Source organism: Burkholderia sp. 9779_493 (assembly GCF_015712215.1).
GTDB classification, from domain to species: Bacteria; Pseudomonadota; Gammaproteobacteria; order Burkholderiales; family Burkholderiaceae; genus Burkholderia; species Burkholderia cenocepacia.
This window is the reverse complement of sequence record NZ_JACCQA010000024.1, coordinates 55012-109650: the sequence shown is the minus strand read 5'-3', so window position 1 is coordinate 109650 and position 54639 is coordinate 55012. Positions and strand designations below refer to the sequence as shown.

General features: G+C 67.6%; 52 protein-coding genes and 1 pseudogene (1 of these 53 only partly in view). 32 read left to right on the top strand and 21 right to left on the bottom strand.

The annotated features are described in order from the left end of the window. Positions 1-997, top strand: a 997-nt coding sequence (locus H0X95_RS23905; RefSeq protein ID WP_163123233.1) for a hypothetical protein, incomplete at its 5' end; no start/stop codon positions are given. A 199-nt stretch (positions 998-1196) separates the two neighbouring features. On the opposite strand, the gene H0X95_RS23900 is transcribed toward H0X95_RS23905, so the two are convergent. Continuing rightward, the gene (locus H0X95_RS23900; protein ID WP_006485468.1) at positions 1197-2213 is read right to left on the bottom strand and encodes a 1-aminocyclopropane-1-carboxylate deaminase; all 1017 of its coding nucleotides are present in this window, start codon (positions 2211-2213) and stop codon (positions 1197-1199) included. Positions 2214-2408: 195 nt separating this feature from the next. On the opposite strand from H0X95_RS23900, the gene H0X95_RS23895 reads away from it, so the two are divergent. The 6 genes from H0X95_RS23895 (at position 2409) to H0X95_RS23870 (ending at position 9607) form a co-directional block, all read left to right on the top strand. After that, the gene (locus tag H0X95_RS23895) at positions 2409-2909 is read left to right on the top strand and encodes an Lrp/AsnC family transcriptional regulator (RefSeq protein ID WP_006495856.1); all 501 of its coding nucleotides are present in this window, start codon (positions 2409-2411) and stop codon (positions 2907-2909) included. A 146-nt stretch (positions 2910-3055) separates the two neighbouring features. After that, complete coding sequence (gene poxB, locus H0X95_RS23890; protein ID WP_034178655.1) at positions 3056-4777, top strand: ubiquinone-dependent pyruvate dehydrogenase; 1722 nt, start codon at positions 3056-3058, stop codon at positions 4775-4777. Positions 4778-5245: 468 nt separating this feature from the next. Beyond that, positions 5246-5836, top strand: coding sequence for a class I SAM-dependent methyltransferase (locus H0X95_RS23885; RefSeq protein ID WP_059722253.1), 591 nt, complete (start codon positions 5246-5248; stop codon positions 5834-5836). Between the two features lie 153 nt (positions 5837-5989). Beyond that, entirely contained in the window at positions 5990-7423 is a 1434-nt protein-coding gene (locus H0X95_RS23880; protein WP_059722255.1) for an alkaline phosphatase, read from the top strand. Between the two features lie 32 nt (positions 7424-7455). Further along, on the top strand, positions 7456-8847 hold the full coding sequence (locus tag H0X95_RS23875) for an alkaline phosphatase (RefSeq protein WP_059722256.1): 1392 nt from the start codon (positions 7456-7458) through the stop codon (positions 8845-8847). Positions 8848-8863: 16 nt separating this feature from the next. After that, complete coding sequence (locus tag H0X95_RS23870) at positions 8864-9607, top strand: hypothetical protein (RefSeq protein ID WP_059722258.1); 744 nt, start codon at positions 8864-8866, stop codon at positions 9605-9607. Positions 9608-9712: 105 nt separating this feature from the next. On the opposite strand, the gene H0X95_RS23865 is transcribed toward H0X95_RS23870, so the two are convergent. Together H0X95_RS23865 and blaOXA are read right to left on the bottom strand one after the other, a co-directional pair. Then, positions 9713-10852, bottom strand: coding sequence for an acyltransferase family protein (locus tag H0X95_RS23865; RefSeq protein ID WP_059722260.1), 1140 nt, complete (start codon positions 10850-10852; stop codon positions 9713-9715). Further along, complete coding sequence (gene blaOXA, locus H0X95_RS23860) at positions 10849-11655, bottom strand: OXA-1043 family class D beta-lactamase (RefSeq protein ID WP_059722262.1); 807 nt, start codon at positions 11653-11655, stop codon at positions 10849-10851. Before blaOXA ends, H0X95_RS23865 begins: the two co-directional genes overlap by 4 nt. A gap of 327 nt (positions 11656-11982) precedes the next feature. On the opposite strand from blaOXA, the gene H0X95_RS23855 reads away from it, so the two are divergent. Then, complete coding sequence (locus H0X95_RS23855) at positions 11983-12333, top strand: hypothetical protein (protein WP_077189227.1); 351 nt, start codon at positions 11983-11985, stop codon at positions 12331-12333. Positions 12334-12461: 128 nt separating this feature from the next. Further along, a complete protein-coding gene (locus H0X95_RS23850; RefSeq protein ID WP_006492966.1) occupies positions 12462-13028 on the top strand; it encodes a hypothetical protein in 567 nt (188 codons plus the stop codon). A gap of 27 nt (positions 13029-13055) precedes the next feature. Here the strand turns inward: H0X95_RS23850 and H0X95_RS23845 are convergent, their stop codons facing one another. Beyond that, the gene (locus tag H0X95_RS23845; protein WP_006485479.1) at positions 13056-13931 is read right to left on the bottom strand and encodes a LysR family transcriptional regulator; all 876 of its coding nucleotides are present in this window, start codon (positions 13929-13931) and stop codon (positions 13056-13058) included. A 161-nt stretch (positions 13932-14092) separates the two neighbouring features. Here H0X95_RS23845 and H0X95_RS23840 point away from each other — a divergent pair, with 161 nt between their 5' ends. Then, positions 14093-15412 carry a DUF3422 family protein gene (locus H0X95_RS23840; protein ID WP_163123235.1) on the top strand — a complete coding sequence of 440 codons (1320 nt, stop codon included), beginning with the start codon at positions 14093-14095 and terminating at the stop codon, positions 15410-15412. A gap of 34 nt (positions 15413-15446) precedes the next feature. Next, the gene (locus H0X95_RS23835) at positions 15447-15647 is read left to right on the top strand and encodes a hypothetical protein (RefSeq protein WP_034203412.1); all 201 of its coding nucleotides are present in this window, start codon (positions 15447-15449) and stop codon (positions 15645-15647) included. A 106-nt stretch (positions 15648-15753) separates the two neighbouring features. Here the strand turns inward: H0X95_RS23835 and cynR are convergent, their stop codons facing one another. Then, a complete protein-coding gene (gene cynR, locus H0X95_RS23830) occupies positions 15754-16683 on the bottom strand; it encodes a transcriptional regulator CynR (protein WP_006495842.1) in 930 nt (309 codons plus the stop codon). Positions 16684-16796: 113 nt separating this feature from the next. On the opposite strand from cynR, the gene H0X95_RS23825 reads away from it, so the two are divergent. The 4 genes from H0X95_RS23825 (at position 16797) to H0X95_RS23810 (ending at position 19120) form a co-directional block, all read left to right on the top strand. Further along, positions 16797-17456: a carbonic anhydrase gene (locus H0X95_RS23825; RefSeq protein ID WP_006485475.1), complete on the top strand. Its 660-nt coding sequence runs from the start codon at positions 16797-16799 to the stop codon at positions 17454-17456. A gap of 30 nt (positions 17457-17486) precedes the next feature. Beyond that, positions 17487-17957: a cyanase gene (gene cynS / locus H0X95_RS23820; protein ID WP_006495841.1), complete on the top strand. Its 471-nt coding sequence runs from the start codon at positions 17487-17489 to the stop codon at positions 17955-17957. A 97-nt stretch (positions 17958-18054) separates the two neighbouring features. After that, positions 18055-18522 carry a nucleoside deaminase gene (locus H0X95_RS23815; protein WP_006485478.1) on the top strand — a complete coding sequence of 156 codons (468 nt, stop codon included), beginning with the start codon at positions 18055-18057 and terminating at the stop codon, positions 18520-18522. A gap of 163 nt (positions 18523-18685) precedes the next feature. Continuing rightward, the gene (locus H0X95_RS23810) at positions 18686-19120 is read left to right on the top strand and encodes a GNAT family N-acetyltransferase (protein WP_043205092.1); all 435 of its coding nucleotides are present in this window, start codon (positions 18686-18688) and stop codon (positions 19118-19120) included. 61 nt (positions 19121-19181) lie between these two features. Here the strand turns inward: H0X95_RS23810 and H0X95_RS23805 are convergent, their stop codons facing one another. Then, the gene (locus H0X95_RS23805; protein WP_062885226.1) at positions 19182-20078 is read right to left on the bottom strand and encodes a LysR family transcriptional regulator; all 897 of its coding nucleotides are present in this window, start codon (positions 20076-20078) and stop codon (positions 19182-19184) included. A 138-nt stretch (positions 20079-20216) separates the two neighbouring features. Between H0X95_RS23805 and tam the strand changes: the two genes are divergently transcribed. Next, positions 20217-21002: a trans-aconitate 2-methyltransferase gene (gene tam / locus H0X95_RS23800; protein WP_006495838.1), complete on the top strand. Its 786-nt coding sequence runs from the start codon at positions 20217-20219 to the stop codon at positions 21000-21002. A gap of 30 nt (positions 21003-21032) precedes the next feature. Here the strand turns inward: tam and H0X95_RS23795 are convergent, their stop codons facing one another. Then, on the bottom strand, positions 21033-21623 hold the full coding sequence (locus tag H0X95_RS23795; RefSeq protein WP_012493090.1) for a GNAT family N-acetyltransferase: 591 nt from the start codon (positions 21621-21623) through the stop codon (positions 21033-21035). Positions 21624-22368: 745 nt separating this feature from the next. Between H0X95_RS23795 and H0X95_RS23790 the strand changes: the two genes are divergently transcribed. After that, positions 22369-23532: a porin gene (locus H0X95_RS23790; RefSeq protein WP_058902666.1), complete on the top strand. Its 1164-nt coding sequence runs from the start codon at positions 22369-22371 to the stop codon at positions 23530-23532. A gap of 69 nt (positions 23533-23601) precedes the next feature. Here the strand turns inward: H0X95_RS23790 and H0X95_RS23785 are convergent, their stop codons facing one another. From H0X95_RS23785 to H0X95_RS23770, 4 genes are all read right to left on the bottom strand, one after another. Continuing rightward, the gene (locus tag H0X95_RS23785; protein WP_059722267.1) at positions 23602-26049 is read right to left on the bottom strand and encodes a phosphocholine-specific phospholipase C; all 2448 of its coding nucleotides are present in this window, start codon (positions 26047-26049) and stop codon (positions 23602-23604) included. 41 nt (positions 26050-26090) lie between these two features. After that, positions 26091-26228, bottom strand: a complete 138-nt coding sequence (locus H0X95_RS36020; RefSeq protein WP_006482227.1) for a hypothetical protein — start codon at positions 26226-26228, stop codon at positions 26091-26093. 168 nt (positions 26229-26396) lie between these two features. After that, positions 26397-27074, bottom strand: a complete 678-nt coding sequence (locus tag H0X95_RS23775; RefSeq protein WP_006482220.1) for an HAD family hydrolase — start codon at positions 27072-27074, stop codon at positions 26397-26399. A 23-nt stretch (positions 27075-27097) separates the two neighbouring features. Beyond that, on the bottom strand, positions 27098-28042 hold the full coding sequence (locus H0X95_RS23770; protein ID WP_006482222.1) for a choline ABC transporter substrate-binding protein: 945 nt from the start codon (positions 28040-28042) through the stop codon (positions 27098-27100). A 264-nt stretch (positions 28043-28306) separates the two neighbouring features. Between H0X95_RS23770 and H0X95_RS23765 the strand changes: the two genes are divergently transcribed. The 3 genes from H0X95_RS23765 to H0X95_RS23755 all read left to right on the top strand — a co-directional run bounded on the left by H0X95_RS23765 (position 28307) and on the right by H0X95_RS23755 (position 30283). After that, positions 28307-28987 (top strand): MgtC/SapB family protein, encoded by a 681-nt coding sequence (locus H0X95_RS23765; RefSeq protein WP_006482226.1) that lies wholly within the window; start codon positions 28307-28309, stop codon positions 28985-28987. A gap of 44 nt (positions 28988-29031) precedes the next feature. Further along, positions 29032-29799, top strand: coding sequence for a DeoR/GlpR family DNA-binding transcription regulator (locus H0X95_RS23760; RefSeq protein ID WP_006482225.1), 768 nt, complete (start codon positions 29032-29034; stop codon positions 29797-29799). 160 nt (positions 29800-29959) lie between these two features. Next, a complete protein-coding gene (locus tag H0X95_RS23755) occupies positions 29960-30283 on the top strand; it encodes a winged helix-turn-helix domain-containing protein (RefSeq protein WP_006495828.1) in 324 nt (107 codons plus the stop codon). Positions 30284-30313: 30 nt separating this feature from the next. Here the strand turns inward: H0X95_RS23755 and H0X95_RS23750 are convergent, their stop codons facing one another. From H0X95_RS23750 to H0X95_RS23730, 5 genes are all read right to left on the bottom strand, one after another. Next, positions 30314-31663: a DUF2325 domain-containing protein gene (locus H0X95_RS23750; RefSeq protein WP_059722271.1), complete on the bottom strand. Its 1350-nt coding sequence runs from the start codon at positions 31661-31663 to the stop codon at positions 30314-30316. A 119-nt stretch (positions 31664-31782) separates the two neighbouring features. Next, positions 31783-32331 carry a hypothetical protein gene (locus tag H0X95_RS23745; RefSeq protein ID WP_059722272.1) on the bottom strand — a complete coding sequence of 183 codons (549 nt, stop codon included), beginning with the start codon at positions 32329-32331 and terminating at the stop codon, positions 31783-31785. 119 nt (positions 32332-32450) lie between these two features. Then, positions 32451-33932: an aldehyde dehydrogenase family protein gene (locus H0X95_RS23740; protein ID WP_059722696.1), complete on the bottom strand. Its 1482-nt coding sequence runs from the start codon at positions 33930-33932 to the stop codon at positions 32451-32453. Positions 33933-33954: 22 nt separating this feature from the next. Further along, positions 33955-34905 (bottom strand): agmatinase, encoded by a 951-nt coding sequence (speB, locus tag H0X95_RS23735; protein ID WP_006495824.1) that lies wholly within the window; start codon positions 34903-34905, stop codon positions 33955-33957. Positions 34906-35059: 154 nt separating this feature from the next. After that, a complete protein-coding gene (locus tag H0X95_RS23730; RefSeq protein ID WP_059722275.1) occupies positions 35060-35944 on the bottom strand; it encodes a helix-turn-helix transcriptional regulator in 885 nt (294 codons plus the stop codon). A 205-nt stretch (positions 35945-36149) separates the two neighbouring features. Between H0X95_RS23730 and H0X95_RS23725 the strand changes: the two genes are divergently transcribed. From H0X95_RS23725 to H0X95_RS23710, 4 genes are all read left to right on the top strand, one after another. Continuing rightward, positions 36150-36494, top strand: coding sequence for a cupin domain-containing protein (locus tag H0X95_RS23725; protein WP_006484551.1), 345 nt, complete (start codon positions 36150-36152; stop codon positions 36492-36494). Between the two features lie 85 nt (positions 36495-36579). Beyond that, the gene (locus H0X95_RS23720; RefSeq protein ID WP_006495822.1) at positions 36580-38040 is read left to right on the top strand and encodes an NAD(P)/FAD-dependent oxidoreductase; all 1461 of its coding nucleotides are present in this window, start codon (positions 36580-36582) and stop codon (positions 38038-38040) included. An 87-nt stretch (positions 38041-38127) separates the two neighbouring features. Beyond that, positions 38128-39318, top strand: coding sequence for an MFS transporter (locus H0X95_RS23715; protein WP_059722277.1), 1191 nt, complete (start codon positions 38128-38130; stop codon positions 39316-39318). 123 nt (positions 39319-39441) lie between these two features. Further along, the gene (locus H0X95_RS23710; protein ID WP_012493096.1) at positions 39442-40362 is read left to right on the top strand and encodes a LysR family transcriptional regulator; all 921 of its coding nucleotides are present in this window, start codon (positions 39442-39444) and stop codon (positions 40360-40362) included. Between the two features lie 15 nt (positions 40363-40377). Here H0X95_RS23710 and H0X95_RS23705 read toward each other — a convergent pair whose 3' ends face one another. Beyond that, positions 40378-41208, bottom strand: coding sequence for a helix-turn-helix transcriptional regulator (locus tag H0X95_RS23705; RefSeq protein ID WP_059722279.1), 831 nt, complete (start codon positions 41206-41208; stop codon positions 40378-40380). A 240-nt stretch (positions 41209-41448) separates the two neighbouring features. On the opposite strand from H0X95_RS23705, the gene H0X95_RS23700 reads away from it, so the two are divergent. The 4 genes from H0X95_RS23700 (at position 41449) to H0X95_RS23685 (ending at position 47381) form a co-directional block, all read left to right on the top strand. Beyond that, entirely contained in the window at positions 41449-43173 is a 1725-nt protein-coding gene (locus H0X95_RS23700) for an amidohydrolase (protein ID WP_059722281.1), read from the top strand. Positions 43174-43351: 178 nt separating this feature from the next. Beyond that, a complete protein-coding gene (locus tag H0X95_RS23695) occupies positions 43352-44467 on the top strand; it encodes a polyamine ABC transporter substrate-binding protein (protein ID WP_012493097.1) in 1116 nt (371 codons plus the stop codon). A gap of 88 nt (positions 44468-44555) precedes the next feature. Beyond that, complete coding sequence (locus tag H0X95_RS23690; protein ID WP_080403556.1) at positions 44556-46208, top strand: DUF3138 family protein; 1653 nt, start codon at positions 44556-44558, stop codon at positions 46206-46208. Positions 46209-46304: 96 nt separating this feature from the next. Then, positions 46305-47381, top strand: a complete 1077-nt coding sequence (locus tag H0X95_RS23685) for a C45 family autoproteolytic acyltransferase/hydolase (RefSeq protein WP_059722698.1) — start codon at positions 46305-46307, stop codon at positions 47379-47381. 65 nt (positions 47382-47446) lie between these two features. Here the strand turns inward: H0X95_RS23685 and H0X95_RS23680 are convergent, their stop codons facing one another. From H0X95_RS23680 to H0X95_RS23665, 4 genes and pseudogenes are all read right to left on the bottom strand, one after another. Continuing rightward, positions 47447-48838 (bottom strand): MFS transporter, encoded by a 1392-nt coding sequence (locus tag H0X95_RS23680; RefSeq protein WP_059722284.1) that lies wholly within the window; start codon positions 48836-48838, stop codon positions 47447-47449. 211 nt (positions 48839-49049) lie between these two features. Further along, positions 49050-49448: a hypothetical protein gene (locus tag H0X95_RS23675; protein ID WP_175793125.1), complete on the bottom strand. Its 399-nt coding sequence runs from the start codon at positions 49446-49448 to the stop codon at positions 49050-49052. Continuing rightward, a pseudogene (locus H0X95_RS23670) lies at positions 49437-50486 on the bottom strand (RNA-guided endonuclease InsQ/TnpB family protein); the annotation flags it as partial. The gene H0X95_RS23675 and the pseudogene H0X95_RS23670, both read right to left, overlap by 12 nt. A gap of 113 nt (positions 50487-50599) precedes the next feature. Further along, positions 50600-50980 (bottom strand): winged helix-turn-helix transcriptional regulator, encoded by a 381-nt coding sequence (locus H0X95_RS23665; RefSeq protein ID WP_059722285.1) that lies wholly within the window; start codon positions 50978-50980, stop codon positions 50600-50602. Positions 50981-51115: 135 nt separating this feature from the next. Here H0X95_RS23665 and gstA point away from each other — a divergent pair, with 135 nt between their 5' ends. The 4 genes from gstA to H0X95_RS23645 all read left to right on the top strand — a co-directional run. Further along, positions 51116-51748: a glutathione transferase GstA gene (gene gstA / locus H0X95_RS23660; protein WP_059722287.1), complete on the top strand. Its 633-nt coding sequence runs from the start codon at positions 51116-51118 to the stop codon at positions 51746-51748. A gap of 87 nt (positions 51749-51835) precedes the next feature. After that, complete coding sequence (locus H0X95_RS23655) at positions 51836-52222, top strand: hypothetical protein (protein WP_058902679.1); 387 nt, start codon at positions 51836-51838, stop codon at positions 52220-52222. Positions 52223-52313: 91 nt separating this feature from the next. Then, positions 52314-53606 carry a TolC family protein gene (locus tag H0X95_RS23650; protein ID WP_059722288.1) on the top strand — a complete coding sequence of 431 codons (1293 nt, stop codon included), beginning with the start codon at positions 52314-52316 and terminating at the stop codon, positions 53604-53606. An 11-nt stretch (positions 53607-53617) separates the two neighbouring features. Further along, a protein-coding gene (locus tag H0X95_RS23645; RefSeq protein ID WP_059722700.1) for an efflux RND transporter periplasmic adaptor subunit crosses the window boundary here: on the top strand, positions 53618-54639 show its 5' portion. 502 nt of this gene lie beyond the right edge of the window; only the first 1022 of its 1524 coding nucleotides appear in the window; it begins with the start codon at positions 53618-53620; its stop codon lies off the right edge, out of view.

Below are 54639 nucleotides of genomic sequence, written 5' to 3'. Positions count from 1 at the left end.
TGCACTGATTGCATTGACCTGCCTGGCGCTGACCGCTTGCGGCGGTGGCGACGACAATTCCTCGCCCGCGGCGTCCGGCGGATCGGGCACGACCAACAACGGCGGCAGCGGCGGGACGGGCGGCACGGGTTCCGGCGGCAGCGGCGGTTCGGGTGGCTCGGGCGGCGTCACGCTGACGTGGCGCTACGAGGCGCAGCCTGTCGCGGCCGACAAGGCGAGCTTCCTGACGCTGATCAACAACGAAGGCGCGAAGGGCTATCGCTATCTGGGTGACTACTTCTACACTGCGGGCAATGGCGGAACGCAGTCGATCTTCGTGAACGATGGCACCGCGCAGACCTACACATACCAGTTGCAGACGGCACCGGCCGACATGACGTCCTTCGTTAATGCGGCCAACGCGCAGGGGGCGAGCGGCTACCGCTACGAAGGGCCGCTCACGTACGGCGATCTCTATCGCAAGGATGGCGGTTCATCCGCCACCTACACGTACACGACGACTAGCCTGCCGGCCGATGCCAACGCGTTCCTCACGCAGGCGAACGGCCAGGGCCAGTCGGGCTACTGGTTGCTCGGCCCGCTGATGGTGGGCGCCGTGCAGGCGAACGTGTACATGAAGAATAACGCGTCGAACGCGACCTATACGTACGACGCGCTGGCGCCGACGTCGACCGTCAACGACTTCATTGCACAGGCCAACAGCGAAGGGGCGAAGGGTTATCGCGCGAAGGGCGGCATGGCATTCGGTACCGCGATCTCGTGGATCTACGTGAAGGACCAGACGCAGTCGCCGACCTTCACGTACCAGTCGGCCGCGATCCAGTCGACCGGCGCGAGCTTCGTGCAGCAGGCCAATGCGTTCGGCGCGCAAGGAGGCGCCTATCTGAGCGATCTGGCTCTGGGCACCCCCACGCCGGTGATGGCATCGTTCTATTTCACGCCGAAGAACTGCACGGGCTTCCTGTGCACGACGCTAAATCCGCTCACGCAGAATTAGGCGGGCGCGTTGCCCGCTGCTGCATTGCGCGAGTCGTTGCAACTAGCACGATCCGAGTACGTCGAATCGAGTGCCTCAGGTGCGCCACGTGATATGCGGCTGCATCTTTCGCCGCCGGCTTGCCGGCGGCATTTCAATTTATACGTGTGTCGGTTTGGGTACCGGGGCCGTTAAGTGCGAACTGTCTCGAAAAGCGACGTCACCCGTTGCGAAAAATCCCGTTATACGCACTCAACGCCGGCGCCCCGCCGAGATGCGCGTACAACACCTTCGACCCCGGCTCGAATTCCCCGAGCCGCACCTTGTCGATCATCCCGTGCATCGATTTCCCTTCATAAACGGGATCGGTCAGCATGCCTTCCAGCCGCGCGCACAGCCGAATCGCTTCCAGCGTGCCGTCGCTCGGCAGCCCATATTCCGGGCCGCCGTAACGCGTGTCGAGCACGACATCCCGTTCGACGATATCGCGGCCGAGCCCGACCAGCTCGGCCGTATGCCGCGCGATGCGCGTGATCTGTTCGCGCGTCTGTTCCGGCTTCGCCGACGCATCGATGCCGATCACGCGGTCCGCGCGCCCGTCGGCCGCGAAGCCGACGACCATCCCTGCCTGCGTGCTGCCCGTCACCGAGCAGACGACGACGTAATCGAACCTGAAGCCGAGCTCGGCTTCCTGCGCGCGCACTTCTTCCGCGAAGCCGACGAATCCGAGCCCGCCGAGCGGATGCTCGGAACAGCCGGCCGGAATCGGATACGGCTTGCCGCCCGCCTGTCGCACGCTCTCCATCGCTTCTTCCCAACTACGGCGAATACCGATGTCGAAGCCGTCGGCGACGAGCCGCACGTCGGCGCCCATCATCCGCGACAACTGGATGTTGCCGACCCGGTCGTACACCGGATCTTCATAGTTGACCCAGTGCTCCTGCACGAGCACGCATTTCATCCCGAGATGCGCGGCGACGGCCGCGACCTGGCGCGTCTGGTTCGACTGCACGCCGCCGATCGACACGAGCGTATCCGCGCCTTGAGCGAGCGCGTCGGGAACGAGATATTCGAGCTTGCGCGTCTTGTTGCCGCCGAATGCGAGGCCGCTGTTGCAGTCCTCGCGCTTCGCATACAGCTCGACCTTGCCGCCGAGATGCGCGCTCAGGCGCTTGAGCGGCTGGATGGGCGTCGGGCCGAACGTCAGCGGGTAACGGGGGAAGCGTTGCAGATTCATCGGCGGGGCTCCGGAACAGGGGACGAGGCGGAAATCGGATCGTTCGGGCGCGGCCGGCACGCCGTGCTCCGATGACGAAAATGATAGGCAGAAGCAGGGGAAATGAGCTTGCGAAATCAATTGCGGCAGCCTACGTTATCGACGATATGAGCGGAAGATAAACAATTTCAATTCGTCTAAAACGAGGTTTGCGCAATGAAATTAGATCGAAGCAGTGCATCGCCGGCCGACGCCGCACCGGCGCTCGACCGGATCGACCGCGCGATCCTGCGGCAATTGCAGCAGGACGCGTCGATCTCGAACGTGAGCCTCGCAGCGAAAGTGAAGCTGAGCGCGCCGGCGTGCCTAAGGCGCGTCGAGCGGCTGAAGGAAATGGGGCTGATTCGCGGCATCGTCGCGTTGCTCGACCCGAAGCCGCTCGGCGCCGGGATGCTGGTCGTGATCGGCTTCGTGCTCGATCGCTCGACGCCGGAAACGTTCGCCGCGTTCGAGAAGGCCGCGCAGAAGGTGTCGGGGTGCGTCGAGTGCCATGTCGTGACCGGCGAGTTCGACTATTTCATGCTCGTGCGCACGCGCGACAACGACAGCTTCAATCGGCTGCACGCGGAACAACTGCTGTACCTGCCGGGCGTACGGCAGGTGCGTTCGTTCATGGTGCTCAAGGAGATCCTGTCGACCCATGCGTTGCCGCTGTAGCGCGGCGGGACGGCCGGTTTCGCGTCGGTCGGCCGCGCGGAACGAATTGCAATTGCACCGTTCATACGTCAGTTCGCGTCCTTGACTATCATGCGCCGATGCAGGGCAGTGGCTGCATGTCGCGACAACCCAACTGTGAGGGCATCATGGCAAGACAGACGATGGCGGAATACCTGGCGAAGACGCTCGCGGCAGCGGGCGTCGAGCGCATCTGGGGCGTGACGGGCGACAGCCTGAACGGCCTGTCGTTCAGCCTGAGCCAGCTCGGCTCGATCCGCTGGATGCACACGCGGCACGAGGAAAGCGCGGCGTTCGCGGCCGGCGCCGACGCCGCGTCGACCGGGCGGCTCGCGGTGTGCGCGGGCAGTTGCGGCCCAGGCAACCTGCACCTGATCAACGGGCTGTACGACTGCCACCGCAATCACCAGCCGGTGCTCGCGATCGCCGCGCACATCCCGTCCACCGAGATCGGTCTCGGCTATTTCCAGGAAACCCATCCGCAGGAGCTGTTCCGCGAATGCAGCCACTTCGCCGAACTCGTGACGAACGCGTCGCAGTTCCCGCGCGTGCTGGCGCGCGCGATGCGTACCGCGATCGACGAGCGCGGCGTGGCGGTGATCGTGCTGCCGGGCGACATCGCGCTCGGCGACGGCCCGGACGAAGCGCCCGCGTGGAGCGACGCGGCGCCGCCGGCGATCCTGCCGGCCGATGCCGACCTCGACCGGCTCGCGGCGCTGCTCAACGGGTCGGATGCGGTCACGCTGCTGTGCGGCAGCGGCACGCAGGGCGCGCACGACGAGGTGGTAGCGCTGGCCGACACGCTCGGCGCGCCGGTCGTGCATGCGCTGCGCGGCAAGCAGTTCGTCGAATGGGACAACCCGTTCGACGTCGGGATGACGGGGCTGATCGGTTTCAGTTCCGGCTATCACGCGATGGAGTCGTGCGACACGTTGCTGATGCTCGGCACGGATTTCCCGTACCGGCCGTTCTATCCGGCCCACGCGAAGATCGCGCAGATCGACTGGAAGGGCTCGCAGCTCGGCCATCGCGCGCCGCTCGCGCTCGGGCTGGTGGGCACCGTGAAGGAAACGATCGCGGCGCTGCTGCCGCGGCTCACGCGCAAGACGCAGCGGCGCTTCCTCGAGAATGCGCTGAAGCACTACGCGGCCGCGCGCAAGGGGCTCGACGATCTCGCGGTGGCCGAGCCGCCGGGCCGCGCGATCCATCCGCAGTACCTGACGAAGATCATCGACGAAGTCGCGGCCGACGATGCGATCTTCACGGCCGACGTCGGCACGCCGACGCTTTGGGCGGCGCGCTACCTGACGATGAACGGCAAGCGGCAACTGCACGGCTCGTTCAACCACGGGTCGATGGCGAATGCGATGCCGCAGGCGCTCGGCGCGCAGGGTGCGCATCCGGGGCGGCAGGTCGTGTCGTTGTCGGGCGACGGCGGGCTGTCGATGCTGCTCGGCGATCTGCTGAGCGCGCGCCAGCTCAAGCTGCCGATCAAGATCGTCGTGTACAACAACAGCCTGCTCGGCTTCGTGTCGATGGAGCTGAAGGCGGCCGGCTATCTCGACACGAACGTCGACCTGAGCCCGACCGACTTCGCGGCGATCGCGAAGGGCGCCGGCATCTTCAGCGTGCGCGTCGAGCATTCGGAGAACGTCGAACACGCATTGCGCACCGCGTTCGAGCATGACGGGCCGGCGGTGGTCGACGTCGTCACGTCGAAGTACGAGCTCGCGATGCCGCCGAAGATCGAGCTCGCGCATGCGAAGGGCTTCAGCCTGTTCATGCTGCGCGCGATTCTCAGCGGGCGCGGCGACGAGATCGTCGAACTGGCGAGAACCAACTTGCGGTGACGGTGTATCGCGCGTCGTGCGGCGAGCGTGGCGCGCGGTTCGCAGGCGGGGCTGTACCGCCCACTTGCGCACGGTTTCGATGAACGGCGGGAACAACGATATGGCGGCCGAAATGCTGACCCCATTTCGGCCGCCGTACCGCTGACGGCCGGCGATCGCGCAGCGATCGACACGGCGCTGCGGCAGGCCCGGTTCGTCGACGCGCGTTATCCCGCGCACTCGCGGCAGCGCATCGATGATGGCTCGGCAATCGACGGCCGATCCGGCACGAATTGGTCAGGAGAATCAGGGTCAATCTTCACGTCGTCTTAAGTTTGCGTTTCCTAGAATCGATTGATCGTCGCGTGTCCCGCGGCGGACCGATTCGCCCAGGAGGATGCGCATGAACCTTGCCCGTGTCGCCGTAGCCCTGTCCCGCGCAGTCGTCGGCCTGTCGCCGCCGACCGCGCACGCGCCGGAGGCCCGCCTATGACGTGGCCGAACGCGTGGCGTGTCTCGGCACTGTTCGTGCGCGAGTGGGTCGGCCGGCCGGCCGCGGTGGGCGCGTTGTGCCCGAGTTCGCGGCATCTGGCGCGCGAGATGGCCGACGCGGTGCCGGATGGCGACGGGCTGGTCGTCGAACTCGGCGGCGGCACCGGCGCGATCACCGCGGCGCTGCTGGAACGCCGCGTCGCGCCCCGGCGTCTCGTCGTCGTCGAACGCTCGCCGGCGTTCGTGCAGCATCTGCGACGGCGCTTTCCCGGTATCTCGATCGTGTCGGGCGACGCACGGCAGCTCGAGCGGTTGCTGCCGCCGGGCGCGACGGTCGACGCGATCGTGTCGTGCCTGCCGCTGCGCACGCTGCCCCGTGAGGCCGTGGCGGCGATCGTCGGTCAATGCCATCGCGTGCTGTCGGCCGACGGCGTGATGATTCAATTCACCTACGACCTGCGCCCGCCAGGCCGTCATCCGCTCGGCGACTCGGCATTCGTTGCCAGCGGCAGCCGGATCGTCTGGGCCAATCTTCCACCTGCACGAATCGTCACCGTGCGCTGCGCCGCCGCCGCATACGCCGGCTGAGCCCGGTCGCGCGGGGCGCCCGGACGCGGCGCCTCGTTCCATCCTTTCATCAGCCATACCGATCCTTCCAGTTTCCATTCATCTTGCCGTCACATCGGCTTCCTACCATCGCCTTTCATTTCGAAAGCATCAACGGCGGGGGAGATCGGCAACATGAATCGAATCAAAATGGCGGCGCTGCTGTGTGCCGGCGCCTTTGCGCTGGCCGGATGCGGCAGCGACGACGGCCCGACCAGCTCGACACCCGCCCCGGTGAAGACGGCGGCGCGCAACGTGATCTTTTTCCTCGGCGACGGGATGGGGATGACGACGCTGACGGCGGCACGCATCTACGGCGTCGGTGAAGACGGCGCGCTGACGATCGATACGTTGCCGGAATCCGCGTTCGTGAAGACCTATTCGAACGATGCGCAGGTGACGGACAGCGCGCCGTCGATGTCGGCGTACATGACCGGGGTCAAGACCAACAACGAAGTGATCTCGATGTCGCCCGACACGAAGGCGATCGAGCCGAGCGCGGGCCTCACCGGCAACTGCGGCGCGAACAACGGCAAGTCGGTGTCGACGCTGCTCGAAATCGCGAAGGCGAACGGGATGGCGACCGGCGTCGTGACGACCACGCGCGTCACGCACGCGACGCCCGCCGCGACGTATGCGCACGTGTGCCACCGCGATGCCGAGAACGACATCGCCGCGCAGCTCGTGCCGGGCGGCGCGGGCTACAACGGCGCGCTGGGCGACGGCGTCGACGTCGTGCTCGGCGGCGGCGCGCAATTCTTCGTGCCGAAGGACGGCAGCGGCAAGCGCACCGATGGCCGCAACCTGGTCAACGAACTGAAGGCGAAAGGCTACGCGTTCGCGCAGAACCGCGACGACCTGCTGGCCGCCGATGCGACGAAGCGCGGCAAGCTGGTCGGCCTGTTCGCGTCGAGCCACATGAGCTACGACCTCGATCGCGGCGCGACCAGGGAGCCGAGCCTCGCCGACATGGCCACGCGCGCGCTCGACGTGCTGCAGGCCAACCCGAACGGCTATTTCCTGATGGTCGAGGGCGGCCGGATCGATCACGCGCTGCACGACACCAATGCGAAGCGCGCGCTGCAGGACACGATCGCGTTCGACAACGCGATCAAGGCGACGCTCGACAAGGTCCGCAAGACCGATCCCGACCTGACGAACACGCTGATCGTCGTCACGGCCGATCACGATCACACGCTGGTGCTGAACGGCTATGCGGCGCGCACCGGCAAGACGGAAGCGGGCAAGCCCGGCGTGCTGGGCGTGCTGCGCAGCTACCAGACGGGCGCGATCGCGAAGGATGCGGACGGCGCGCCGTACACGATCATCGGCTTCGGCAACGGCGAGAACCGCGTGCAGGGCAGCCGCGCGGGCACCGCGCTGACCGATGCGGTGACGGGCGCCGACGACTATCGCCAGGAGGCGGTCGTGCGAATGGACAAGGGCAACGAGACGCACGGCGGCACTGATGTGTTCCTGGGTGCGATCGGTCGCGGCGCGGATGCGTTCCACGGCGTGATCGAGAACAACAGGGTCTTCGAGCTGGTGCGCAACGCGGTGCAGCTTTGAGCGCCGACAACACGGGTACAGGGGAATACAGGATGTCGACCATCAAGTGCATCGCGGCGGCGCTGGCCGTCGCGGGTTTCGCGTGCGGCGCGGCGCAGGCCGCCGGCCAGGCGAAGAACGTGATCTTCTTTCTCGGCGACGGCATGGGGCCGACGACCGTGACCGCGAGCCGGATCTACAAGGTCGGCGAATCGGGGCAACTGACGATGGAGAAGCTGGCCCGCACCGCGCGCGTCAAGACCTTCTCGAACGACGCGCAGACGACCGACAGCGCGCCGTCGATGGCCGCGTACATGACCGGCGTGAAGATGAACAACGAAGTGCTGTCGATGTCGTCCGACACGCGCGCGGTCGCGCCGGGCAGCGACGTCAACGGCAACAAGACCGTCAACCATTGCGCACCGGGCAACGGCCAGCCGGTCGCGACGCTGCTGGAACTGGCGAAGGCGCGCGGCAAGGCGGTCGGCGCGATCACGACCACCGAGCTCACGCATGCGACGCCGGCCGCGACCTATTCGCACATCTGCCATCGCGATGCGCAGTACGACATCGCCGCGCAGGCCGTGCCCGGCGGCGCGGGCTACAACGCGGCGCTCGGCGACGGCGTCGACGTGCTGATGGGCGGCGGCCGCAACCACTGGACGCCGTTCGATCCGGTGTCGAACAAGCGCGGCCGTGCCGACGGGCGCAACCTGCTCGACGAGATGAAGGCGAAGGGCTACACGGTCGTCGCGACCCGGGATCAGCTCGCGCAGGCCGGCAACGGCAAGCTGGTCGGTCTCTTCAGTTCGACGAGCCATCTCGAGTACGAACTCGATCGCGTCGCGGGCAAGGGCGAAGGGCCGACGCAGCCGAGCCTGGCCGACATGACGTCGAAGGCGATCGACGTGCTGTCGAAGAATTCGAACGGCTATTTCCTGATGGTCGAAGGCGGCCGGATCGATCACGCGCTGCACGGCACCAACGCGAAGCGCGCGCTCGAAGACACGGCGGCGTTCGACGAAGCGATCCGCGTCGCGCTGTCGAAGGTCGACCTGGCGAATACGCTGATCGTCGTGACGGCCGACCACGACCACACGATGACGATCAACGGCTATTCGAAGCGCGGCAACCCGATTCTCGACATCAGCCGCAACTATCGCGACGGTCAGCCGAGCAAGGATGCCGACGGCAATACCTACACGACGCTGGTGTTCGGCAACGGCGCCAACCGGCCGAACGTGCGCGCGTCGGTCGATTCGGCCACCGCGATGAACGAAGCGTACCTGCAGGAAGTCGGCGTGCGGATGGGCAGCGCGGGATCGGAGACGCACGGCGGCGGCGACGTGATGCTGTTCGCCGACGGCGCGGACGCGAAGGCGTTCAAGGGCACGATCGACAACACGAAGGTGTTCGGTCTCGTGCGCTCGGCGTTCGGCTTCTGAGCCGGGTGACGTCACGATGAAACGTCAGCTTCTCTGCGTGCTCGCTTGCGGGGGGGTGTCACTGCCCGCGGTGGCCGCCGCCGATCTCGATGCCGTGCTGCAGCACGAAAGCCGCACGGTCACGGCCGACGGCGTGACGCGCACGACGCTGTATCGTGAACGGATGGTGCGGCGCGACGGCCACGTGTGGGTCGAGCGCGTGCTGCCCGCGGCGGCGGCCGGTGGCGAGCATGGCGACGATCACGGTCATGACCACGATCACGATGCGGGCCGCCGCGCCGGGGTAAAACCGGCCGCGGCCCACGCCGGCCACAAGCATTTCAACTTCCAGGCCGCCGCGCGGCACGTCACGTACGACGGCAAGTCGGCTCGCATCGAGTACGTGGACGTGGCGAACCGGACGGTCGTCAGCGTGCCGCCGGCCGAGTACGAAACCACGGGCTTCGACGGCTCGTGGGACAACGCGTACTACGTGACGCCGCCGTCGCAGTTGAAGCGGCTCGCGGTCGCCAAGCGCGGCGGCGCGCCCGGCACCGTCTGGTACGAGCAGGCCGTGGACACGCCCGGCGCGCGCGGCGCGAACCGGATTCTGTGGAGCGAGCGGTTGCAGGCGCCGCTGTCGGTCGAATACCGCAGCGCGGACGGCCGCGTGACGCGCAAGCTGACGTTGACGCCGGCACCGGCCGCGCGGCGGGACACGTTGCCGTGGCAGACGCTCGCCGGCTATTCGCGCAAGGAATACGCGGACTATCTCGATTGAGCGACGCGGCGCAAGCGGCGCTTGCGGTCGGGCCGGCCGGTATCGTGCAGGCGATACCGCGTGGCCCTGGCCGCTTCCGCCTTGTTCGCCGCGACGTGCGGGAAACTAGACGCGCGCGCTGTCCGTCACTCGCGCCGCGGGCCGCGACGCCGCACGCTTGATGAAGCGGTCGAGCGGCGTCGCATAGCCGCGCGCGATGACCGCACTCACGCCGGCCGACAGCGCCAGATACGCGACGAGCAGCACCAGCTTGCCGTCGCCATGCGTGGCAGACGGCGGCCAGAACGTGCGCAGCGTGCCGAGCACGATCAGGTGGAACAGATACAGCTCGTAGCTGAGCCGGCCGCTCCAGCGCAGCGGCGCGAGCAGGCGACCGCGAGCGGGGGCGCGTTCCGCATGGGCGCCGATCAGCAGCACGGCCGTGCCGAGCGCCATCGCGGACACGCCGAGCACATGGCTTTCGGCGATCGGCCACGCGAGATAGAGCGCGGTCATCAGTGTCGCGACAAGCCGCTGCACGGGCGCGGCTGCAAGCTTGCGACATTGCGCGCGTTCGGCGAGCAGCGCGGTGCAGCAGCCGATCGCGATGCCGTCGAAGCACGCGAAGTACGCATAGAGGAACCCGCCTTCGTCACCCGGATGCGTGTAGCGGTACACGGGACCGATCGCGGCGATCAGCAGCCAGAACGCGAGCAACCGCGTGTCGCGACGCAGTGCGATGCACAGCAGCGGAAACGACAGGTAGAACACCTCTTCGACCGACAGCGACCACAGCACGCCGAGCGCGTAGTTGACCCATCCGTACGCGCCGATCAGCACGTTCATCCAGAACGTGAGCGACGCCAGATTCACTAGCCAGTACGACACGGCGACGCCCTGCGGCGCGTGGTTCGCGAAGATCGGCACGCCGGCCGCCGCGAGGCCGTTGACGAGCGCGAGCAGCAGAAGCAGGCACGGGACGATCCGCGCGATGCGCGACACGTAGAACGCGCGCACGTCGAGCGCGCCGAGGCTGCCCCAGCGGCGGCGCGCGTTCGACGTGATCAGGTAGCCCGAGATCGCGAAGAACATCGTCACGCCGTAGTTGCCGTTGCGCACGATCGCATGGATCGTGTCCCAGCCGGGCACGCGCGCGAGCGCGGTGTCGCGCAGCGAATACGCGATGTTGAAGTGATGCAGCAGCACGAGCAGGATCGAGATGCCGCGCAGCAGGTCGATGCGGGCGTTGCGGGGCGCGGCGCTCATTGCGGCCGGGCCGGTTCGGCGAGCGTCGGCAGCGCCGCGAGGAACGTGTCGCGCGCGCGCAGGCCGGCATTCGGCGTCTGCTGCGCGTCGTCCTGGATCAGGTTCGCGAACACCAGCGTGCGCGCGCCCTGCGTCGCCCAGCCGACGAACCAGCCGTATGCGTGTGCGGCGTCGTACTGGATACCGGGCGAGCCGGTGCCGGTCTTGCCGTGCACCGTCCAGCCGCCCGGTTGCGCGTCGATCAGCGTGATGCGCGCGATCATGTCGTACGCGTGCGCGCTGACGGGCAGCGTCCGTTGCGTGATCCTGCGCATGAACGCGACCTGTTCGAGCGGCGAGATGCGTAGCGACGCATTGACCCACGCGCCCATCACGCCGGGCCGTTCGCCCTCGTTGCTGGTGACGTCGGCGTTGCCGTAGCCGAACGCGCTCGTGTACTGCTGGAAGCGCGCTTGCCCCAGCGCCTGCGTGACCTGCTGCGAATACCAGAAGATCGACAGCTTCATCCAGCGTGCCGGGTCGGTCGGCTCGCGCCACGGCGCACCGCCCCAGTCGGGGTAGCCGGCATGGAAATCGAGCGTGGGCGTGTGCGCGTCCTTCAGCACGCCGGCGTCGAAGCCCATCAGGCCGATTGCGACCTTGAACGTCGATGCCGGCGTCACGCGGGTCGTGCAATCGCCCCGCTGCACGAGCACCTTGCCGGTGGCGGCGTCGGCGACGACCGTGCAGACGGGATGGGCGCCGGAAGACGCGGCGGCCAGGAGGCCGGCGAAGGCGAACAGCGCAGGGCGCCAGGGCTTCAAGTGCAACTCCTTGGAAAGGTGCGGACGGTGCGCGGGGCGGGCGGAAGCGGCAGGCCGTGCGCGATCGAAGCCGACGGCAGGCATCGGTGACATCGATCGAGGTCGTCGGGACGGCTCACAGTGTATCGGCGGAGCGACGGCTGTCGACCTGTCATGGTTGACGGGCACGCGCGACGGCCGAGCGGCCGTATCACGTCGTCAAGACGGGCCAGCGCCCGGCCGGCATGCCGTTTTTTGCACGGGCACACCGTTTTTTTGCACGGCGTTTATATGGTCCCTTCTAAGCTGGGGACGTGTCGAACAGCCGGGACGGCTTCCGTCCGCGCCATGACCTTCATTCATCCCTTTCCCGCGTTCGATGTCGCCGGCCGCCGGTTGCGCGCCGGCCCATCCGGCGACGTCGTACCGTTCCCGCCGCCGCGCCCGCGCCTGCAACTGCCGGTCACGCTGACGGCCGGCTCCGCCGCGGCCGCGCACGCCCGGCTTGCCGCATTGCTGCATTCCCCGCTCGGCGTGTACGTCGTCAGCGCCCGCGCGGTGCGCAACGTGATCCACGTGCATTTCGACATCGCCGCGGAAGATCTGGATTTCACGCTGCACACGCTGATCGCGCAGCAAGTCGATGCGGTAATCGGGCCGATCGCGCGCCGGTTGCGGCTCCCGGCCGACGCTGGCTGAGCCGGGAACGGCGATTGCTTGGCTAATCCGCCGCCGATTCGCCGGCCGCGGTGCTGTTCGCCGGCTGGCGATGGTGGACGTTTGTGCGCTGCGTCGAACGCGGCGCGACCCCTGAACAGGGAGGGCCCATGTACCTTACGGAAGAAGTGCGTGTTGCGCGCCCGGCTGCCCGTCGCGCGCATACCGCGGCGTTGCCGTCGGGCAGGCAGCTTGCCCGGCAGTTGACGGTGACGGTTCGCGCGGCGGACGTGCTGCTGCGCCAAGCGATTCGCGTGCCCGATCGCCATCAGTGGTCGGTCGACGCCGAACGCGTCGACGCGGCCGGCGGGCCGCTCGCCGCGTGGGATTCCCACGTGACGTTCCGCATCGTCAAGGCATTCGCACCGGCGTTCGATGCGGATGCGTGTGCGGCCGACCCCGATCAAGCGGCGGTCGAGATCCGATTGTTTCTTCCCGAACAGGCTTACGTCGCCGAGCGGCGTATCGGCATCTTCGGCCGCCGGCACGGCCAGCGGTTCAGCGCGACGCTGTCGGTCACGGCCGGCTCGCAGTGGGGCGGCCGGCGCAGCGAGCACGTTCCGCCGGCCGGGCGGCACGTGCACGGCGACACGCTGGAAGCGCTCGTCGATACGGTAGCCGGCATCGTCAACGCGGCGTTGCGCGCGGCCGGGCATGGCGCGACCGGCCATCGCTGACCTTGCTGCGAGCCGGCGCCGGCGGGCTCACGCGTCGCCGGTCTGCCCGGTCTGCCGCTGCAGGTCTTCCATCAATTGTTCCGCGAGGAAGTCGCACGGCGGCCGTTTCGACTTGGTGCTGCGCGCGAGGATCAGCTCGAGCGGCGGCAGGTCGGGCAGCCCGTGCGAGCGGCCGAGCATCGACAGTTGCGCGGGAATCGCGCAGCGCGCGAGCGGCGCGACCGCGAGGCCGGCCTCGACCATGCTGAGCAGCCCGAGCAGGCTCGGGCTTTCATACGACGTGCGATAGGGGACTTTCGCGCGTTCGAGGCTGCGGATCGCGTTCTCGCGCGCGACGCTGCCCGGCATGAACACCGCGATCGGCAGCGGCCGTTCCTCCCAGACGCGCGGCCCGTTCGTCATCGCGGCCCACGCCATCGGCTCGTGGCGGATGAAATCGCCCGACAGCCCCTTGATGCGCGTGCCGCACACGAGATCGACGGTGCCCTCCTTGATCAGCGGCGCGAGCGCGCTGCTCGGCAGCCCCATCACCTGGATCTCGACCTTCGGGTAGGTTGCGGAGAATTTCTTCAGCACCGACGGCAGCAGCGACGACGCATAGTCGTCCGGCACGCCGATCACGACCTTGCCGGTCACTTCCGGCCGCACCACGGCCGCCCATGCCTCGTCGCGCAACGCCAGCATTCGTCTGGCGAATCCCAGCAGCACCTCGCCCTCGCGCGTCAGCACGATGCTGCGCGGCTTGCGCACGAACAGCGGCCGGCCGATCGCGTCTTCGAGGCTCTTGATCTGCATGCTCACGGCCGACTGCGAGCGGTTCACGGCCTCGGCCGCGCGGGTCATGTTGCCGGTTTCCGCGACGGCGACGACGGTGGCCAGCACGTCGTGATCGAGCATCTTCATGGGTATCAGGAAAACTGAACGTAACGATCAGCATTATGCGTTTTTATTGTTGCTGTGTGTCTGCCATAGTGCGATCACGCTGGTGTTTCGCCCCAGGGCGGCGCGGCGTTCAGGCCGGTTGATCCGGCGTGCAGCACCGAACAAGGAAGCGTGGTGTATCGATGATCGACCATCCGTTGCGCGCCGCACTGGCCGCGGAATTGCATGCCCGGCCGTTCCTGCGGCTCGCCGAAGCCGTGTCGCTCACGCATTACGCGATCTATGCGGACGGCCAGCCCGACATCCACGAAACGCTGCTGCACGCGCTGTGCCGCGACACGGGGATCGACGCGCCGCACGAAGGCGCGACGCACCATGCGGTGCAGTCGCCGTGCGGCTGGTACCTGAAGTGGGAACGCCACACCGAATTCTCGACCTTCACGTTCGTCGCGCCGCGTCGCGACACCGGTTATTTCGACGATCGCGCGATCGCCGGCATTCCGGCCGCGTGGTTCGCGCGGCTGGCCGGCATCCGCTTCGTCGCGGTACGGATGGAACTGCTGTCGGGCGACGCCGCGCGGCGCGTGTGCGGCGACCTGCGGCGCTGGATCGACGGGCCCGCGCTCGTCGGCAGCCACGTGCTCGGCGGCGGCAAGGTGTTCTGCGACTGGCACGTGCGCGACGACGGCTTCATGCGCTTTCTCGTCGTCGACGAGGATTTCCGCGAGGAGCAGGGCGGCCGGCTGTTGCAGCGTCTGTACGAAATCGAGACGTACCGGATGATGGCGCTGCTTGCGCTGCCCGTCGCGCGCGGGATGAGCCGCGAGCTCGACGAAATCCATGCGGCGCTGCATGCACTGATGCAGCGGATGGACGCGAGCGGCGCCGACGGCGACGACGCGGCGTTGCTCGTCAAGCTCACGCATCTCGCGGTGCGGGTCGAATCGTTGTCGGGATCGGGGGCGCGCTTCAGCGCGTCGCGCGCGTACGAAAAGCTCGTGCTCGCGCGTATTCAGGAGTTGCGCGAGGAGCGTATCGAAGGCATGCCGACGCTCGCCGAATTCATGGAGCGGCGTTTCGCGCCGGCGATGGAAACCTGCCGCAGCGTGTGGGCGCGCCACGAACAGATCGCCGCGCGGATCGCGCGGGCGGTCGACCTGCTGCGCACCCGCGTGAATCTCGCGCAGGAAAAGGACGTTACGCGGCTCCTGGCCGGCATGGAGCGCACCGCGCGCAACCAGCTTCATTTGCAGCACGCGGTCGAAGGGCTGTCGGTGGCCGCCATTTCGTACTACGTGCTGTCGCTCGCGACCGCGGCGTTCAAGGCGCTGCACGTGATGAACCTGCCGGTCGATCCCGAACTGGCGGAAGGGCTGTTGATCGCGCCGGTCGTGTTCGCGGTGATCCACATCACGCGGCGCACGCGCGCCCAGCTGGCGCGGTCCGAGGCGGCGCACGACGGCACGCCTGTGCAGGCGGTCGCGTTGAAGCAGGCCAGCTAGACCATCAACGACATATCAAAGCAAAGGAATGGAGATGACTTTCATGCAAACGCAATCCAACTGCCTCAGCGGCATCGATGCCTTCGATCAACCGGTTCGGGACGAAGCCGGCGCGCCGGAAGCGGGGCGCGTCACTTCGTATCAGGCCGTGCTGCAGGAGCCGACGACATCGCTCGTCGGCGGCGCGATCGACCGGCCGGAGGTCGCGGCGGTGGCGATCCTCGGGTACAACTGACGCGCGTTCCCTGCGCGTCGGATCAACGTCACGCGGGCGTTTCGGTCGAGTGAAACGCCGGACGTCCGCGCGGGACGGCGTTGCTTGCCGTCGCGCATGACGGCATTCAGCCGGACGCCTTGTTGCGCGTCGCACGCGCGCTGCCTTCCCGCCTCGATCTTTCCGCCCCGTGCGCGAGCGCCAGCTCGACGAACGCACGCGCGGCCGCACTCCGATACGCGCCCCGGCGCTGCAACAGCACGGCCGTGCGCCGCAGCACCGCCGGATCGAGCGCGACGGCAACGAGATCGTCGTGCTCGACGGCGATCGTCGCCGGCAACAGCGTCGCAAGCGTCGTGCGGCGCACGATCTCGATCACCGCACCGAGCGAATTCGCTTCCATCAGCACGCGCGGCTGCACGTCGTGCGCGCGGAAATAACGGTCGATTTGCGTGCGCGTCGCGAATTCCGCGGTGAGCAGCACGAGCGGTGCGTCGTGCAGCGCGCGCAACCCGGCCTTGCGTTTGCCGCCGAGCGCGTGCCCGCGGTTCACGACGAGTGCGAGCGTTTCGACCAGCAGCGTTTGCGCGTCGATATCCGCCGTCTGCACGTCCTCGAAGGCGATGCCGACATCGAGCTCGTCGTCGACGAGCAGCGCCTCGATCCGCTCCTGCGACATCTCGCGCACCGACAGCGACACGTCCGGATAGCGGCCGTGAAACGCCTCGACGAGCGGCCCGACGAGATAGCTCGTGAAGGTCGGCGTGACCGCGAGGCGCAGCGAGCCGCGGCTCAGATCCTGCACGTCGTGGATCGCACGCCGGCCTTCCGCGAGATCGTGCAGCGCCTGCCGCGCATAGCGGAAATACACGTCGCCGGCATCGGTCAGCCGCGTGACGCGTCCGGTGCGGTCGAAGAGTTGCGCGCCGAGCGTGTCCTCGAGCTGGCGGATCTGCTGCGACAGCGCGGGCTGCGACACGTGCAGCGCGGCGGCCGCGCGCGTGAAGCTGCGATGTTCGGCGACGGCCAGGAAGTAGTGGATGTGACGCAGCAGCATGGCGGTTCCCATAAGTCGTGCTTATCCGGTGGATCATAAATCAGTCTTTTACGTTATCGGAAGTCGGGCGTAACCTGCCCTTCATCGATTCCATCCGCACCGGAGAACACGCGATGAAGGACATCATCGAAGGCTTCCTGAAGTTCCAGCGCGACGCCTACCCGGCGCGCGCCGCGCTGTTTCGCGATCTCGCGCGCAGCCAGAACCCGCGGGCGCTGTTCATCTCGTGCTCGGACAGCCGGCTCGTGCCCGAACTCGTCACGCAGCGCGAGCCGGGCGACCTGTTCGTGATCCGCAACGCGGGCAACATCGTGCCGTCGTACGGTCCGGAGCCGGGCGGCGTGTCGGCGTCGGTCGAATATGCGGTCGCCGCGCTGCGCGTGACCGACGTCGTGATCTGCGGGCATTCCGATTGCGGTGCGATGACCGCGATCGCGACCTGCCAGTGCATGGATCACATGCCGGCTGTCGGCCACTGGCTGCGCTATGCCGATTCGGCGCGGGTCGTGAACGAGGCGCGCACGCACCGCAGCGAGCGCGAGCGGATCGACTCGATGGTGCGCGAGAACGTCGTCGCGCAACTGGCCAACCTGAAGACGCACCCCGCCGTGCGGCTCGCGCTCGAAGAAGGGCGTCTCGCGCTGCACGGCTGGGTCTACGACATCGAATCGGGCTGCATCGACGCCTACGACGGCGCGACCGGCCGGTTCGTGTCCCTCGCGGACCATCCCGGCGTCCGCGCTACCCCCGCGACGCTACCCGTCGCGGCCTGAATCGCTCCCACTCCACTACGAGGCATTACCATGATCCAGTCCCAGCACAGTCAGACGGCGCGCCACGCGCTGGCGGAAACCGTCGTCCTCGCGAAAGCGCGCAAGAACCTGTCGTTCGCGCAGCTCACCGAGGGCACGGGCCTGAGCGAAGCGTTCGTCACGGCCGCGCTGCTCGGCCAGCATGCGTTGCCGGCCGACGCGGCGCGCATCGTCGCCGACAAGCTCGGCCTCGACGACGACGCGGTGCTGCTGCTGCAGACGATCCCGCTGCGCGGCAGCATCGACGATCGCGTGCCGACCGACCCGACCATCTACCGTTTCTACGAAATGTTGCAGGTGTACGGCACGACGCTGAAGGCGCTCGTTCACGAGAAGTTCGGCGACGGCATCATCAGCGCGATCAATTTCCGGCTCGACGTGAAGAAGGTCGACGATCCCGAAGGCGGCTCGCGTGCGGTGATCACGCTCGACGGCAAGTACCTGCCGACCAAGCCGTTCTGACGCCGGTGCGGCGCCGTCACGCGGTGCCGCGCGGTGCCGGCCGACGTGCGCCGGCCGGCGCACGTTCCCGCCATGCCGTTTCAACGAGGACGCAACCATGGATTTTGTGAAACGAACGATCGATCTCGCGATGAAGAACGTGGAAGAGGGCGGCCGCCCGTTCGCGACGGTGATCGTCCGCGACGGCGAGATCGTCGCGGAGAGCCCGAACCTCGTCGCGCAGACCAGCGACCCGACCGCGCACGCGGAGATCCTCGCGGTGCGCGACGCGTGCCGCACGCTCGGCACCGAGCACCTGACCGACTGCGAGATCTACATCCTCGCGAGCCCGTGTCCGATGTGCCTCGGTTCGTTGTACTACTGCAGCCCGAAACGCGTGATCTACATCACGACGCGCGAGGATTACGCACCGTTCTATCGGGATGACCGCAAGTATTTCGAGCTCGATACGTTCTATGCCGAATATGCGAAACCGATTGAGGAACGCCGGCTGCCGATGGTGCAGCGAAAGCATGACGGCGCGATCGACGTGTACCGGCGCTGGAAGGAGCTGAACGCGAAGTGACATGCTTCATCGCGGACGCGATACCGGCGTGGCGGGCGTGATCGTCGCGGCCCGATGGCGGCGTTCGCGATGGCGTGAACGCGTGACGACGCGCTATAGTCGTGCGACGTCCGCCGCGGCTGCCGCACACCCGGCGATCCATTCACGCACGTGTTCGCCTCCGATGACACCGCATCCCGACGTTATCCTTCAACTGACCGACACCGGGCAACCGGCCGCCCGAGACTTCATCAGCCGCAAGCTCGGCGAATTCAACCATGCGATGACGGGGCGCGCCGATGCAGCCGCGCTCGACGTCTACGTGACCGATCCCGCGACCGGCGAGGTATTGGGCGGTCTCACCGGCCGGACGTCGCTCGGCCTGTTCTTCATCGACCTGTTCTATCTGCCCGAATCGCTGCGCGGCGGCGGCTTCGGCAGCCGGCTGCTGCGCGAGGCCGAAGCGGAGGCGAAGCGGCGCGGTTGCGCGCGTGCGGTGCTGTACACGATCTCGTTCCAGGCGCCCGACTTCTACCGGAAGCACGGTTACGAGACGTTCGGCGAAGTGCCGTGCGAGCCGGCAGGCGCGGCGCGCGTGTTTATGGTCAAGGTGCTTTGAGCGGCAACCGGTCGTTGCCTGGCATCCCGTGACACGCGGGTCGTACCGCACCGCTCGCGGATCACCGCCCGGGCGCTGCCTGCTCGACGATCATGTCGTACAGCGCCCGCGCAGCGGGCGACAGTTGCGCGCTCCGGCGGGTGACGAGCACGAGCGTGCGCGACACCGACGGTTCGACGAGCTCGATCGTACGGATCATCGGATACGCGTTCTTCTGGATCGCGAGCTTCGGCACGACGGCCGCGCCGAGCCCTTCCGCGACGAGCCCGAGCGCCGTCGAGCTGCGCTGCACCTCGTAGAACGAATGCAGCGACACGCCGCTCGTCTTCAGCGCGCCTTCGAGCAGCCCGCGATTGCCGCTCACTTCGCCGGCGAAGATCAGTGGATGCGGCTGCAGCGCCGCCCAACGGATGCGCCGCCGCTTCGCGAGCGGGTGATCGTCGCGGCACACGAGCACATAAGGGTCATGTGTGAGCGGCACGCTGACGAGTTCCGGGTGCTGGTCGCCGGCGATGCTGATGCCGAATTCCGCTTCGCGCCGCAGCACGGCCTGCAGCACCGACGCCGACGCATGATCGAGAATCTTCACGCGATCGTGCGGCCGATGCCCGGAGAACGCGCGCAGGATGCGCGGCAGATACTGCACGCCGACCGTCGGCACGCACGCGATCGTGACGTCGCCGCGCTGGCTCAGGCCGGTCTCGCGGATTTCGGTCAGCGCGTCGGACAGCTCGTTCAGCAGCCGGCGGGCCTGCGGCAGGAAACGCCGGCCGATCTCGGTCAGCGTGGTGCGGCGCGTCGTGCGCTCGACGAGCGCGACGCCGAGATACGATTCGAGCTTGCGCAGCCGCTGCGTGATTGCCGTTTGCGTGACGTGCAGCGTATCGGCTGCCTGCCTGAAGCTGCCGCCGTCGGCGATCGCGACGAAAGCCTGGACACCGAGCGTATCGATCTTCATCAGAATCTTGAATCAATCACGATATTAAATTCATTTTACTGAAGGTCGGCGGCAGTCGCAGAATGCGCTGAATCGATGGCCCGTTGCATCGCCGTGCGCGATGCAACGCAGCCGCTCATGCCGACCAGGAGATCCATCGTGACGACCCCGCTCGATCAATACGCGACCCAGTACGTGCAGTTCGAGGACGAACGGACGCGGCCGGTGCGCGACCTGCTGGCCGCCGTGCCGAAGACGCCGATCCATACCGCGATCGATATCGGCTGCGGGCCGGGCAATTCGACGGAAGCGCTGATCGCGCGCGCACCGGACGCGACGATCCACGGGATCGACGCGTCGGCGGACATGATCGCGGCTGCGCGCAAGCGCCTGCCGGCACTGCGTTTCGACCTTGCCGATGTCGCCGCCTGGGACGATCCGGGCGGCTATGACCTGATCCTGTCGAATGCGGTGCTGCAATGGGTGCCGGCGCACGACACGCTGTTCCCGATGCTCGTCGGCCGCCTCGCGCCGGGCGGCCATCTCGCGGTGCAGATGCCCGACAACCTCGATGAACCGGCGCACCGGCTGATGCGCGAAGTCGCCGCGGACGGGCCGTGGGCCGACAAGCTGAAAGGCGCGGCGCGCACCGAGCGGTTCGACGCACGCTACTATCATGCGCTGCTCGCGCCGCTGTGTTCGCGCGTGGACGTATGGCGCACGACCTATTACCACCCGCTGCGCGGCGGCGCGGATGCGGTCGTCGAATGGTTCAAGGGCAGCGCGCTGCGGCCGTTCCTCGCGGCGCTCGACGCGCCCGAACAGCGCGCGTTCGTCGCACGCTATCGCGATGCGCTGGCCGGGCCGGACGGCTATCCGGCGCAGGACGACGGCACGGTGCTGTTGCCGTTTCCGCGCCTGTTCATCGTGGCGACGCGGAAGTAGCGCGGTATCGACGCGACGGCCGGCCGTGCCTCAGCGCACCGCCGGCACCGATGCCGGGTCGACCGTGCGGCTTCGCGCGGTCTGCCCGTCGCGCAGGTCCTTGTACCAGAACAACGCGACTTCCCCGGCGTTCTCGCCATCGGCGTACAGGAAGCGGTCGTGGCCGCCGAGCGCGAAGCCCGCGCGTGCATAGGTCGAGCAGGCCGCGACGTTGTTCGCCTGCGTTTCGAGCCGCATGAAGCCGAACCCGTGGCTGCGCGCCCACGCTTCGGCGGCTGCCAGCAGGAACTGCCCGATCCCCTGGCGCCGGTACTGGCGGTCGACGGCCAGCTCCGCGATCTCGGCCATGCCGTTCCAGCTTTCCTCGATCGCGACGAAGCCGGCGAGCCGTTCGCCGGCCGTCGCGCGAAACAGCGCCGTGCGGCCCGACGCGCCGCTCGCCCAGCCGGCCGGATCGAAGCCGTAGTCCTTGCGTCGCACCGGCAGCGCGCGAAGATCGAGCAAGTCCTGATACGGCGCGTTCAATTCCCACGCGATGTCGAACGAGAAATCGCATCCGTCCAGTTCGTCGGCGGCAAGCGCGAGCGCCGGTTCGATGCTGATGTGTTCGGCTCGGTCCATATGTCGGTGTCCTGTCTTCGCGGGATGGCGTGGTGTGGTCCGTGATGCGATCGTCGTCACCATGACGGGCGGCGAATCGCATTCTCGTCGTTGCGTGGTTTTTTGCACCTGCACAATTCGTCGCGCGTGGAGCCGGCACAGACCGGCTGCGTGCGCGACGGTCGAATGCATGCGGCCGACGGATCGGGCGACACCGCATACGTTTGCGGCATTCGCGCGCGGGCCGCGGCGCTCGTTCGACCGCCTGATTATGCGGGAATTCGGCGCCGGCCAGCTGCGTCGCGATGCGATGACGCCTGACGTGCATCGCGGCTTCGCGCCGGGCTCGTCGCCGCTTGCCTGTGGATGAATGACGACAGGAACCCGAATAATTGTTTACCGTTCGGTGACAACTCGTTATATTCCGAAAAATATATCGAAGGTCGTGATGCCGTCCGGCGTCACGCCGTCCATCTGCTCCACGACAGCCGGAAGCGCGTCTGACCTGCATCGCCGGAGCAATGCGCCGGCACGCATGCGCCACCGATGCGCACACGTGCCGACGCCGCAACACGAGCGGCCGCCCTGCGGCATGCCGCTTCCGCAAGCCCACACCGGCATCGAAATGGAACATCGTGCACGCGCATGAGGCACGCGCGCGTCTGCCGGTGCGGGCTTGCGTTCGTCCGTCGTACGGTTTCTCGTCAACACGCCGCGCGTCCTGCCGCGACGCAGGCGCGCGCGTCCACAACAAAAAGGAAGCAACATGAAGAAGACCATCGTGGCCGCGGCCACACTCGGGATGTTCGGCACGGCCGCGCACGCGCAAAGCAGCGTCACGCTCTACGGGTTGATCGATGCGGGCATCACGTATTCGAACAAGGTCGCGACGACGGGCGGGCACGGCAAGCTCGTCAAGTACGGCGACGGCGTCGCGTCGGGCAGCCGCTGGGGCATCCGCGGGACCGAGGATCTCGGCGGCGGGCTGAAGGCGCTGTTCGTGCTGGAAAACGGCTTCAGCAGCGGCGACGGCTCGATCGGCCAGGGCGGGGCGCTGTTCGGCCGGCAGGCGTTCGTCGGGCTGTCGAAGAACGGCATCGGTTCGCTGACGTTCGGCCGTCAATACTCGTTCTCGACCGACTACATCGGCGCGAACTACACGATGGGCAGCCAGACGCCGGCCGGCAACTACGCGTATCACATCAACGATCTCGACCAGCTGACGTCGAGCCGCATCAACAACGCGGTGAAGTTCCAGAGCGCGAACTTCGCGGGCCTCACGTTCGGCGCGATGTACGGGTTCTCGAACTCGACGCAGTTCGCGGGCACGCCCACCACGACCGGCACGAACGGCGCGCAGGGTGCGTCGAGCGCGTACAGCTTCGGTGCGAACTACGCGCAAGGGCCGTTCGGCATCGGCGCCGCGTACACGAACATCCGCTTCCCGAACGGCGCGACGCCGGCGTTCGGCGTGAGCATCGCGAACATCAACACGTTCGGGTTGCGCGACCTCGAGACGGTCGGCGTCGGCGCGCGTTATGCGATCGCGGCGGGCCTCGTGTGGGCGAACTGGACGCATACGAAGTTCACGCCGCTGTCGGGCGAATCGTCGAAGCTGAACAACTACGAAATCGGCGGCCGCTATGCGTTCTCGCCGGCGTTGAGCGGCGGTCTCGGCTATACGTTCTCGAAGCTCGACGGCCGCTACGACGGCAAGTGGCACCAGGTCAACGCCGCGGTCGACTACGCGCTGTCGAAGCGTACCGACGTGTACGTGAGCGCGGCGTACCAGAAGGCGTCGGGCAGCAACACGATCAACGGCCGGGTCGTGCCGGTACAGGCTGAAATCGGCTCGTCGCCGTCGTTCGTCGGCAGCGCGGGCGCGAACACGCAGTTCGTCACGCGGATCGGCCTGCGTCACAAGTTCTGATCGACGCGTAGCCCGGGCGACCCGCCCGGCGGCGCGCATCGTGTTTGCGCGCCGCCGGGACGGGCGACGTCAGATACTGATCGCGACGGGGCCGGCGAGCGGCGTGTAGCCGTCGTCGAACAGGAACCACGCATCGTATTGGCCCGATGCGAGCGCGCTGTTCGCAGTCGACGAGAACAGCAGCGAGCCGGTGCTCTTGGGCAGGTACGCCCACGACTTGTAGCCGCCCTTGGTCGGCTGCGCGCCGCGCGGATAGATGCCGACCCAGTTCTTCGGGCTGTGGCGCCACGGCGGCACGACGTAGTCGAATCGCAGCGTGCCGTACGACGCGCCCTGCGACGACAGTGCCGCGACGAACTTGCCGTTCGTATTGCCGATCGCCGAATCCGTCAGCAACGTGCCCGATTGCGCCTGGACGCAGCCGGCGATGCGGCGCAGGAAGCCAGGGTCGTTCGCATCGCGGATGCTCGCGTCGTACCAGCCGGCGTCGCCGTACCACGTGACGGTCTGCGTCGCGCCGGCCGGCACGCTGACCGACTGCGCGCTGTTCATTCCGTACGCGTTGTCGACGAGCTGGAACGTCGTCGCGCTGGCGCCGGCGGCATTGTCCAGCGTGATCAGCACGTTGCCGTTCTGCACGTCGTAGCAGAGGCTGACTTCGGCCGTCGAACCCGCGCTCCCCGCTGCGCCGATGTTGCCGCGCAACGTCTGCAGGAAGCCGTTCGGGCCGTAGATCGAGTAGTCGTAGCCGCCGCCCGAATTCAGCGCGAGTGCGTCCGTGACGCACGTGCCCGTGCCGGCGCCGATCGTGTAGTGCCGCGGTATCGTGCTCGTGCCATCGACCCACGCCTGCAGATGCACGGCGGCCGCGCCGGTATTCGTCATCGTCAGCCCGAGCGTTTTGCCCGAGCGGTTGACCTTGCCCTGGACGAAGAACTCGTACGGCAGCCGGCACGCGGGAGTGCGGCCGGCCGTTTGTGCCGGCACCGCGGTGGTGGTGGCAGGGGGAATCAGGACCGTCGAGCCGTTCGGGTCCATGTTGCTGGTCGCGGCCGGGATCGCGGGAATCGTCTGGTCCGGATTCGCGAAATCGAATGCCGAAGTGAGATCGCCGCACACGGCACGCCGCCACGGTGTGATGTTGGTTTCCTGCAGCCCGAAGCGCGCTTCGAGGAAGCGGATCACCGACGTATGGTCGAACACTTGAGAGTTGACCTTGCCGCCTTTCGACCACGGCGAGATCACGAACATCGGCACGCGCGGGCCGAGCCCGATCGGCGTGTCGCCGCTCGCCGAGCCGTCCGATGCGGCGCCGCCGCCCGCGACGAATTCAGCGGCGGTCGAGATCGTCGAGCGGCCGGTGCCGGCGGCGGCGCTCGCCGGAACGGCCGGCGGCACGTGATCGAACAGGCCGTCGTTCTCGTCGTACATCACGAGCAGCACGGTGCTGGCCCACACGGCCGGATTCGACGTCAGCGCATCGAGCACGTTGCTCACGTACCATTCGCCGCCGCTCGCGGCCCACGACGGATGCTCGCAATAGGCGTAAGGCGCGGCGATCCACGACACCTGCGGCAGCGTGCCGTTCGCGACGTCGGCCCGCAGCTGGCTGAAGAGATTCGTGTCGTATTCCTTGCCGCCGCCGGTCGGATCGATCTGCGTGCCGTTGAGCGCCGGCGCGAGCGGATCGTTGGCGCCGAGGTTCTGGTACTGCCGGAAGTTCAGGATGACGTTGTCGCCGTAGTTGCCGTTCCACCAGAGATCGCGCTTCGAGCCGTTGTATTCGCCGTAGCCGTGACCGGCATCGAGCCCGTTGCCCTTGTCCTGGTAGAACTTCCACGTGACGCCGGCCGTGTTCAGGCGTTCCGGCATCGTGGTCCAGCCGGTGCCGGTCATCGTGTTGTTCGTGTAGGGCGAATAGCCGGCGACGTTGCCGCAGCAGCCGGTCCACAGATACAGGCGGTTCGGGTCCGTCGGGCCGAGCATCGAGCAGTGGTACGCGTCGCACACGGTGAAGGCGCTCGCCAGCGCGTGGTAGAACGGGATGTCGTTCTGCGTGAAGTAGTACATCGTGCCGCTGGTTTTGGCGCCGACCCAGTTGTCGTAGCGGCCGTTGTTCCATGCGCTGTGCGTGCCATTCCAGCTGTGATCGAGATCGCCGTAGTACGTGTCGCCGTTCGCGACGCCGGAAACGGGCGGCGACGGGTTGAACGGAAACACGTAGGACAACGGCGCCGGCTGGCGCCACACCGGGTAGCCGCTGGAAATCACGACCGGCCGCGGATCGCCGAAGCCGCGTGCGCCGCGCAGCGTGCCGAGATAGTGGTCGAACGACCGGTTTTCCTGCATCAGGATGACGACGTGCTTGACGTCCTGCAGGGTGCCGGTGACGCTCGCCGCCGGAATCGACTGCGCGCGCAGGATGCTTTCGGGCAGCATGCCGGTCACCGCGGTGGCGCCGGCGAGTTTCAGCGCGTCGGCAAGGAACCGACGTCGTGTCGTGGGTGTGTTTTGCATGATCGCTCTCTGTCGTGGGTGACGGATGGGGCGTGCGTCGGTCAGTGGCACGCGGTCGCGCAATGCACGACCGGCGCGGACGCCGAGGCCGGCGCCGATGCCCGCGCGGCGGCGATGTTGCCGGCCGGGCTCGAGTCGCCGTCGCCGCAACCGGCCAGCGTGCACAGGAGCGCGATCATGAAAACGCCGCGCCAGTGCGGAATACGGCTTGCCGCAGGGCGAGGCGGGACGGCTCGTGGATGATCCTGATCGAGTCGGATTCCTGAATGATTGGAATGAATGCTGCGTATTCCGTATTTCATTTCCCCTCCAGACATGAAAATGGACAGCAGAGCATATCGCCCGAATCAGAACAACTTCATGACAGGCCAGCCGCGCGTGCCGGCCACCCCGGAAAGCTTCGCGTCGGGATTGGTCGCGACCGGATGCGTGACGTAGTCGAGCAGCGGCACGTCGTTGATCGAATCGCTGTAGAAGTAGGTCCGTTCGAAATCGGAAGCCGCGTAGCCGAGCGAGGCCAGCCACGCGGCCGTGCGCACGATCTTGCCTTCGCGGAAACTCGGCACGCCGATGCTGCGCCCGGTGAACCGCCCGGCCGGCGTGCCGTCGTCGGTGTCGAGCTCGATGCCGAGCAGATGCTCGATCCCGAACTCGGCCGCGATCGGTCGCGTGACGAAGACGTTGGTGGCCGTCACGATACAGCAGAGGTCGCCGTTCTCGCGATGCCGGTCGACCAGCGCGCGCGCCTGCGGCGTGATGGCCGGCCGGATCACTTCGTCCATGAACTGCGCATGCCAGCGTTCGAGCTGCTCGCGCGGGTAGCGCGTGAGCGGCGCGAGCGTCACGGCGAGATACGCGTCCATGTCGAGCGTGCCGGCCGCATAGTGGCCGTAGTGCTCGTCGATCAGCGCCGTGTGCGCGTCGTCCTCCTGCCCGACCCGCGTGATGAAGCGGCTCCAGGCCTGGTCGCTGTCGAGCGGCAGCAGCGTGTGATCGAGGTCGAACAGCGCGAGATTCTTGTGCATGAGTGGTTCCTTGTATCGCGTCGTCACGCGCCGATGAGTTTGTCGATCGCGTCCTTCGCGTTCTTCCCGTCGATGGTCGTGACGCCGTCGAGCCACTTCGACAGCACGCCGGGGTTCTTCTTCGCCCATTCCTTCGCGACCGCGATCGGGTCGGCGTGATTCATGATCGGCACCATCAGCTGGTTCTCCTCGTCGGTCGTGAATGTCAGGTTGGTCAGCAGCCGGCCGACGTTCGGGCAGCGTTCGAGATAACCGGGCGAGACCAGCGTATAGACCTTCGCGGAGCCGTAGTTCGGGCCGAACACGGTGTCGCCGCCGTCGAGATACGCGATCTTGTATTGGAGGTTCATCGGATGCGGCTCCCACGCGAGGAACACGATCATCCGGTGCTCCTGCACCGCGCGCGTCACCTGCACGAGCATCCCGGCTTCGCTCGATTCGACCAGCTTGAAGCCGCCCAGCCCGAACTCGTTCTTGTCGATCATTCGCTGGATCAGGGCGTTGCCGTTGTTGCCCGCGCCGATCCCGTAGATCTTGCCGTCGAGCTGGTCGCGAAACCGGGCGATGTCGGCAAAGCGCTTGAGGCCCTTGTCCGACGCGTATTGCGGCACGGCGAGCGTGTAGCGCGCGCCGACCAGGTTCGGCTGCGGCAGCAGGTGAACGGCGCCGGCGTCGACGAACGGTTTCACCGTCGGCGTCATGCTCGGATCCCAGTAGCCGAGGAAGGCATCGATCTGCGCCTTCTTCACGCCGGCCAGCACGATCGGCGGCGACGCGATCGTCTTGGTGGCCTCGTAGCCGAGCCCGTCCAGCAGCATCATCGCGACGCCGGTGGTGGCCGCGATGTCGCTCCAGCCGACGTCGCCGAGCGTCACCTTCCTGCACACGTCGCCTTCCGACGCGTGAGCGGGGGCCGTTGCCAGCGCCGTCAGCAACGTTGCAGCCAGCATCCATGCCTTCTTCATCATGTCGGTCTCCTAAGCAGTGTTCCGGATCGTGTTACCTGATTGGTCTGACGATTGATCGTATGGATCGGATGAAACAAACAAACTTGGGTCTGGCTTTGTCGTTTTGCGTACCGTATATTAGAACGCACAAAATCGCAAGATCGCACAAAAATACAAATCGTCGGGTGGCCCGTGCGACGTGGGCGGGACGAGGGCAGGGAAAGTCGGGGCGGCCCGTACGGGCTGCGCGTCATCGAGTGGAACCGCAGGACAAGGAGACTTCGCATGATCAGTCAGCTGGAAATCATTGCCCGCCTGTTGCTGGCGGCCTTGCTCGGCAGCCTCGTCGGCATCGAGCGCGAACGGCTGTCGTGGGCGGCCGGGTTGCGCACGCACATGCTGGTGGCTGTGGGGGCCGCGCTCGTGATGGTCGTGTCGGCGTTCGGCTTCGCCGACATCCAGGACGCGAAGAACGTGTCGCTGGACCCGTCGCGCGTCGCCGCGCAGGTCGTGTCGGGCATCGGCTTTCTGGGCGCGGGGTCGATCATGCTGCGCGGCGAGATCATCCGCGGGCTGACGACCGCCGCGAGCCTGTGGGTCGTCGCGGCGGTCGGGCTCGCCGTGGGCGGCGGGATGTACGTGGCCGCGATCGCCGCTACCGCGATCGTGCTGGCGATCCTGGCCGGGCTGAAGCCGATCGAGAAGCGCTTCTTCGCGACGCGGCAGCGCTGGGGCGTGCGCATTCTCGCGAGCCGCGGCGCGGTGAAGCTCACGTCGCTGCAGGCGATGCCCGGCATCGACCAGGCACGGATCGTCCGGTTCATCATCGAGCAGGACGACGCGACGCCCGACGACGATCGCATCCACGTGGTGTTTTCGAAGATGACGAGCGGCGAGTTCCAGGTGGCGCGTCAATCCCTGCAGACCCTCGCCGGCATCAAAAAATTGGAGGAAAGCGCTGGGTAGACGGTCATTCGAATAATATTGACGAACATTTCCGAGGACATTTCATGTGGCAAGAAGAGCGATACCAGAGGATTCGGCTTCTGTTATCGAAGATGCAGCGCGTTTCCACCGACCGGATCATGGCCGAGCTGAACGTGTCGCGCGAAACCGTGCGCCGCGATCTGGTCGACCTCGAGGCGCTCGGTGAACTGAAGCGCGTGCACGGCGGCGCGGTGCAGGTCGGCGACGAAGCGCCGATCGCCGAGCGTGCGCAGACGCACGTGAAGGCGAAGCTGGCGATCGCCCGCGCGGCCGCCCGGCTGGTGTCGGGCTCGCAGACGCTGTTCATCGACGCGGGCACGACCACGACGCTGCTGGCCGAGGAACTGGCGAAGCTGTCGGGCCTCACGATCGTCACGAATTCGATCGACGTCGCGCTGAAGATGCGCTCGGGCGACCCGGCGCAGGCGAAGAACGAAACGATCCTGCTCGGCGGGATGATCGGCAGCCGCGCGGCGGCGACGGTCGGCGACGGCACGGTCGCCGAAATCTTCCGCTATCGTGCCGATCTCGCATTGCTGTCGCCGGTCGGCGTCGACCACGTGCGCGGCGCGACGAACTACGACCGGATGGAAACCGAAGTGGCGCGCGCGATGGTCAGCAACGCGGCGGAAGTCGCGATCCTCGCCGATTTCAGCAAGCTCGGCACGAACAGCCGGATCGGCTTCTGCGAACCGGCGCGGATCGGCACGCTGGTCACCGACCAGAAAGCGGAGTCGGTCGACAGCTACAAGAACATCCGGAAGGTCATCAAGAACATCGTGCTGTCCTAGGCGGCTGGCGGGCATCGTCGCGCGCGTGCCCGAGGGCTGAACCAGGCAGGTGGGCCGCCGGCATTCGCCGTGCCGGCCATCGTGTATGCTTGCCCGCATCGATCTAACGGCGGACAACATGAAGACTTCGGCACACCCCAAGCCTGAGGTGCGGTTCAGGATGCGTATCCAGCAGGCCGACACGATCGCGCTCGGCCCGGGCAAGGTCGCGCTGCTCGAAGCGGTGCGCGAGCACGGCTCGATTTCGGCGGCGGCGCGCAGCCTGAACATGTCGTACCGGCGTGCGTGGCTGCTGATGGACGAGCTGAACCGTTCGCTGAAATCGCCGGCGACGGTGTCCGAGCATGGCGGCCAGAGCGGCGGCGGCAGCGTGCTGACGCCGGTCGGCGAGGAAATCATCCGTCTTTATCGCGGGATCGAGGCGCGCGCGTACGCGGCTTGCGCGGACGAGATCGCCGCGCTCACGAAAATGGTGCGGCGCTGAAGGGTGCGTCGCGCTGACGTGCGCGCCGGCCTACCCGTGCCGCAGGCAGAAGCGTGACGACGTATCGCTCGCGGCGGCATTCGGCATGATGACGTCGCGTGCCTGCGCATCGAGCCGCCCGATCAATTCGACGAAGCTCGCCACGCTGGCGGTCCGCAGCGGGTAGTACGCGATGTGATGCCGCTCGCAGGTGCGCTTGAGCAGGTTCATCGAATCGTGGTCGATGCAGTCGACCGGAAACACGACCATCCGCGCGCCTGGCAGCGCCGCGGCCAGCAAGCCCTTGCGATCCTCGATGCCGCCGTCGTGCAGCGTCACTTCGCCGCCCGCGGTTTCGACGATCCGCCGGATCGCGCGGTTCGAGCCGGGCCGTCCGCCGACATAGACGACGCGCGTGCCCCGCAGTATCGACGGCGAATGCGCCGCGTGCTCGGCCGGGTCGTCTGTCGACGCCTGCACCGCCTGTTCGAGCGCGCTTGCTTCGGCGCGCAGCGTCTTGACCATCGCCATCAGGTCGTCGAGCCGCGCGCGCATTGCACGGGCGCTTGCCTGTTCCGCGGCGATCCGCTGCTCGGCCGCCTCGCGGCGGCTCGTGTGCAGCGCGAGCCGCTCGTCGCGCGCCGCCAGCGCTTCGCGCAACGCGTGTACTTCGTCGCGCAGCACGCGTTCGGCCGCAAGCGGTTGCGCGTGCCGGTGTGCGTGGAGCGCACCCCGCTCCTGCAGCGCCACGTCGCGCTGCGTGCTCATTTCGTGCAGGCGTGCCTGCTGTCGTTCGAGCTTCGCGTGCAGTTCCGCGTTCTCCCGTTCGAGCGCGACCAGCCGCCGGATATCGGCGCGATTGGCCGCGCCGACCAGATGCGACAGCATGTGCACGTCGCCGAACGCGACCTGGCGCACGGCCATCGTCGCGCGCGGATGCGTCATCAGCGCCCAGTACGCCGGGGGAATGTCGCCGCTCGCGAGCGCGTCCTTCCAGCGCGCGACGAGTGCGTCCGCGTCCTTCGCGCCGTCGAATGCGCGGATCGCTCCGGCATAACGCTCGTCGAGCGCCTTGTGCAACGCCTTGGCGCCGGCCGTGCCGCCGATCGCGAGTTCGACGGCCGCGTGATGGATCTCCAGATCGGTCGCGCGCTGACGGTCGACATCGGCGAATTTCGGCACCAGCTTGCGCAGTTCGTGCGTGGTCAGGCACGTGCCGATGATCGAGCAGTGCAGGTTCGCGTCGAGTTCGGACAGGCGCGCGCGGCGCGTCAGTTCGACCTGTTGCGCGCGGGACGGCGCGCAGCAGGCGTCGATCCGCGTGCCGGCTGCCGCGGGCGAATGGCCGCCGGGCGACGAGAGGTCCGCCGTGCGGGCCAGGCGAAAGGGCGGAGCGTGCATGTTGACCTCGATCCGGCACGATCGGGCCGGAGACGGATGCGCGAAAGATGGCTCGAAATATACCACGGAATATAACGAGGCCGATGCCGGGGAAATACCGGGCAACGGGGATCGCGCGGTCAGCAGAGCGCCGTTGAACGGTCGATCGGCTGCGGCACGACGGCAGGCGCAGCGGGCGGAACCGAGGCCGATGCCGAGGCCGGCGCATGGCGCGCGATCACGGATTCGACGCACAACCCGACGAACAGCACGTCGACGCGTTCCAGCGCGATGACCGCGCGGCGCATCGCGGCCTGGTCGTTGCTGAACGCATCGGAAAACACGTCGTCGCGCGTGCGTTCGAGGCGGCGCGCGTGGCCGATCGCGCGTTCGAGTTCGGAGAGCCGCGTGAAGCGGGCAGTGCGCGCTTCGTGTTCGAGCATCGACAGCAATTCTCGAAAGCCCATGGCCGACAGTGCGTCGTCCGGCATGGCTTCGGCGTGCGCGGCCGAGAACATCCGGATGAAACGTGCGACGCTGCCGCGCAGGCGGCGGAACGCATCGACGACATCGGTGACCTGCTGCGCCCGCGCGTCGCTCGACAGCGGCTTGAGCGCGCTGATCTTGCGCGCGAACGGCTGTTCCCGAGCGCTGTGCAGCGGGGTGCGATCCGTCGCCGTGCGGGTCATGATGGTGCTCCGGGTATGCAGGTCTCGATATATTCTACGGAATAGATCGAATTCGCAAAAAAAGGCGATACCGTCGCCGCGCGACACGGTATCGCCCACGACCCGAACGGCCGCACCGGTCAGTCGATCGCGCGCATCGCGTGGCGCAGTTCCTGATAGCTGCGCAGCCCCGCGACGCCGAGTTCGCGCCCGATCCCGCTGAGCCCGAAGCCGCCCCAGCACACGTGCGGGTAGATCAGCTGCGGCGCATTGATCCACACGAGCCCCGCGCGCACGCGCCGCTGGAACCGCCGTGCGGCGGCCGCATCGCGCGTGACGACGGTCGCGACGAGCCCGTAGCGCGTGTCGTTCGCGAGCGCGATCGCTTCGTCATCGGTGCGGAACGATTTCACGCACGCGACGGGGCCGAACACTTCGTCGGTCCATAGCGGGTTGTCCGCGGCCGGTTCGGCGATCACGACGGGCGCCATGAAGAAGCCGGCGCCGCCGGCGTCCGCGACGCGGCCGCTGAACGCGATGCGTGCGCCCGCATCGACGCCGTGTTCGAGCATCGCCTCGACTCGCGCGCGGTGCGCGGCGGAGATCAGCGGCCCCATCGCGACCTGGTCGGTGCCCGGCGGCGCGACGACGAGCGCGCGCACGGCCGTCTCGAACGCGGCCATGAAGCTGCGATAGAGGCTGTCGTGCACGAGGATGCGCGCGGTGGCCGAGCACATCTGGCCGGCGTTGGTGAACGCGCCCGCCACGGCGAGCGACACCGCGACATCGAGATCGGCATCGTCGCGCACGATCAGCGACGACTTGCCGCCGAGTTCGAGCGTCACGCGCTTCATGTCGATGGCCGCGGCCTGCATCACCTTGCGGCCGGCCGCCGTGCTGCCCGTAAACGAAATCTTGTCGATCAGCGGATGCGCGGTCAGCGCCGCGCCGATCTCGGCGTCGCCGTTCACGACGTTGACGACGCCGGCCGGCACACCCGCTTCGATGACGATGTCGAGCAGCGCGTGCTCGGTCGGCGACGTGAGCTCGGACGGCTTCAGCACGACCGTGCAGCCGGCCGCGAGCGCGGGCGCGAGCTTCCATGCGGTCGTGACCATCGGGAAATTCCACGGCATCACCAGCGCGGCGACGCCGACCGGATCGTGGAAGCGTTCGGCCGTGACGCCATCGCTCGGCAACGCAACCGGTTCGGCCGCGAACAGCGCCGGGTCTTCGCACAGCTTCGCGTAGTACGCGAAGGTCGCGACGACATCGCCGACATCCGCGTCGGCCTCGAACGGCGGCTTGCCGCTCACCTGCATCTGCAACGCGGCGAGACGCTCGCGCGCGGCGTCGACCCGCCCGGCGATCGCCGCGAGCACGCGGCCGCGCTCGGCGGGCGGCGTATCGCGCCAGCCGGCGAACGCGTCGCGCGCGGCGCGCACCGCGGCGTCGACGTGCGCGGGCGTCGCGAATTCCTGCCAGCCGATCGTATTGCCGGTCGATGCGTTGAAGACCGGCGCGCCGATCGTGTCGGAATGCGTGCGCACCGGCTGGCCGGCGATGCGCGCGGCGGGCAGCACGAACGGGTGCGTGGAACGGGAAAGTTCGGCGGTGGACATGACGGTCATCCTGTCGATCGGGTTAGCGGTAGGCGACGCCCGGCATCACGCAGAGCATTTCGAACGCGAGGTTCGCGCCGGTGAGCGCGGTGGTGCCGGCCGGATCGTACGGCGGCGATACTTCGACGAGGTCCGCGCCGACGATGTTCAGGCCCTTCATGCCGCGCACGATCTCCAGGCCCTGTTGCACGGTCAGGCCGCCGATTTCCGGCGTGCCGGTGCCCGGCGCGAACGACGGGTCGAGGCCGTCGATGTCGAAGCTCAGGTACACCGGCGTGTCGCCGACGCGTTCGCGCACCTGCGCCATCAGCGGCGCGAGCGACTTGTTCCAGCAGTCTTCCGCCTGCACGACGGTGAAACCCTGCTGCCGGCACCAGTCGAAATCGTCCGCGTGGTAGCCGGTGCCGCGCAGGCCGATCTGCGTGACCTTGTCGCATTGCAGCAGGCCGTCTTCCACCGCGCGGCGGAACGGCGTGCCGTGCGCGATCTTCTCGCCGAACATCGTGTCGTTCACGTCCGCGTGCGCATCGACGTGCACGACCGCGACCTTGCCGTACTTCCGGTGCAATGCGCGCAGGATCGGCCACGCGATCGTGTGATCGCCGCCGAGCGTGATCGGCCGGCAGCCGTTCGCGACGATCGCGTCGTATGCCTCCTCGATGCGGCGCACCGAGTCCTTCAGGTCGTACGGGTTGGTCGCGACGTCGCCGATGTCGGCCACCTGCAGCGAATCGAACGGCGCGGCGCGGGTGGCCATGTTGTACGGGCGCAGCAGCACGGATTCGGTGCGGATCTGGCGCGGGCCGAAGCGCGCGCCCGAGCGGTTCGACGTGCCGAGATCGAGCGGCACGCCGACGAAGCACGCGTCGAGGCCGTCGGTCGTCGTGGCCTGCGGCAGCCGCATCATCGTGGCGATGCCGCCAAAGCGCGGCATCTCGTTGCCGCCCATCGGTTGGTTCAGTTCGCGGGGCATGGGGCCGTCTCCTCTTTCTGGTGTCAAGCGATCGGCCGATGGTAGAGGAGAACGCACGCGCGAAGATCCTGAAGTCGCAACGTTTACATCGACCGGGCTCGATGCAAGTGGCGCCGCCGCATCGACGCGGCGCGACCGAACGCGGCGGGGCGGGTCAGCGCGGGATGGCCGGCGGTGCGTCGTCGTCGTGCGCTCCGGCGGCGGGAAGCGCGGCTGCCGCCGACCCCCATGCGGCGAGTTCGCGCTTGGTGCGCACGCCGAGCTTCGCGAAGGCACGCTTCACGTACGACTCGGCCGACGCGACGCGCACGCCCAGAATCGCGGCGGCTTCGGGCACGGTCTTGCCGGACAGCAGGTGCTTGCAGGTCTCGTATTCGCGTTTCGACAGCTTCACGTCGCCGGCCGCGAGCCGCGCGTCGAATTGCGCGAGCGGATGGACGTCGGGCGTCGGGTGCGCGATGCGCCGCGCGGCGGTGGTCGACGCATGCAGCTCGAGCAGCGGGAACAGCACGTCGCTGATGTTGCGGAAGCGGTTCATCTCGGCGAGCGTGAACGGCGGACGGTCGCGGCCGCGCTCCAGCGCGATCGAATGCTGCGAATAGCGCGTGCCGCGTGCGAGCACGCATTCGTGACCGATATGCACGTCGTCGTAGATCCGCTGGCGGAATTCGCCGGGCGGGATCGCCGCGATGTCGCGCACGACCAGCATCGTGCCGGTCTTGCCGCGCAGCCCCGCGAACAGCGGGTCGCTGTCGAGAAAGCGCTCGTAGTAGAGCGTCATCACGTCGGAGATTTCGGTGGCTTCGGTCCCGATGCCGCTGCTGCCGATCCATTCGCAGCGGTAGCCGGTGGGCATCGTGCCGTCGACGCGCGAGCGTTCGACGTGCGCGACGTCGAGCGGCACGACGTCGTTCAGCAGTTGCGTGAGGCGCGGCACGAAATGCGGCGTGCCGACCGTCTCGATCAGCTCGCCCAGCGCCTTGAACGACACGTTGAAATGGTCGTCGTCGCGGTGGAAGGGGTTCACGTTGAGCAGCATGCGGGTCCCAGGAACCGGCCCTTGAAGCGGCGCGATTGTAGCGATCCGCGCCCGAAAAGGTCATTAGGGGAATTACCGTACGGAGTCCTGCTGCCTCGCGTACCCCCGAAAACGCGGCTTGTCCCCCCCGAAGGGGGGCATACCGGGGCAGTGTAAATGAGTAACTTTGTCTCTGCTTTTTTCAATCGAGAGACGAAAGATTCAGATGACCAAACTGATCAAGGACATCCTGCCGCTGGGCGCAGGCGTGGGCGAATTCACGAAGCTCGACTTCGGGATGGACGAAAGCGACTGGCGCGCGGCCGAAGGCAAGAGCGGCAACTACATCGTCGGCTGGTGGGAGGGCAAGGCCGGCTCGGTGGAGTTTCCGGAAACGGCAGCCGACGAAGCGGTGTGGCTCGTCGAGGGCCGGATCGCGCTGACCGACGTCGAGGGCAATCGCAAGGAATTCACGCCGGGCCAGGGCTATCTGCTGCCGGCCGGTTTCGCGGGCCGCTGGGAGACGATCGAGGACGCGAAGAAGTTCTACGTGCTGCTCGAGCAGTCGTGATGTCGGAAACCGCCGCCGCGGCGTCGTCGTCCGTGTGACGCGAACCCGGCGGCGGTTTCGTTTTTCGCGTGTGATGGCTGGGATCATGGAAATGGAAGTCAACGAAGCAAAACGGACCGCGCCGGTCGACGCGCACGCGCTGCGCGGCGCGCCGGTCGCGCTGGGCGTCGAAGCGGCGCTCGCGAATACGAAACTGTTCCCGTACTGGCTCGACAACCCGGCCGCGCCGGCCGCCGAGCCGGCCCTCGTCGGCGACGTGACGGCCGACCTGCTGATCGTCGGCGGCGGCTTCACGGGGCTGTGGTCGGCCGTGCAGGCGAAAGAACAGATGCCGCACCTGAACGTGGTGCTGATCGAGGCCGGCAAGGTCGCGCACGGCGCATCGGGCCGCGCGGGCGGGATCATCTCGACGTCGGTGATGCACGGGCTGCCGAACGCGGTGCGCGTGTTCCCGAACGATATCGCGCAGCTGGAAGCGTTCGGACACCGCAACCTCGACGGTTTCGAGGAAACGCTGAAGCGTTACGACATCGACGCCGACATCGAATGGAACGGCGAGATGACGGTCGCGGTCGATCCCGGGCACCTCGTGCACCTGAAGGGCGACTATGACCTGCATCGCGAATACGGCCACGACGTCGTGCTGCTGAACCGCGACGAAACACTCGCGCAACTGAATTCGCCGCTGTTCGCGGGCGCGCTGTGGTCGCGCAACCGCAGCGGCATCGTGCATCCGGCGAAGCTCGCATGGGGGCTGAAGCGCGCGGCGCTGCAGCTCGGCGTGACGCTGTACGAGCACACGCCGCTCACGAGCGTGACCGACGAAGGCAGCACGGTGTTCGTGAAGACGCCGAAGGGCAGCGTGCGCGCGCCGCGCGTCGTGTTCGGCAGCGGCACCGCGAAGGTCGGGATTCCCGACATCAACCGGCGCGTGATGCAGGTGCGCGACCACGTGCTCGCGACCGAGCCGCTGACGGACGCGCAACTCGCGCGGATCGGCTGGAAGAATCGCCAGGGCGTGTACGACACGCGCACGCAGCTCAACTACTTCCGGCTGACGAAGAACAACAACATCATCTTCGGCGGCCTGGTCAGCTATCACTTCGACGGCGACCCGGAGCCGCATCAGGACGGCCGGCGCGAAACCTACTACCGGCTCGCGGAAGCGTTCTACCGCACGTTCCCGCAACTGAGCGACGTGCGCTTCTCGCATGCGTGGGGCGGCCCGATCGACTACTGCTCGCGCGGCTCGGTGTTCGCGAAGCGCTATCTCGGCGACAAGGCCGTGTTCGTCGCCGGCTATACGGGCTTCGGCGTCGCGGCGAGCCGGTTCGGCGCGTTCATGGGGCTGAACATCCTGTTCGACCGCGACAGCCCGGAGCGCAAGCTCGACATCGCGAACCAGAGCCCGAGCTACATCCCGCCGGAGCCGATGCGCTGGGTCGCCGCGAAGATCACGTTCCATGCGTTCGACGGCGCGGATGCCGAAGGCGGCTGGAAGCGTGCGTGGATCAGCGGCCTCAAGGCGATGGGCTTCCCGATGTAAGCGACACGGCGGCCCCGCGCGGGCCGCCGCCATGACACGCTCCCCCGAGGAGACGGTCCGCACGGCGGACACGGAGAGAGACACCCCATGAACGTTGTGAACCTGCAGGATGAAGCGCGGCAGGAAAGCGCGCTGTTCGTCGTCGTGATGCTGCTGCTCGGCATGCTCGGGCCGACGGTCTTTCTCGGTCTGCCCGCGATCGTCGGGCAGGTCGAGCGCCATTGGGGCTTCGGCGAAGCGGCGCTCGGGCTGTCGAGCTTCATCGAGGTGCTCGGCGAATCGACGGGCACGCTGCTCGTCGCATTCGTGCTCGGCCGCCAGCCGGTGCGGCTCGTGCTCGCGGGCGCGGTGACGCTCGCGGCCGGCGCGAATCTCGGCACGCTCGCGACGCACGGGCTCGTCGCGTATTCGACGTTGCAGTTCGTCGCGGGCGTCGGGTCGGGCGGGCTGAACGGCATCGCGCTGCGCTACCTGTCGTATTCGCGCGCGCCGGAGCGCAATCTCGGGATCATGCTGATGGGGCAAGTGATGTGGAGCATGGTGCTGCTCGCTTATATCTTCCCGCTGCTGAGCGGCACGTGGGGCGCGTATGGGGTGTTCGGCTTCGTGGCCTGCGTGCTCGGCATGTTCGTGCTCGCGACGCCGCTGTTTCGCCGCGGCGAAACGATGGCCGCGCCGACGCCGGCCGGCGCCGTCGGCGGCATCGACCGCAAGGGCGCGATGCTCGTGCTGTGCGCGCAGCTCGCGCTGTACGGCGGCGTCGGCGTCGTGTGGACCTTCCTCGAGAAGATCGGTACCGATGCGGGCCTGAGCGGCCGGTCGGTCTCGCTCGTGCTCGGCGTCGCGAACGTCGCGAGCCTCGTGATCTGCGCGGCGATGCCGAAGCTCGGCGCCGGCGCGGGCCTGCGCCGCTGGACGCTGATGAATCTCGGCGGCTGCGCGGTCGCGGCGGTGCTGCTCGCGATGCCGGCGTCGGTCGCGACGTTCACGCTCGGCGCGATCGTGTTCATCGGCTGCTGGACCGGTGGCGCGCTGCTGATCTACGCGACGATTCCGCAGTACGACCTGATCGGCAAGTCGGCCGCGCTGTCGCCGGGCTGCGTCGCATTGGGCTATGGCGTCGGCTCGGTCGCGGGTGGCTCGCTGATCGAACGTGCGGGCACGCAGTCGGCGCTGTTCGCGGCGATCGTGCTGTGCGCGGTCGCGTTCCTCTGTTACGGGCGGCTGCGGCCGGCCGTGTTCGGCATGGCGCGCCCGCTCGCGGTGGCGCCCGAGTGACGGTTGCGACGCGCGCCGCTGCCGATGGCGGCGCGCGTCAGGTTCGGTTCATCGGCGAAGGCGGTCAGGCAGCGCGCGATTCGCGCCGTGCCGGCCATGCGTACACGGGCAGCGGCTTCCAGCATGTTTTCGAATACCACCGATCTCGATCTCCGGCTCATCCGGGTCTTTCTGGCCGTCGTCGACGCACGCGGCATCACCGCCGCCGAGGCGTCGCTCGGCGTGCGGCAGTCGACCATCAGCACGCAGCTGTCGGCGCTCGAAGCGCGCGTCGGCTTCAAGCTGTGCGATCGCGGGCGCGGCGGCTTTCGCCTGACGTCGAAGGGCGAACGTTTCGCGGCCACCGCGCGCACGCTCGTCGCGGCGACGTCCGAATTCGTCGCGCGCGTGCGCGACATCGACCGCAAGCTGGTCGGCACGCTGTCGATCGGCTTGATCGGCCAGGCGCCGCTCGTCGAGAACGCGCGCGTGGCCGACGCGATCGGCGCGTTCCGCCAGCGCGACCAGGCCGTCACGTTCGCGATGAAGGTCGCGTCGCCGCAGGAGCTCGAGGAAAGCCTCGTCAACAACCAGCTCGATCTCGCGATCGGCTATTTCTGGCATCGCGTGCCGGGCCTGCTCTACACGCCGCTGTTCACCGAGCAGCAGGTGATCTACTGCGGGCGCGGGCATCCGCTGTTCCATGCGTCGCGGCCCGTGACGGCCGACGATCTGCAACTGCACGACTGGGTATGGCGCACCTATCCGGTGCCGGAGGAGCAGTATCCGCTGCCCGAGCGGCGCGTGACCGCGAGCGCGGACAGCATCGAGGCCGCGACGATCCTGATCCTGTCGGGCGGCCATCTCGGCTACCTGCCCGCGCATTACGCGGAGCCGTTCGAGCAGCGCGGGCTCGTGAAGGCGGTCGGCCGCGCGACGTTCAGCTTCGACGTGCCGCTGCATCTCGCGATGAAGCGCAGCACGAGCGACAAGCCGATCGTCGACGCGTTCTGCGAGGACCTGCTGCGCGCGTTCAACATCAAGGCGGCCGCGCTCGCCGCGTAGGTTCGCGCCCCGCGCTCAGCAGTCGACCAGCACCCAGTCGAACAGCTCGCGGCGCGTGCGCACGCCGAGCTTCGCGAACGCGCGCTTCACGTACGACTCGGCCGTCGACAGCTTCACGTCGAGCTGCTGCGCGGCCTCGGGCACCGAGCGCCCGCACAGCATCAGCCGGCAAATCTCATGCTCGCGGCGCGACAACTGCACGTGCTGCCGTTCGAGCCGCGCATCGAAGCTCGCCTGCGACGCGGCATTCACCGACACCGCCGCCACACGCCGCGCCGCACAGGTGCGCGCGTGCAGCTCGAACATCGGAAACAGCAGATCGACCATCTGCCGGAAGTGGAACAGCTCGTCCGTCGTGAACGCGGCCCGCTCGACCGTGCGCGCGAGGCCGAGCGCGTATTGCTGATGCGCATTGCCGTGCACGAGCAGGCATTCCTGAGCGATGCCCGGTTCGTCGAAGATGCGCCGGCGGAATTCGCCTTGCGCGATGCCGGCGACATGGCGCTGCACGAGCAGCGTCCCCGCCTTGCCGCGCAGCGGCGCGACCAGCGGGTCGGTCTGGCAGTAGTCCTGGTAATAGACGTCCATCACGCGCAGCGTATCGGCCGCGAAGCGCAGGCTGCCGCTGCCCAGCCATTCGACGACGAAGCCCGACGTACTGGCCGGGTCCGCGCGCCAGCGTTCGAGATGCACGGCGTCGGCGTCGATGCTGTCGTTGACGAATTCCGTGACCGCACCGACGAAATCCGGCGTGCCGACCGCGCGTAGCGTCGCGCCGAGCGTGTCGGGACGCACGCCGATCAGGTAGTGGCCGCGGGCGGCCGGGTCGGGCTGGAGAAGTCGCATGGTCGGGCGAGGCGGTCGGAGGGGACAGCGCGACGTTACGCGAACGCCGCGCACGCGTCAGCCGGGAATTCACCGGATCAACCGCGCGAATTTCGTGCGTTGTCCCCAAAACGACGACAAGACCGCGCGGCGGGCGGGCCGGAAATCGCAAAAGCCCCCGCGCCGGGGGGGCATACCGGGGTGAATCGTCTGCCTATAGTGAAAGCGCTTCGAAAACCTGACGACCAGAAAGGACAGGCCATGCAGATTCAACCGACGCCGGCCGCCGCGACGCCGGCGGATTTCGTTTTGACCCACGCGAGGGTTTACACCGTCGATCCGCACCGGCCGTGGGCGCAGGCCGTTGCCGTGCGCGACGGCCGGATCGTGCATGTCGGCGATACCGCGTCCGTGCACGCGTACGTCGGCGCGAACACGAAAGTCGTCGATGCGGCCGGCCGGCTCGTGCTGCCGGGCTTCGTCGAATCGCACTGGCACTTCGAGACGACCGCGTTCGCGTTCCAGGCGTTCGTCAACTACGAGGATCCGCACCAGGTGCTCGCCGCGTTACGCACCTACGTCGAATCGCATCCCGATGAGCCGGCGATCACCGGGATGGGCTGGGTGCAGGCGACGATCCCGCCGGCGATGCTGCGCAAGGAGACCCTCGACGCGGTGTGCGCGGATCGCCCCGTGTGCCTGCTGTCGACCGATTTCCATTCGATGTGGGTGAACTCGAAGGCGCTGGACATCGCCGGCATCGACGCGTCGACGCCACCCGTGCAGGAAGGCGCGAGCTGGTTCGAGAAGGACGCGGCGACGGGCGAGCCGACCGGGCTGATCGTCGACGGCGCCGCGTACTCGCTGCTGCTGCAGCGGATCAGCGCGGCCGGCCTGCTGCCGACCGGCATCGACCTGTATCTGAAATCGATTCCGCCGTGGCAGGAGAAGCTGTGCGCGGCCGGCGTGACGACCGTGTTCGACGCGGGCTTCTTCGATGCGAGCGGCGACCAGTCGCTGCTGTACGAGACGCTGCAGACGATGGAGCGCGCGGGCGACCTGAAGCTGCGCGTGGTCGGCAGCGTCGCGGTGATCGGCGAGATCGACGATCCGGTCGGCACGCTGGTCCGGTATCGCGAGCGGTACGATTCGCCGCTCGTGAAGGCGCGCGCGCTGAAGCTGTTTCTCGACGGCACCGAGGCGAACCACACCGCGTACCTGCTGGAACCGTATGCGGACCGCCCCGATACCTGCGGCGCGCCGACGATGCCGGCCGACACGTTCAATCGCTATCTGGTCGACGCGGATCGCGCGAACGCGAACGTGATGGTGCACTGCGTCGGCGACGCGGCCGTGCGGATGGCGCTCGACGGCTTCGACGCCGTCAACCGCACGAACCCGCCGCGCGATCGCCGTCATGTGATCACGCACGCGTTCCTCACGCATCCAGACGACATTCCGCGCTTTCGTCGCGCGGGCGTGATGGCGAACACGCAGTTGCAATGGGGCGTGGTCGACGCGTACACCGAGCAGTTGCGCGACCACTACGGCCACGAACGCTGGAGCAACATGTACACGTTCCGCACGTTCGTCGACGCAGGCGTGACGGTGTCGATCGGCATGGATGGCCTCGCGTGCCAGTGCCGCTGTCAGCACAAGCCGCTCGAACACATCGAGTCGGGCCATACGCGGCAGCTCGCGGGCGAGCCCGATGCGCCGGTGTTCCCGGACATCGCCGAGCGCCTGAGCATTCCGCAGCTGATCGCCGCGTACACGATCCACGGTGCGTACCAGCTCGGCATGGAGCACGAGGTCGGCTCGCTGACGCCCGGCAAGCGCGCGGATCTCGTCGTGCTGGAGCGCGACCTGTTCGAGGTCGGGCAATACGACATCGGGCGCATCGACGTCGGGCTGACGATGATGGGCGGCCGCATCACGCACGTGGGCGACGATTTCGGCGCGCGGACGGGCCTGCAGGCGTCGTGAACGGCGGCGGGCCGGCGATGCGGCGACGGAAGCTTTCAAGTCGCTTCCGTTGCCGCCGATTGTGCGGCGTGTCCCCCTGTTGGCAGGGCAGACCGGCCAATTTCCTCTGGCTACATTTTTCCGGACCGAAGCACGCGCCGCTCATCGCGGGCGGATCATGACATCGACGGAGGAAAACATGGCAGGGGACTGGAAACATCGGGTGAAGAACGCATGCGCGGCGCTCGCGCTGGGTGGTTTCGCCGGGGCGGGCGTGCCCGTCGCGCAGGCGGCGGACGTCGTCAACGTGTACAACTGGGGCAATTCGATCGGCAAGGCGACGATCGCGAACTTCGAGAAGGCGACCGGCATCAAGGTCGTCTACCAGGAGTTCGATTCGAACGAGACGCTGCAGGCGAAGCTGCTGTCGGGTACGTCGGGCTACGACGTCGTCGTGCCGTCCGACATCTTCTGGGCGCGGCAGTTGCAGGCCGGCATCTACCGCAAGATCGACCGAAGCCAGGTGCCGAACTACGGGCTGCTCGATCCGGACATCATGAAGGTGCTGTCGAGGGATGACCCGGGCAACCAGTTCGGCATTCCGTGGACGTGGGGCACCGACGGGCTCGGGATGAACGTCGAGAAGGTCAAGGCCGCGCTCGGCGCCGACGCGCCGCTCGACAGCTGGTCGCTGCTGTTCGATCCGAAGTACGCGAAGAAGCTGAAGCGCTGCGGCGTGTCGGTGCTCGATTCGCCGGTCGATGCGTTCGGGATGGCGTTCGTGTACCTGAAGAAGGATCCGAACACGACGAACCCGGCCGACTACCAGGCCGCGTACGAGCTGCTGAAGACGGTACGGCCGTACATCACGCAGTTCAATTCGAGCAGCTACATCAACGATCTCGCGGGCGGCGACATCTGCCTCGCGCTCGGCTGGTCGGGTGACGTGAATTCCGCGCGGATCGCGGCCGCCGCCGCGAAGAAACCGTATCGAATCAAGTACGTGATCCCGACCGAAGGCAGCGCGATGTGGTTCGACATGATGGCGATTCCGAAGGATGCGCCGCATCCGGACGCCGCGCTGAAGTTCGTCAACTTCGTGCTGTCGGAGCAGGAGAGCGCCAACCTGACCAACGACACGTCGTATCCGTCGGCCGTGCCGTCGTCGCGGCACCTCGTGCGCGCCGAGGTGACGAGCGATCCGGCCGTGTTCCCGCCCGCCGACGTGATCCGCCGGCTGAGCCTCAGCAAGCCGGTTCCGCCCGAGCTGATGCGGCTGCAGAACCGTCTGTGGACGAAGCTGAAGACCGAGTAAGCCGCCCCGCACACCCGCACCTCTTTCGCGCGCCCCGCCGTCGATCGCGGCGGGCGGGGGCGCGTGCGTCCCGACGACCACCGACACCATGAACATCAAACACATGACGGCGCTGTGCGCGCTCGCGTTCGACGCGACCGCGGCATTCGCCCATACACCGCACGCGACCGACGCGAGCCGGATGAAGGCATTGCAGGCGCAGGTCACCGCGCTGCAGCGGCAGGTGAACGCGCTGCGCGCGAGCATGCTGGCGGCGAAGCAGGCCGGCGCGGCAACGACCGCCACGACTGCCACGACCGCGGCGACCGCGACGACCGCGACGACGGCGACGACGGCGACGACGGCGACGACCGCGACGACCGCCGCATCGGCCGGCGCGAAGATCGGCACGATCAACACGGCCGCGGCCGCCGCGCAGGCTGCCGAGTCGGCGCCCGCGTTCACGAACGACGACCTGCAGCAGATGCGCGAGCAGATCGCGAATGCGTCGCTGAAGGTCGATGCGTTGCAGGAGGCGGCGACGACCGGCCCGCTCGCGGGCCTGAGCATCACCGGCTACGTCGATCCCGTGTACCTGTTCAACCGCGCGCAGCGCACGTCCGGCTTCCAGTTCCTGAACCACGATCCGGGCGCGTACGACTACTTCAACAGCACGATCGGCGACGTCTACCTCGACATCAGGAAGACCTTCGGCGTCGGCCCGATGGCGCCGTCGGCGGAGATCGTGATCCAGCCGAACCGCGGCTTCGGCAACGTGTTCAGCAATGCGCACGGCGGCATCGGCAACAACATCGTCACGCAGGCGCAGGTCAACGTGCCGCTCGGCACGACGCGCACGTTCGAGATCGGGATGATGCCGAGCCTCGCCGGCTACGAGGTGCAGCCGTCCAACCAGATGCTCACGCTCACGCACGGATTGCTGTACGACTTCAGCGAGCCGGGCAACCTGGTCGGTATCGGGCTGAAGGGCTCCAACGCGGCGATGACGCGCTTCTGGCAGGTCGTGATCGGCAACGAGGTGCTGCGCACGGCCGGCGCGATCGCGAATGCGGCGAACAACACGACGAAGCCGAACTGGACGCCGACGATCACCGCGCGCTTCGACAACGCGACGTCGACGGCGTTCGACTTCGGCCTCTCCGGGATGCTCGGCCGGCAGTCGCTGTTCTCGCCGTGCGCGGCGGGCGGCTACGGCTACCAGTGCAACGGCTCGTCGCCGACCGGCCTCTACAAGTACGTGGAAGCCGACATGACCTATACGCACGACAAGACGCAGATCAACGCACAGGTCGACTACGGCGAGCTGCAGAAGGGCGCATGGAACGGCGGCACGGCGCGCTGGTACGGGATGTCGCTGCTCGGCCATACGAAGTGGACGACGTCGTGGCTCGGCCGCATGGGCGCGACGCTGCGCTTCGACTACCTGAACAACGCGTCGAACGGCGGCGGTGGCACGAACATCCAGTACGGGCTCGCGGGCGGCAACCCGTCGGTGAACGGGTCGAGCGGCTTCGGCATCGATCCGTCGTGCTTCCAGGGCTCGGCGACGAACGGCACCGAGTGCAAGGGCGCGCAACGCTATGCGATCACGGCCGACCTGTTGTTCTATCCGACGCAACAGATCACCGTGAAGGTCGAATACCGCCACGACGCGGCGAATCATCCGGTGTTCCTGAAGAGCAACGGCACCTATGCGCGCAGCAACGACCTGGCCGGCATGCAGTTCATCTATTCGTTCTGACCGTTCCGACGGCCGGCGCGCGCCGGTTCGTTCGTGGAACGCATCACATGCCGGGCCGCGCGGGCCCGGCGCTCATTCGACACAGGAGGTTTGATCTTGAAGCTGCACACTTTCGCGACCGACGTCACCGATCCGCGCGAGCGGGGCCGCCTGATCGGCGCGCGCTTCGCGCCGGCGATCCGCGAGACGGTCGCGCTGTATCTCGCGTTCTTCCCGAAGCTCGGCATCGATCCGCAGCGCGCGCGGGCGATCGGCGAGGCGAGCCTCGCGGCGCTCGACGCATGGTGTCCGCGCCTCGCCGCCGAGGTGGAGGCGACCGCCGACGGCGCCGACCTGCCGCGCTGGCAGCTCGCGTGCCTGAACGCGCGCACCGAGATTCTCGCGACCGCGCCCGCGTCGGCCGAAGGCGAGTGCTCGACGACCGTGTACGCGCCGGCCGGCCCGCATGCGCCGCGCACGCTGCAGACGTGGGACTGGCACGACAGTCTCGCGCCGCAGGGGCTGCTGATGCGGTTCGCGACGCCGCAGCGCCGCACCGTCAAGCTGTTCACCGAATTCGGGATGCTCGCGAAGCTCGGCGTGAACGACGCGGGGCTCGGGCTGCACTTCAACATCCTGCATCACGCGAGCGACGACGATGGTGGCGGCGTGCCGGTGCACGCGATCGCGCGACGGCTGCTCGAGGATGCGACGACGGTGCCGGAGGCGATCGAGCTGGCGCGCACCGCGCGCGTCAGCGCCTCGACGGTGCTGACCGTGTTCACGCGACACGATGCGAACCCGCGCGCGGCGAGCATCGAGCTGAGCCCGTCCGGCGTCGGCGTGGTCGTGCCGCGCCCGGACGGCTGGCTGCTGCATACGAACCACTTCCTCGATCACGCGTTGAGCGGCGGCGAATGCATGCCCGACAGCTCGACCACGCGCGAGCGCTTCGCGCACCTGAACGCGGTCGTGGCGGGGATGACGGGCGCCGATGTGCGCGAACGCGCGGCGGCGATGTGCGGCGCGGCCGGCGACGCGGCCGTGGTGTGTTTCCACCCGGATCGGTCGATGCCCGACACCGAGCGCTGGGAAACGCTGCTGACCGTCGGCATCGATACCGACGCGTGCGCGCTCGACTACGCGGCCGGCAATCCGCACGACCTTGCGCGCGACGGGTTCATGCGGTTCTGACGCGGCGCGCGCGGCGACGGTCGGCAGGGCGGCACGGCGGCACGCGTGGGCCGCCGTTGTGGCGCTCAGGCGTCGATGCGCTCGACCTTGCCGACGAGCAGCCCGTACGACAGGCTGCCCGCGAGCGCCATCGCGGCGATGTAGGTGATCGCGCGCGAGAAGTCCGCACCGTCGACCAGCAGCCCGATCACGATCGGCGTCGCGATCGCGGACAGGTTGCCGACCAGGTTGAACACGCCGCCCGTGAGGCCGAGCAGCCGTGCAGGCGCGAGCCCCGACACGAGCGACCACGTGATCGACGCGAAGCCGTTGCCGAAGAATGCGATCGTCATGAACGCGATTACCCAGCCGGTCGAGCTCACGTAGTTCGCGCCGATGATGCAGGTCGAGATCAGCAGCCCCGAGATGATCGGCAGCTTGCGCGCGAAGCCCTGCGATGCGCCGCGCCGCATCAGCCAGTCCGACAGCACGCCCGAGCACAGCACGCCGACGAACGCGGCGAGGAACGGCAGCGACGCGAGGAAGCCCGACTTGATGAAATCCATCCCGCGATACTTGACGAGGTAGGTCGGGAACCACGTGAGGAAGAACCACAGCGTCGAGTTCAGCGCGAACTGGCCGAGGTAGATGCCCCACAGCTTGCGCCGGCCGAGCACGACGCCGAGGTCGCGCCACGTCGACGGCGCGCGTTCGCTGCGCGCCGCGACGCGGTCCTCCAGATCGACGAGGCCGCCGCCGTCGCGGATCAGCGCGATTTCGGCCGCGTTGACGCCGCGCAACGCGCGCGGCTCGCGATATACCGCGTACCAGATCGCGGCCCACGCGATGCCGGCGAGGCCGGTCGCGACGAACACCATGTGCCAGCCGAGATGCACCTGCAGCCACGCGAGCACCGGCGTGAGGAACGCGAGGCCGACGAACTGGCCCGACGTGTAGCCGCCGATCGCGCTTGCGCGTTCGCGGGTCGGGAACCACGTCGTCACCACGCGGTTGTTGATCGGGTAGGCCGGCGCTTCGAGCGCGCCCACCGCGAGGCGCAGCACGATCAGCCCGACGAACGAACCGGCGAAGCCGAGCAGCAGCGTCGCGGCCGACCACAGTGCGAGCGCGCCCGCATACAGCACGCGCGGCGAGACCTTGTCGACGAGCCAGCCGCCCGGAATCTGCATCAGCGCATAGGTCCAGCCGAACGCGGAGAACACGAGGCCCGCGCGAACCGGATCGATGTTCAGTTCCTTGAACAGCTCGGGCGCCGCGATCGACAGGTTGCTGCGGTCGAGATAGTTGATCACGACGGTGACGAACAGCAGCGCGAGAATCAGCAGCCGCTTGCGGCTCGGCGGCGTGGACGAGGTCGCCGCCGCGGTCGCGCGGGCGGCGGAATCAGATGCGGCGCCGGTGCGCGCGGATGCCCGCTCCGGCGGGTTGGCATGGGTGCGTGACGCGGATTGGGCCACGGTCGTCTCCTGTGTTCTATGCCCCGGCTGGCGCTCGCGAACGAGGTGGCCGAATCGAATGGCGTTGGGGCGAACGTTAGAGCCGTGGCGCGGCGTGCGTCAACATTTGGGCAGGTATCCCCATTAATGGGACGTTTGCCGTTCAATATATGGGAACGTGCCGACAGGCGCGGACCGGCGTCGTCACGAAAGAGCGCAAGCAGGCGAACGGTCAGCCGCCCGTGCTGTCGTCGCGATAGCCGCTCTTGCCGACGAAGATCTCTTTCAACGCAGCGCGCAGCGTGCCCGGATCGTACTGACCGGGCGCGAGATGGATCACGTAACGCGTCTGGCCGTCGAGCCGCGCGGCGATGCCCGGTTCGATCTCGACGTCGATCGTGTCGTCGGTCAGACACACCGACAGATCCTTGACGCGCACGTTGAGCTGGTCGCGCACCATCACTTCGATCCGCGCATCGTCCGGAAAGCGCGACAGCGCGAAGCAATAGTCCTGCTCCGCATCGTGACAGTAGATATTGGCGAAGCTTTCGTCGTCGTCGAGGTCGGACGTGGCCGTGCCGACGGTAGCGTGAAGTTCCTTGACGTCCTCCTCTCCCGAAAGAGAGAGGATTCCCACACCTGGCGATGCACGTCCGCATCGGAGAATGTTCAACGCAGCGTTGGTATCTCGATCATGCTCGACACCACATCTACTGCAGGCCCACTCTCTTATTCTCAGTCCCGCGATACCTTTCGGCCGCGTCGTGCTGTCTTTCGACCCGCACGACGAACAGGACTGGGTAGAACCGCTTTCGTCCACTTCCTCGAACGTGGCTCCGTGCGCGATCGCTTTGTAACGGAGCTTGTTTCGGAAGGACGACCAGGATGCGTCGTAGACGCTCTTCGCCATCCTGGTTCTGGCGAGTTTGACCGCCGACACGTTGCCGACCGCGATGTAATCGAAGCGCCGCACCAGATCGAGCGCGAGCTTGTGCTGGAAGTCGGCGCGGGAGTTCGCGACCTTGGCGTGCAGCTTCGCGATATGCCGCTTGTGCTTGCGTGCTCGCTGCGCTTTCGCCAGCTTCTCCGCCGCGCGCCGACCGAACTGGTCATTGGGCAGCTTCTCTCCGGTCGAAAGTGTGGCGAAGTCTTTCAGGCCGAGATCGATGCCGACGCCGGAACGGATCGGGCGGGCCTGCACATCCGGCATCTCGATCACGATGTTGAGAAACCAGTTGCCGCGTGCATCCTGCGCAAAGTTGGTCCCGTCCTTGATCTTGCCTTCGGGAAGCGGTCGGCTGTTGAACACGCGAAACGTGTTGCCGGCGAAACGGAACGCGTCACCCTCGCGCTTCAGGTCACGGCCCTTCAGCGGCACCCAGCCCAACGATTTCCTGCCGCGATAGCGCAGGTAGGGCCGACGGCGCTGACTGCGCGACTTCGCATATTGCTCGCACGTCGCGTTGACCGTGCCGGAGTGAATACCGAGTTCCTTGCTGCTGCCGGTCGTGAGCACATTCAAGTCGAAACCGGTCGGCCACTTCTTGTTCCACTTCAGCGCGTGCTTCTGTGTGTCGTTGCAGAAGTTCCAGACGTAGTTCACCACACGGCTCTGCTTGTTGAGCAGTCCGTTGAGCGACTTCACCCGGTAGCGATAGACAAGAATCATGTAGGTGATCCTATCCCGTGGAAGAAGCTGTCTGTCAACAGCACGCCTTTCTTCCCCGTCCTGAAGTACGGGGTTTCTCGGAGCAACTGATGAACGTAGTTCCTGCCGAAGGGTTATTTGTGAGCATACATCGTCGTTTCGGTCTCAGCCGCGGTGTCGGGCATCGCGTCGGCCTGCACGTCGCGCGCTTTCAGCCACAGCCCGAATTCGCGCATCACGTCGACTACCGGCCGCAGCCGGTCGCCGTCCGCGGTGAGATCGTACTCGACGCGCACCGGCACTTCCGGATAGACGGTTCGCCGCACGAGCCCCGCGTCTTCCAGCGCGCGCAGGTCGAGCGTCAGCATGCGCTGCGAGATGCCCGGCATGTCGCGCCGCAGGTCGCTGAAGCGGCGCGGCCCGTCGAGCAGATACGACACCAGCAGCAGCCGCCAGCGGCCGCCGAGCATGCGCATCGCTTCTTCAACGGAACATCCTGTCGCACTCGTTTTCATCGCGCCGAATCCTGGTCGGTAAATTTTTTGTGACTACGGCACAAACGACTGCCGTCTTCTCAGCCATGCGCCGATGCGAGATATTAGCGCCCGCGTCGCGGCGAATCGATACATGGACACCCACGAAGGAAACATATGAAGCTCTATCACGCTCCCGGCAGCTGTTCGCAGGCGATCTGCATCGTGCTGCGCGAAGCCGATATCGACGCCGAGATCGTCAAGGTCGATGCGCGCAAGCATGTCGTCGAAGGCGGCCGCGATTACTACGACGTGACCGAACTCGGCTACGTGCCGCTGCTCGAACTCGACGACGGTACGATACTGCGCGAAGGGCCGGTGATCGCGCAGTATCTCGCGGACCAGCGCCCGGACGCCGCGCTCGCGCCCGCTTACGGCACGCTCGCGCGCTACCGGCTGATGGAATGGCTGAACTTTCTCGGCACCGAGATCCACAAGGGTTTCATCCCGCTGCTGTATGCGGTGCAGGCGGGGAAGTACGTCGAGCCCGTGCGGCAGAAGCTAGACGGCCGCTTCGCATGGATCGACCGCCAGCTCGACGGCAGGACGTTCGTCACCGGCGACACGTTCACCGTCGCCGATGCGTACCTGTTCGCGTTGACCGGCTGGGGCAAGGCCGACTGGATGCGCTCGGTGTACAACGCGGATATCGACCTGAGCCGGCATGCGCATCTGCGTGCGTGGTACGAGCGAGTGCGGGAGCGGCCGGCCGTGCAGGCGGTGCTCGCGGCGGACAAGCTGTTGCGATGACGCGCAGCCGCCGCAGCGGGGAGGGCGCGTCGTTTCGCCGTAGCGACGCCGCGCCATGCCGCAACAGTGCGCGCTATAATCGCCGCCATGAAACTGCTTCGGACCTTCATCCTGCTGCTGCTGTGCGCGGTGCTGCCCATCACGGGGCTGGCAGCCAGCGGCCTGACCGGTGAATGTCCGATGCAGCACACGATGTCGATGGACGCGGACACGGGCATGAACATGGCCATGTCCGCCGAGATGAGCGATTGCGATTCGATGCAGCCGCCATCCGCCGATCACGCGAAGGCCAAAGCCAAGGGCATGGCCTGCAAGGTGACGGCCCAATGCCAGTTCGGCAGTCTCTACCACCCGGCCGCCCGCGCCGACGTCAACCGTCCCGCTGCATTCGCCAGCACGATCGTCTTCCACTACACGCAGTCCGTCCCGGCTCGCGACCCGAACGGGTTGTGGCGCCCGCCACGCATCAACTGATCCCGATTTGACCGGTTCGCCGCGCACGCGGTGAGGTTCGTCCTGCGCGCAGGACGTGGAATCCCTTTGGATTCCGATTTGGGGTTACACCATGTCATTCGTTTTCCGCACGCTGCGCATGCCGCGTGCAGGTCGGCGCGCGCCCGTACCGTGGGCCGCGCTGCTGGTGGCGGGCGCCGTTCACGCGCAACCGTCGCCGCTGACGCTGGACGCCGCGCTGCAGTCCGCCACCGATCGTTCCGCGTCGATGCAGGCCGCGCAGGCTTCCGTGCTCGCGCGTTCCGAAGCGGCCGTCAAGGCCGGCCAGTTGCCGGACCCGATGCTCAAGGCCGGCATCGACAACCTGCCGGTCAACGGCGGGCAGCGCTTCACCGTCGGCCAAGACTTCATGACGATGCGCCGCATCGGCATCGAGCAGGAATGGGTGTCCGGCGACAAGCGGCGGCTGCGTACCGCGCTGGCCGACGAACAGGTCGGCCGCGAGCGCGCCGGCTATCTGATGCAGCTCGCGGCCGTGCGCCGGCAGACTGCGACGGCGTGGCTCGATGCCATCTATGCGAAGCAGGCGCTCGCGCTTCAGCAGGCGCTGCTCGGTCACATGAACCATGAACTCGACGCGACGCAGGCGTCGTATCGCGGCGCAAAGGCGAGCGCGGGCGACGTCGTGCAGGCCCGCGCGATGCTCGCGCAGACGCAGGACCAGGTGCTCAAGGCACAGCAGGCGTATCGCACCGCGCTCATCGCGCTGGCCCGCTGGACGGCGGTGCCCGTGACGGATGTGGCCGGTACGCCGCCCGCGCCCGAATCCTTCGTATCGGCGTTGCCGCCGGACGAACTGCGCCTGTCGCAGCCGGCGCTCGTCGCCGCCGCGGACGACATCGCGGTGGCCGAAGCCGACGCCGCGGTCGCGAACAGCGAGCGCAGCCCCAACTGGACGTGGGAAATCGCGTACCAGCAGCGCGGCGGCGCGTATTCGAACATGGTGTCGGTCGGCGTCTCGATCCCGCTGCCGCTCAATCGCAAGAATCGCCAGAACCGCGACGTCGCCGAAAAGGCGGCGCTCGCGACGAAGGCGCGCCTGATGTACGAGGACACGCTGCGCCAGGTACAGGCCGACATCCGCACGCAATCCGACATGCTGGCGAGCGGCCGCGAACGCATCGCGAACCTCAGCGCCGCGCTGTTGCCGGCCGCCGACCAGCGCGTGCAGCTCGCGACGGCGGCGTACCGGGCCGGCACGGGGTCGCTTGCCGACACGTTCGCCGCGCGGCGTGCGCAACTCGAAGCGCAATTACAGGTGCTCGACCTCAGGCGCGACGTGTCGCAGACCTGGGCACAGCTCGAATATCAGGTCGTGCCGTCGGCGATGGCCGCCACGCAGTGAAGGAGACGCTCATGACAAGGCAATCACTGATGCGTGCGGCGCTGATCGCGTCCGCCGGCGCGGTGCTCGTCGGCGCCGGCTATTTCGCGGGCGTCCGCCATGCGACGAACGGCGCGGTGACGGCCGCCATGCCCGCCGCTGCGCCGTCGGGTGTGCCGGCTCAGCAGGCCGCGCGCAAGGTGCTGTACTGGCACGACCCGATGGTGCCGGACCAGCACTTCGACAAGCCGGGCAAATCGCCGTTCATGGACATGCAGTTGCAGCCGGTCTATGCGGACGAAGGCGGTGGCGCGACAGGCATCCGGATCGATCCGGGCCTGCAGCAGAACCTCGGCATCCGCTATGCGACCGTGCGTCGGCAGCAGACGGCGGCCGGCTTCGACGCGGTGGGCACCACGCAGTTCGACGAAGCGCGCGTGGAGGTCGTGCAGTCGCGCGTCACGGGCTACATCGACCATCTGTATGCACGCGCGCCGATGCAGCGCATCGCGAAGGGTGCGCCGGTCGCATCGCTGTTCGTACCCGACTGGCTCGCGCCGCAGGAGGAATATCTCGCGCTGAAGCGCGGCGGCATGGACGGCAACCTGCTCGATGCGGCGCGCGCACGAATGCGCGCGCTGTCGATTCCGGACGGGATGATCGCGACTCTCGATCGCACCGGCCGCGCCCAGACGCACGTCGTGCTGAGCGCGCCGGAGACGGGCGTCGTCAGTGAGCTGAACGTGCGCGACGGCGCGATGGTCGCGCCCGGCCAGACGCTCGCGAAGATCGCCGGGCTGGCGACGCTGTGGCTGATCGTCGAGGTGCCGGAAGCGCTCGCTTTGAACGTGCAGCCGGGAATGTCGGTCGACGCGACGTTCGCGGGCGATCCGGCCCGGCATTTCAGCGGACGCATCCGCGAAGTGCTGCCCGGCATCAGCACGGGCAGCCGCACGCTGCAGGCGCGCGTGGAGATCGACAACGCATCGCTGAAGCTCACGCCCGGCATGCTGATGCGCGTGCGGGTCGCCGCGAAGGAGACGGTGTCGCGCCT

What these genes read in the sequence shown, in the direction of transcription:
- H0X95_RS23870 (WP_059722258.1), top strand. Translation starts at nt 8,864, where the DNA reads ATGAAACGTCAGCTTCTCTGCGTGCTCGCTTGCGGGGGGGTGTCACTG.
- H0X95_RS23885 (WP_059722253.1), top strand. Translation starts at nt 5,246, where the DNA reads ATGACGTGGCCGAACGCGTGGCGTGTCTCGGCACTGTTCGTGCGCGAG.
- gstA (WP_059722287.1), top strand. Translation starts at nt 51,116, where the DNA reads ATGAAGCTCTATCACGCTCCCGGCAGCTGTTCGCAGGCGATCTGCATC.
- H0X95_RS23695 (WP_012493097.1), top strand. Translation starts at nt 43,352, where the DNA reads ATGGCAGGGGACTGGAAACATCGGGTGAAGAACGCATGCGCGGCGCTC.
- H0X95_RS23705 (WP_059722279.1), bottom strand. Translation starts at nt 41,208, where the DNA reads ATGCGACTTCTCCAGCCCGACCCGGCCGCCCGCGGCCACTACCTGATC.
- cynR (WP_006495842.1), bottom strand. Translation starts at nt 16,683, where the DNA reads ATGCTGCTGCGTCACATCCACTACTTCCTGGCCGTCGCCGAACATCGC.
- H0X95_RS23750 (WP_059722271.1), bottom strand. Translation starts at nt 31,663, where the DNA reads ATGCACGCTCCGCCCTTTCGCCTGGCCCGCACGGCGGACCTCTCGTCG.
- H0X95_RS23855 (WP_077189227.1), top strand. Translation starts at nt 11,983, where the DNA reads ATGACCTTCATTCATCCCTTTCCCGCGTTCGATGTCGCCGGCCGCCGG.
- H0X95_RS23865 (WP_059722260.1), bottom strand. Translation starts at nt 10,852, where the DNA reads ATGAGCGCCGCGCCCCGCAACGCCCGCATCGACCTGCTGCGCGGCATC.
- H0X95_RS23700 (WP_059722281.1), top strand. Translation starts at nt 41,449, where the DNA reads ATGCAGATTCAACCGACGCCGGCCGCCGCGACGCCGGCGGATTTCGTT.
- H0X95_RS23655 (WP_058902679.1), top strand. Translation starts at nt 51,836, where the DNA reads ATGAAACTGCTTCGGACCTTCATCCTGCTGCTGCTGTGCGCGGTGCTG.
- H0X95_RS23665 (WP_059722285.1), bottom strand. Translation starts at nt 50,980, where the DNA reads ATGAAAACGAGTGCGACAGGATGTTCCGTTGAAGAAGCGATGCGCATG.
- H0X95_RS23770 (WP_006482222.1), bottom strand. Translation starts at nt 28,042, where the DNA reads ATGATGAAGAAGGCATGGATGCTGGCTGCAACGTTGCTGACGGCGCTG.
- H0X95_RS23875 (WP_059722256.1), top strand. Translation starts at nt 7,456, where the DNA reads ATGTCGACCATCAAGTGCATCGCGGCGGCGCTGGCCGTCGCGGGTTTC.
- H0X95_RS23745 (WP_059722272.1), bottom strand. Translation starts at nt 32,331, where the DNA reads ATGACCCGCACGGCGACGGATCGCACCCCGCTGCACAGCGCTCGGGAA.
- H0X95_RS23690 (WP_080403556.1), top strand. Translation starts at nt 44,556, where the DNA reads ATGAACATCAAACACATGACGGCGCTGTGCGCGCTCGCGTTCGACGCG.
- H0X95_RS23845 (WP_006485479.1), bottom strand. Translation starts at nt 13,931, where the DNA reads ATGAAGATGCTCGATCACGACGTGCTGGCCACCGTCGTCGCCGTCGCG.
- H0X95_RS23785 (WP_059722267.1), bottom strand. Translation starts at nt 26,049, where the DNA reads ATGCAAAACACACCCACGACACGACGTCGGTTCCTTGCCGACGCGCTG.
- H0X95_RS23775 (WP_006482220.1), bottom strand. Translation starts at nt 27,074, where the DNA reads ATGCACAAGAATCTCGCGCTGTTCGACCTCGATCACACGCTGCTGCCG.
- H0X95_RS23850 (WP_006492966.1), top strand. Translation starts at nt 12,462, where the DNA reads ATGTACCTTACGGAAGAAGTGCGTGTTGCGCGCCCGGCTGCCCGTCGC.
- H0X95_RS23825 (WP_006485475.1), top strand. Translation starts at nt 16,797, where the DNA reads ATGAAGGACATCATCGAAGGCTTCCTGAAGTTCCAGCGCGACGCCTAC.
- poxB (WP_034178655.1), top strand. Translation starts at nt 3,056, where the DNA reads ATGGCAAGACAGACGATGGCGGAATACCTGGCGAAGACGCTCGCGGCA.
- H0X95_RS23755 (WP_006495828.1), top strand. Translation starts at nt 29,960, where the DNA reads ATGCGTATCCAGCAGGCCGACACGATCGCGCTCGGCCCGGGCAAGGTC.
- H0X95_RS23650 (WP_059722288.1), top strand. Translation starts at nt 52,314, where the DNA reads ATGTCATTCGTTTTCCGCACGCTGCGCATGCCGCGTGCAGGTCGGCGC.
- H0X95_RS23710 (WP_012493096.1), top strand. Translation starts at nt 39,442, where the DNA reads ATGTTTTCGAATACCACCGATCTCGATCTCCGGCTCATCCGGGTCTTT.
- speB (WP_006495824.1), bottom strand. Translation starts at nt 34,905, where the DNA reads ATGCCCCGCGAACTGAACCAACCGATGGGCGGCAACGAGATGCCGCGC.
- H0X95_RS23895 (WP_006495856.1), top strand. Translation starts at nt 2,409, where the DNA reads ATGAAATTAGATCGAAGCAGTGCATCGCCGGCCGACGCCGCACCGGCG.
- H0X95_RS36020 (WP_006482227.1), bottom strand. Translation starts at nt 26,228, where the DNA reads ATGATCGCGCTCCTGTGCACGCTGGCCGGTTGCGGCGACGGCGACTCG.
- H0X95_RS23765 (WP_006482226.1), top strand. Translation starts at nt 28,307, where the DNA reads ATGATCAGTCAGCTGGAAATCATTGCCCGCCTGTTGCTGGCGGCCTTG.
- H0X95_RS23790 (WP_058902666.1), top strand. Translation starts at nt 22,369, where the DNA reads ATGAAGAAGACCATCGTGGCCGCGGCCACACTCGGGATGTTCGGCACG.
- H0X95_RS23740 (WP_059722696.1), bottom strand. Translation starts at nt 33,932, where the DNA reads ATGTCCACCGCCGAACTTTCCCGTTCCACGCACCCGTTCGTGCTGCCC.
- H0X95_RS23880 (WP_059722255.1), top strand. Translation starts at nt 5,990, where the DNA reads ATGAATCGAATCAAAATGGCGGCGCTGCTGTGTGCCGGCGCCTTTGCG.
- H0X95_RS23725 (WP_006484551.1), top strand. Translation starts at nt 36,150, where the DNA reads ATGACCAAACTGATCAAGGACATCCTGCCGCTGGGCGCAGGCGTGGGC.
- H0X95_RS23810 (WP_043205092.1), top strand. Translation starts at nt 18,686, where the DNA reads ATGACACCGCATCCCGACGTTATCCTTCAACTGACCGACACCGGGCAA.
- H0X95_RS23720 (WP_006495822.1), top strand. Translation starts at nt 36,580, where the DNA reads ATGGAAATGGAAGTCAACGAAGCAAAACGGACCGCGCCGGTCGACGCG.
- H0X95_RS23840 (WP_163123235.1), top strand. Translation starts at nt 14,093, where the DNA reads ATGATCGACCATCCGTTGCGCGCCGCACTGGCCGCGGAATTGCATGCC.
- H0X95_RS23760 (WP_006482225.1), top strand. Translation starts at nt 29,032, where the DNA reads ATGTGGCAAGAAGAGCGATACCAGAGGATTCGGCTTCTGTTATCGAAG.
- cynS (WP_006495841.1), top strand. Translation starts at nt 17,487, where the DNA reads ATGATCCAGTCCCAGCACAGTCAGACGGCGCGCCACGCGCTGGCGGAA.
- H0X95_RS23815 (WP_006485478.1), top strand. Translation starts at nt 18,055, where the DNA reads ATGGATTTTGTGAAACGAACGATCGATCTCGCGATGAAGAACGTGGAA.
- H0X95_RS23805 (WP_062885226.1), bottom strand. Translation starts at nt 20,078, where the DNA reads ATGAAGATCGATACGCTCGGTGTCCAGGCTTTCGTCGCGATCGCCGAC.
- H0X95_RS23730 (WP_059722275.1), bottom strand. Translation starts at nt 35,944, where the DNA reads ATGCTGCTCAACGTGAACCCCTTCCACCGCGACGACGACCATTTCAAC.
- H0X95_RS23795 (WP_012493090.1), bottom strand. Translation starts at nt 21,623, where the DNA reads ATGGACCGAGCCGAACACATCAGCATCGAACCGGCGCTCGCGCTTGCC.
- H0X95_RS23835 (WP_034203412.1), top strand. Translation starts at nt 15,447, where the DNA reads ATGACTTTCATGCAAACGCAATCCAACTGCCTCAGCGGCATCGATGCC.
- H0X95_RS23900 (WP_006485468.1), bottom strand. Translation starts at nt 2,213, where the DNA reads ATGAATCTGCAACGCTTCCCCCGTTACCCGCTGACGTTCGGCCCGACG.
- H0X95_RS23715 (WP_059722277.1), top strand. Translation starts at nt 38,128, where the DNA reads ATGAACGTTGTGAACCTGCAGGATGAAGCGCGGCAGGAAAGCGCGCTG.